The 57,671-nt window shown below is 29.6% G+C and carries 63 protein-coding genes, 1 other RNA gene and 1 CRISPR repeat array (2 of these 65 running past the window's edge); of the genes, 31 read left to right on the top strand and 33 right to left on the bottom strand.

Going from position 1 to position 57,671, the window contains the following annotated elements; genetic code table 11:
- Nucleotides 1–383: the 3' portion of a 3,4-dihydroxy-2-butanone-4-phosphate synthase gene (gene ribB / locus METVI_RS0103645; RefSeq protein WP_004591529.1), read on the top strand. 289 nt of this gene lie to the left of the window's left edge; only the last 383 of its 672 coding nucleotides appear in the window; its start codon lies beyond the left edge, outside the window; it ends in the stop codon at nucleotides 381–383.
- A gap of 36 nt (nucleotides 384–419) precedes the next feature.
- The gene (rbr, locus tag METVI_RS0103640) at nucleotides 420–989 is read left to right on the top strand and encodes a rubrerythrin (protein WP_004591527.1); all 570 of its coding nucleotides are present in this window, start codon (nucleotides 420–422) and stop codon (nucleotides 987–989) included.
- Here rbr and rtcA read toward each other — a convergent pair.
- The 8 genes from rtcA to METVI_RS0103600 all read right to left on the bottom strand — a co-directional run bounded on the left by rtcA (nucleotide 984) and on the right by METVI_RS0103600 (nucleotide 9,896).
- Nucleotides 984–1,976, bottom strand: coding sequence for an RNA 3'-terminal phosphate cyclase (gene rtcA, locus METVI_RS0103635; RefSeq protein WP_026152880.1), 993 nt, complete (start codon nucleotides 1,974–1,976; stop codon nucleotides 984–986). The genes rbr and rtcA overlap by 6 nt on opposite strands.
- Complete coding sequence (locus tag METVI_RS0103630) at nucleotides 1,973–3,148, bottom strand: TIGR00375 family protein (protein WP_017981040.1); 1,176 nt, start codon at nucleotides 3,146–3,148, stop codon at nucleotides 1,973–1,975. The genes rtcA and METVI_RS0103630 overlap by 4 nt, the downstream gene beginning before the upstream one ends.
- Nucleotides 3,149–3,176: 28 nt before the next feature.
- The gene (locus tag METVI_RS0103625; RefSeq protein WP_004593894.1) at nucleotides 3,177–3,419 is read right to left on the bottom strand and encodes a 50S ribosomal protein L14e; all 243 of its coding nucleotides are present in this window, start codon (nucleotides 3,417–3,419) and stop codon (nucleotides 3,177–3,179) included.
- Nucleotides 3,420–3,424: 5 nt separating this feature from the next.
- Nucleotides 3,425–3,958 (bottom strand): (d)CMP kinase, encoded by a 534-nt coding sequence (cmk, locus tag METVI_RS0103620; RefSeq protein ID WP_004593896.1) that lies wholly within the window; start codon nucleotides 3,956–3,958, stop codon nucleotides 3,425–3,427.
- A 9-nt stretch (nucleotides 3,959–3,967) separates the two neighbouring features.
- Nucleotides 3,968–4,237 (bottom strand): 50S ribosomal protein L34e, encoded by a 270-nt coding sequence (locus METVI_RS0103615; RefSeq protein WP_004593898.1) that lies wholly within the window; start codon nucleotides 4,235–4,237, stop codon nucleotides 3,968–3,970.
- A 96-nt stretch (nucleotides 4,238–4,333) separates the two neighbouring features.
- Nucleotides 4,334–8,728, bottom strand: coding sequence for a DNA-directed DNA polymerase II large subunit (locus METVI_RS0103610; RefSeq protein ID WP_201763969.1), 4,395 nt, complete (start codon nucleotides 8,726–8,728; stop codon nucleotides 4,334–4,336).
- The gene (gene serB, locus METVI_RS0103605; RefSeq protein WP_004593901.1) at nucleotides 8,728–9,351 is read right to left on the bottom strand and encodes a phosphoserine phosphatase SerB; all 624 of its coding nucleotides are present in this window, start codon (nucleotides 9,349–9,351) and stop codon (nucleotides 8,728–8,730) included. Before serB ends, METVI_RS0103610 begins: the two co-directional genes overlap by 1 nt.
- 5 nt (nucleotides 9,352–9,356) lie before the next feature.
- Nucleotides 9,357–9,896: an MBL fold metallo-hydrolase gene (locus METVI_RS0103600; RefSeq protein WP_004593904.1), complete on the bottom strand. Its 540-nt coding sequence runs from the start codon at nucleotides 9,894–9,896 to the stop codon at nucleotides 9,357–9,359.
- Between the two features lie 72 nt (nucleotides 9,897–9,968).
- Here METVI_RS0103600 and METVI_RS0103595 point away from each other — a divergent pair, with 72 nt between their 5' ends.
- The 5 genes from METVI_RS0103595 to METVI_RS0103575 are packed head-to-tail and all read left to right on the top strand — an operon-like array spanning nucleotide 9,969 to nucleotide 13,487.
- A complete protein-coding gene (locus METVI_RS0103595) occupies nucleotides 9,969–10,265 on the top strand; it encodes a hypothetical protein (protein ID WP_004593906.1) in 297 nt (98 codons plus the stop codon).
- Nucleotides 10,266–10,275: 10 nt separating this feature from the next.
- On the top strand, nucleotides 10,276–11,004 hold the full coding sequence (locus METVI_RS0103590; RefSeq protein WP_004593908.1) for a KaiC domain-containing protein: 729 nt from the start codon (nucleotides 10,276–10,278) through the stop codon (nucleotides 11,002–11,004).
- A gap of 18 nt (nucleotides 11,005–11,022) precedes the next feature.
- Nucleotides 11,023–12,141, top strand: coding sequence for a bifunctional 5,6,7,8-tetrahydromethanopterin hydro-lyase/3-hexulose-6-phosphate synthase (locus tag METVI_RS0103585; RefSeq protein ID WP_004593910.1), 1,119 nt, complete (start codon nucleotides 11,023–11,025; stop codon nucleotides 12,139–12,141).
- Between the two features lie 4 nt (nucleotides 12,142–12,145).
- A complete protein-coding gene (cobT, locus tag METVI_RS0103580) occupies nucleotides 12,146–13,171 on the top strand; it encodes a nicotinate mononucleotide-dependent phosphoribosyltransferase CobT (protein WP_004593912.1) in 1,026 nt (341 codons plus the stop codon).
- Nucleotides 13,172–13,187: 16 nt separating this feature from the next.
- Entirely contained in the window at nucleotides 13,188–13,487 is a 300-nt protein-coding gene (locus METVI_RS0103575; protein WP_004593914.1) for a UPF0058 family protein, read from the top strand.
- On the opposite strand, the gene carB (METVI_RS07395) is transcribed toward METVI_RS0103575, so the two are convergent.
- On the bottom strand, nucleotides 13,480–15,309 hold the full coding sequence (gene carB, locus METVI_RS07395) for a carbamoyl-phosphate synthase large subunit (protein WP_017981039.1): 1,830 nt from the start codon (nucleotides 15,307–15,309) through the stop codon (nucleotides 13,480–13,482). The genes METVI_RS0103575 and carB (METVI_RS07395) overlap by 8 nt on opposite strands.
- Nucleotides 15,299–16,729, bottom strand: coding sequence for a carbamoyl-phosphate synthase large subunit (gene carB / locus METVI_RS07390; protein ID WP_004593916.1), 1,431 nt, complete (start codon nucleotides 16,727–16,729; stop codon nucleotides 15,299–15,301). Before carB (METVI_RS07390) ends, carB (METVI_RS07395) begins: the two co-directional genes overlap by 11 nt.
- A gap of 175 nt (nucleotides 16,730–16,904) precedes the next feature.
- On the opposite strand from carB (METVI_RS07390), the gene METVI_RS0103565 reads away from it, so the two are divergent.
- The 5 genes from METVI_RS0103565 to METVI_RS0103545 are packed head-to-tail and all read left to right on the top strand — an operon-like array spanning nucleotide 16,905 to nucleotide 22,125.
- Entirely contained in the window at nucleotides 16,905–18,464 is a 1,560-nt protein-coding gene (locus tag METVI_RS0103565) for a dihydropteroate synthase-like protein (RefSeq protein ID WP_017981038.1), read from the top strand.
- Entirely contained in the window at nucleotides 18,448–19,233 is a 786-nt protein-coding gene (locus tag METVI_RS0103560; RefSeq protein ID WP_394296185.1) for an aspartate dehydrogenase, read from the top strand. The genes METVI_RS0103565 and METVI_RS0103560 overlap by 17 nt, the downstream gene beginning before the upstream one ends.
- Nucleotides 19,226–19,363: a hypothetical protein gene (locus METVI_RS07330; protein WP_004589756.1), complete on the top strand. Its 138-nt coding sequence runs from the start codon at nucleotides 19,226–19,228 to the stop codon at nucleotides 19,361–19,363. The genes METVI_RS0103560 and METVI_RS07330 overlap by 8 nt, the downstream gene beginning before the upstream one ends.
- A complete protein-coding gene (coaBC, locus tag METVI_RS0103550; RefSeq protein ID WP_004589757.1) occupies nucleotides 19,350–20,498 on the top strand; it encodes a bifunctional phosphopantothenoylcysteine decarboxylase/phosphopantothenate--cysteine ligase CoaBC in 1,149 nt (382 codons plus the stop codon). Before METVI_RS07330 ends, coaBC begins: the two co-directional genes overlap by 14 nt.
- Nucleotides 20,479–22,125, top strand: coding sequence for an ATP-binding cassette domain-containing protein (locus tag METVI_RS0103545; protein WP_004589758.1), 1,647 nt, complete (start codon nucleotides 20,479–20,481; stop codon nucleotides 22,123–22,125). Before coaBC ends, METVI_RS0103545 begins: the two co-directional genes overlap by 20 nt.
- On the opposite strand, the gene METVI_RS0103540 is transcribed toward METVI_RS0103545, so the two are convergent.
- The 3 genes from METVI_RS0103540 to METVI_RS0103535 form a co-directional block, all read right to left on the bottom strand.
- Nucleotides 22,117–22,908: an NOL1/NOP2/sun family putative RNA methylase gene (locus METVI_RS0103540; protein ID WP_004589759.1), complete on the bottom strand. Its 792-nt coding sequence runs from the start codon at nucleotides 22,906–22,908 to the stop codon at nucleotides 22,117–22,119. The two genes, METVI_RS0103545 and METVI_RS0103540, sit on opposite strands and share 9 nt — an antisense overlap.
- Entirely contained in the window at nucleotides 22,905–23,192 is a 288-nt protein-coding gene (gene artE / locus METVI_RS07425; protein ID WP_394296184.1) for an archaeosortase family protein ArtE, read from the bottom strand. Before artE ends, METVI_RS0103540 begins: the two co-directional genes overlap by 4 nt.
- A gap of 149 nt (nucleotides 23,193–23,341) precedes the next feature.
- Nucleotides 23,342–23,608, bottom strand: coding sequence for a monovalent cation/H+ antiporter subunit G (locus METVI_RS0103535; RefSeq protein ID WP_004589760.1), 267 nt, complete (start codon nucleotides 23,606–23,608; stop codon nucleotides 23,342–23,344).
- Nucleotides 23,609–23,670: 62 nt separating this feature from the next.
- Here METVI_RS0103535 and tmk point away from each other — a divergent pair, with 62 nt between their 5' ends.
- Entirely contained in the window at nucleotides 23,671–24,219 is a 549-nt protein-coding gene (tmk, locus tag METVI_RS0103530) for a dTMP kinase (RefSeq protein WP_004589761.1), read from the top strand.
- On the opposite strand, the gene ehbF is transcribed toward tmk, so the two are convergent.
- From ehbF to METVI_RS0103515, 3 genes are all read right to left on the bottom strand, one after another.
- On the bottom strand, nucleotides 24,190–25,605 hold the full coding sequence (ehbF, locus tag METVI_RS0103525) for an energy conserving hydrogenase EhbF (protein ID WP_004589762.1): 1,416 nt from the start codon (nucleotides 25,603–25,605) through the stop codon (nucleotides 24,190–24,192). The genes tmk and ehbF overlap by 30 nt on opposite strands.
- 4 nt (nucleotides 25,606–25,609) lie before the next feature.
- Nucleotides 25,610–25,963: a cation:proton antiporter subunit C gene (locus METVI_RS0103520; RefSeq protein ID WP_004589763.1), complete on the bottom strand. Its 354-nt coding sequence runs from the start codon at nucleotides 25,961–25,963 to the stop codon at nucleotides 25,610–25,612.
- Between the two features lie 62 nt (nucleotides 25,964–26,025).
- Nucleotides 26,026–26,673, bottom strand: a complete 648-nt coding sequence (locus METVI_RS0103515) for an SWIM zinc finger family protein (protein ID WP_004589764.1) — start codon at nucleotides 26,671–26,673, stop codon at nucleotides 26,026–26,028.
- An 18-nt stretch (nucleotides 26,674–26,691) separates the two neighbouring features.
- Here METVI_RS0103515 and hisD point away from each other — a divergent pair, with 18 nt between their 5' ends.
- Nucleotides 26,692–27,966, top strand: coding sequence for a histidinol dehydrogenase (gene hisD / locus METVI_RS0103510; RefSeq protein ID WP_004589765.1), 1,275 nt, complete (start codon nucleotides 26,692–26,694; stop codon nucleotides 27,964–27,966).
- Here the strand turns inward: hisD and METVI_RS0103505 are convergent.
- The 4 genes from METVI_RS0103505 to cfbB form a co-directional block, all read right to left on the bottom strand.
- The gene (locus tag METVI_RS0103505; RefSeq protein WP_004589766.1) at nucleotides 27,963–28,631 is read right to left on the bottom strand and encodes a peptidylprolyl isomerase; all 669 of its coding nucleotides are present in this window, start codon (nucleotides 28,629–28,631) and stop codon (nucleotides 27,963–27,965) included. The two genes, hisD and METVI_RS0103505, sit on opposite strands and share 4 nt — an antisense overlap.
- 61 nt (nucleotides 28,632–28,692) lie before the next feature.
- The gene (locus METVI_RS0103500) at nucleotides 28,693–29,436 is read right to left on the bottom strand and encodes a Rossmann-like domain-containing protein (RefSeq protein ID WP_236610554.1); all 744 of its coding nucleotides are present in this window, start codon (nucleotides 29,434–29,436) and stop codon (nucleotides 28,693–28,695) included.
- Nucleotides 29,437–29,446: 10 nt separating this feature from the next.
- On the bottom strand, nucleotides 29,447–30,082 hold the full coding sequence (locus METVI_RS0103495; protein WP_004589768.1) for a protein-L-isoaspartate O-methyltransferase: 636 nt from the start codon (nucleotides 30,080–30,082) through the stop codon (nucleotides 29,447–29,449).
- A gap of 2 nt (nucleotides 30,083–30,084) precedes the next feature.
- Nucleotides 30,085–31,404 carry a Ni-sirohydrochlorin a,c-diamide synthase gene (gene cfbB, locus METVI_RS0103490; protein ID WP_004589769.1) on the bottom strand — a complete coding sequence of 440 codons (1,320 nt, stop codon included), beginning with the start codon at nucleotides 31,402–31,404 and terminating at the stop codon, nucleotides 30,085–30,087.
- Between the two features lie 118 nt (nucleotides 31,405–31,522).
- Here cfbB and METVI_RS0103485 point away from each other — a divergent pair, with 118 nt between their 5' ends.
- The 7 genes from METVI_RS0103485 to METVI_RS0103450 all read left to right on the top strand — a co-directional run bounded on the left by METVI_RS0103485 (nucleotide 31,523) and on the right by METVI_RS0103450 (nucleotide 39,165).
- Complete coding sequence (locus METVI_RS0103485; protein ID WP_004589770.1) at nucleotides 31,523–32,743, top strand: ABC transporter substrate-binding protein; 1,221 nt, start codon at nucleotides 31,523–31,525, stop codon at nucleotides 32,741–32,743.
- Nucleotides 32,744–32,769: 26 nt separating this feature from the next.
- Nucleotides 32,770–33,951, top strand: coding sequence for an MFS transporter (locus METVI_RS0103480; RefSeq protein WP_004589771.1), 1,182 nt, complete (start codon nucleotides 32,770–32,772; stop codon nucleotides 33,949–33,951).
- Entirely contained in the window at nucleotides 33,939–34,697 is a 759-nt protein-coding gene (locus METVI_RS0103475) for an ABC transporter ATP-binding protein (RefSeq protein WP_004589772.1), read from the top strand. The genes METVI_RS0103480 and METVI_RS0103475 overlap by 13 nt, the downstream gene beginning before the upstream one ends.
- On the top strand, nucleotides 34,698–35,408 hold the full coding sequence (locus tag METVI_RS0103470; protein ID WP_004589773.1) for a branched-chain amino acid ABC transporter ATP-binding protein: 711 nt from the start codon (nucleotides 34,698–34,700) through the stop codon (nucleotides 35,406–35,408).
- A 9-nt stretch (nucleotides 35,409–35,417) separates the two neighbouring features.
- Entirely contained in the window at nucleotides 35,418–36,326 is a 909-nt protein-coding gene (locus METVI_RS0103465) for a branched-chain amino acid ABC transporter permease (protein WP_004589774.1), read from the top strand.
- Nucleotide 36,327: 1 nt separating this feature from the next.
- Nucleotides 36,328–37,353, top strand: coding sequence for a branched-chain amino acid ABC transporter permease (locus METVI_RS0103460; protein ID WP_004589775.1), 1,026 nt, complete (start codon nucleotides 36,328–36,330; stop codon nucleotides 37,351–37,353).
- 374 nt (nucleotides 37,354–37,727) lie between these two features.
- A CRISPR array of direct repeats spans nucleotides 37,728–38,273; the repeat unit is 37 nt; unit sequence GTTTGAATCGCTTATCCATTAAAACAAGGATGGAAAC.
- A gap of 490 nt (nucleotides 38,274–38,763) precedes the next feature.
- Nucleotides 38,764–39,165, top strand: coding sequence for a hypothetical protein (locus METVI_RS0103450; RefSeq protein ID WP_004591708.1), 402 nt, complete (start codon nucleotides 38,764–38,766; stop codon nucleotides 39,163–39,165).
- Between the two features lie 6 nt (nucleotides 39,166–39,171).
- Here METVI_RS0103450 and smc read toward each other — a convergent pair whose 3' ends face one another.
- The 6 genes from smc to METVI_RS0103420 are packed head-to-tail and all read right to left on the bottom strand — an operon-like array spanning nucleotide 39,172 to nucleotide 45,373.
- Complete coding sequence (smc, locus tag METVI_RS0103445) at nucleotides 39,172–42,612, bottom strand: chromosome segregation protein SMC (protein ID WP_026152876.1); 3,441 nt, start codon at nucleotides 42,610–42,612, stop codon at nucleotides 39,172–39,174.
- Complete coding sequence (engB, locus tag METVI_RS0103440; protein ID WP_004591711.1) at nucleotides 42,609–43,241, bottom strand: GTP-binding protein EngB; 633 nt, start codon at nucleotides 43,239–43,241, stop codon at nucleotides 42,609–42,611. The genes smc and engB overlap by 4 nt, the downstream gene beginning before the upstream one ends.
- Nucleotides 43,242–43,246: 5 nt before the next feature.
- A complete protein-coding gene (locus METVI_RS0103435; protein WP_004591712.1) occupies nucleotides 43,247–43,540 on the bottom strand; it encodes a DUF211 domain-containing protein in 294 nt (97 codons plus the stop codon).
- 3 nt (nucleotides 43,541–43,543) lie between these two features.
- Nucleotides 43,544–44,173 carry a thymidylate synthase gene (locus METVI_RS0103430; RefSeq protein ID WP_004591714.1) on the bottom strand — a complete coding sequence of 210 codons (630 nt, stop codon included), beginning with the start codon at nucleotides 44,171–44,173 and terminating at the stop codon, nucleotides 43,544–43,546.
- Nucleotides 44,174–44,183: 10 nt separating this feature from the next.
- Nucleotides 44,184–44,453, bottom strand: coding sequence for a PRC-barrel domain-containing protein (locus tag METVI_RS0103425; protein WP_004591716.1), 270 nt, complete (start codon nucleotides 44,451–44,453; stop codon nucleotides 44,184–44,186).
- Nucleotides 44,444–45,373, bottom strand: a complete 930-nt coding sequence (locus tag METVI_RS0103420) for an EF-Tu/IF-2/RF-3 family GTPase (protein ID WP_026152875.1) — start codon at nucleotides 45,371–45,373, stop codon at nucleotides 44,444–44,446. The genes METVI_RS0103425 and METVI_RS0103420 overlap by 10 nt, the downstream gene beginning before the upstream one ends.
- Nucleotides 45,374–45,390: 17 nt before the next feature.
- Here METVI_RS0103420 and aroD point away from each other — a divergent pair, with 17 nt between their 5' ends.
- On the top strand, nucleotides 45,391–46,044 hold the full coding sequence (aroD, locus tag METVI_RS0103415; protein WP_017981035.1) for a type I 3-dehydroquinate dehydratase: 654 nt from the start codon (nucleotides 45,391–45,393) through the stop codon (nucleotides 46,042–46,044).
- Here the strand turns inward: aroD and METVI_RS0103410 are convergent.
- A complete protein-coding gene (locus tag METVI_RS0103410) occupies nucleotides 46,033–46,956 on the bottom strand; it encodes a radical SAM protein (protein ID WP_004591721.1) in 924 nt (307 codons plus the stop codon). The two genes, aroD and METVI_RS0103410, sit on opposite strands and share 12 nt — an antisense overlap.
- A 61-nt stretch (nucleotides 46,957–47,017) precedes the next feature.
- On the opposite strand from METVI_RS0103410, the gene METVI_RS0103405 reads away from it, so the two are divergent.
- Genes METVI_RS0103405 through METVI_RS0103385 form a run of 5 tightly spaced genes read left to right on the top strand, consistent with a single transcriptional unit; the run spans nucleotide 47,018 to nucleotide 51,472 of the window.
- Nucleotides 47,018–48,205, top strand: coding sequence for an aconitase X (locus METVI_RS0103405; protein ID WP_004591722.1), 1,188 nt, complete (start codon nucleotides 47,018–47,020; stop codon nucleotides 48,203–48,205).
- Nucleotides 48,202–48,513 (top strand): hypothetical protein, encoded by a 312-nt coding sequence (locus tag METVI_RS0103400; RefSeq protein ID WP_004591724.1) that lies wholly within the window; start codon nucleotides 48,202–48,204, stop codon nucleotides 48,511–48,513. Before METVI_RS0103405 ends, METVI_RS0103400 begins: the two co-directional genes overlap by 4 nt.
- The gene (gene hacB, locus METVI_RS0103395) at nucleotides 48,494–48,973 is read left to right on the top strand and encodes a homoaconitase small subunit (RefSeq protein WP_004591726.1); all 480 of its coding nucleotides are present in this window, start codon (nucleotides 48,494–48,496) and stop codon (nucleotides 48,971–48,973) included. The genes METVI_RS0103400 and hacB overlap by 20 nt, the downstream gene beginning before the upstream one ends.
- Nucleotides 48,970–50,613 (top strand): arginine--tRNA ligase, encoded by a 1,644-nt coding sequence (gene argS / locus METVI_RS0103390; RefSeq protein WP_004591728.1) that lies wholly within the window; start codon nucleotides 48,970–48,972, stop codon nucleotides 50,611–50,613. The genes hacB and argS overlap by 4 nt, the downstream gene beginning before the upstream one ends.
- 10 nt (nucleotides 50,614–50,623) lie before the next feature.
- Nucleotides 50,624–51,472: a ribose-phosphate diphosphokinase gene (locus METVI_RS0103385; RefSeq protein WP_004591730.1), complete on the top strand. Its 849-nt coding sequence runs from the start codon at nucleotides 50,624–50,626 to the stop codon at nucleotides 51,470–51,472.
- Here METVI_RS0103385 and METVI_RS0103380 read toward each other — a convergent pair whose 3' ends face one another.
- From METVI_RS0103380 to ffs, 6 genes are all read right to left on the bottom strand, one after another.
- Nucleotides 51,473–51,724, bottom strand: coding sequence for a hypothetical protein (locus METVI_RS0103380; RefSeq protein ID WP_004591732.1), 252 nt, complete (start codon nucleotides 51,722–51,724; stop codon nucleotides 51,473–51,475). It abuts the gene before it with no gap.
- Between the two features lie 24 nt (nucleotides 51,725–51,748).
- Nucleotides 51,749–52,444, bottom strand: a complete 696-nt coding sequence (locus tag METVI_RS0103375) for a TIGR00703 family protein (protein WP_017981034.1) — start codon at nucleotides 52,442–52,444, stop codon at nucleotides 51,749–51,751.
- A 106-nt stretch (nucleotides 52,445–52,550) separates the two neighbouring features.
- Entirely contained in the window at nucleotides 52,551–53,153 is a 603-nt protein-coding gene (gene purO / locus METVI_RS0103370) for an IMP cyclohydrolase (RefSeq protein ID WP_004591736.1), read from the bottom strand.
- A complete protein-coding gene (locus METVI_RS0103365) occupies nucleotides 53,154–53,318 on the bottom strand; it encodes a DUF362 domain-containing protein (RefSeq protein WP_004591738.1) in 165 nt (54 codons plus the stop codon).
- A complete protein-coding gene (locus tag METVI_RS0103360; RefSeq protein WP_004591740.1) occupies nucleotides 53,315–53,794 on the bottom strand; it encodes a metallophosphoesterase in 480 nt (159 codons plus the stop codon). The genes METVI_RS0103365 and METVI_RS0103360 overlap by 4 nt, the downstream gene beginning before the upstream one ends.
- A 28-nt stretch (nucleotides 53,795–53,822) precedes the next feature.
- An RNA gene (ffs, locus tag METVI_RS07260) (signal recognition particle sRNA) lies at nucleotides 53,823–54,140 on the bottom strand.
- Between the two features lie 114 nt (nucleotides 54,141–54,254).
- Between ffs and METVI_RS0103355 the strand changes: the two genes are divergently transcribed.
- The 4 genes in view from METVI_RS0103355 to nifH are tightly spaced (at most 8 nt apart) and all read left to right on the top strand, a layout consistent with a single transcriptional unit that may run on beyond the window.
- A complete protein-coding gene (locus METVI_RS0103355; protein WP_017981033.1) occupies nucleotides 54,255–55,355 on the top strand; it encodes an iron ABC transporter substrate-binding protein in 1,101 nt (366 codons plus the stop codon).
- Between the two features lie 8 nt (nucleotides 55,356–55,363).
- A complete protein-coding gene (locus METVI_RS0103350) occupies nucleotides 55,364–56,362 on the top strand; it encodes a methyltransferase (protein ID WP_004591746.1) in 999 nt (332 codons plus the stop codon).
- Nucleotides 56,362–57,357: a FecCD family ABC transporter permease gene (locus METVI_RS0103345; RefSeq protein WP_004591748.1), complete on the top strand. Its 996-nt coding sequence runs from the start codon at nucleotides 56,362–56,364 to the stop codon at nucleotides 57,355–57,357. The genes METVI_RS0103350 and METVI_RS0103345 overlap by 1 nt, the downstream gene beginning before the upstream one ends.
- 4 nt (nucleotides 57,358–57,361) lie before the next feature.
- On the top strand, nucleotides 57,362–57,671 hold the start of the coding sequence (gene nifH, locus METVI_RS0103340; protein WP_004591750.1) for a nitrogenase iron protein. 515 nt of this gene lie beyond the right edge of the window; only the first 310 of its 825 coding nucleotides appear in the window; its start codon is at nucleotides 57,362–57,364; the stop codon falls past the right edge of the window.

Genomic DNA, 57,671 nt, shown 5'->3' with positions numbered 1-57,671 from the left:
CTTCTTTTTCTATAACAATAAATCATAGAAAGACCTTTACTGGGATAACTGATAGAGATAGAGCATTTACTATTAAAAAACTTGTTGAATTGGTTAATGAGAAGAGATATAATGACTTTGGGAAAGAATTTAGAAGTCCTGGTCATGTTATATTACTAAGAGCTTCTGAAGGGCTTGTTAAAAATAGACAAGGCCATACTGAAATGAGTGTTGCATTAGCTGAGTTATCTAACTTAACACCAATAGCTACAATATGTGAAATGTTAGGTGATGATGGTTATGCCATGTCAAAATCAGAAGCTAAAAGATATGCAGAAAAATATAATTTAATATTTATTGAAGGGGAAGAGTTGATTAATTATTACTTAGAAAAGAAAGCTTAATATATTTGTTAAATAATATAAATAAAATGTGGGAACATGAAAACATTAGAAAATTTAGTTAAAGCTTTTATAGGGGAATGTGTAGCAAGGAATAGATACACTTTTTATGCAAAGATAGCTAAGAAAGAAGGTTATGTATTTGTTTCAAAAGTATTCTTAGAAACTGCTGAAAATGAAAAAGAACATGCAGAAAATCTATATAAAGCCATTCAGGAGTTAAGAGATGGTGATGTCTTTTCTGTAAATGTTGAGATCCCAATAGCCCTTGGAAATACAAGAGATGTTTTAAAAATTGCAATAGAAGGGGAGAGTTACGAGCATAATAAGATGTATCCTGAATTTGCTAAGGTTGCTGAAGAAGAGGGCTTTGATGATATCTCAAAAATGTTAAATGCTATTTCAATAGCTGAAAAGCATCATGAGGATAGATATAGGAAGATTTTGTCTGTTATAGAAAATGGGACTATGTTTAAAAGAGATAAAGAGGTAGAATGGGTTTGTTTAGAATGTGGATATGTCCATCATGGTTATGAACCCCCAGAGAAATGTCCATCATGTAAGCATGATAGAGGATACTATGTATCAAGGGATCTATTAAGCTTATAAAGCTTCTATAATGTACCCTTCTTTATACTCTTTTATATCAAATTCCACATCTAAAAAGTGTTTAACTACCCAAATGTTTGTTTTTGTATGGTTTGTTATTTCTGAAACTCCTACCTTTCCTTTACCAAAAGCTAAAAATGGTATTATTTGATCGCCCATATATCTGTCTAAAGCCAATTTTCTCTCCTTTAATAAATTTTCAGTAGCTCTTTCAGCAACTATTTCTGCTCTAAGTCCTTTTTCCCCTAAATATGAAGAACCAATTGTATCATTAGACAAGAATATCCCTGCTCCTGTAGATATTCCTTTAGAAACTTCTACTTTTATATTTGGTTGAAAACCATATTTATTTAATAAATCAACTGCTCTTTTTCTCATTCTTCTTGCAATTTCTTCTTTTAAATTTTGCACGTAAGCTATTCCAAAAACCTCTCTACTACCAGAGTGTTCAACTAAATCAAACATTTTTATTTTAGAAGGAAATAGCGTAAATATAACCTCTCCCCCTCCTTCAGGATAAAATCCTCTTCTAATTAATCTTAATTCAGATTTTATTCCATAATTTTCTAAAATCTTTAATGTTATGTACTTCATATAATCAACTGTAGGAGCATATTTAACATCAGTACCTCCAATAATCTTAACTGTAAATTTTTTATTTATTCCCAAAGCTAATGGTAATAGAGTTTGTATTACTAATGTTACACTCCCTGCTGAACCTATATTAATAGTAAAATCCTTTGGAGAAAGTTTTGAAGGGATAAATGTAACTTCTTCAGAACCTAGATATAGCCCTTCAACTTCAGCATTACATAGTTTTTTCATTGCCTTTATGCATGCCAAATGCTGTTTTGCCAATCCTTTATTTTTTCTCTTTTTCCTAATGTTTATTATTTTTACTGGTTTGTTTAATAAAGATGAGAGTGCTATAGATGTCCTTAATATCTGCCCTCCACCCTCTAAATATGAACCATCAATAATAATTATGATAACCACCTATCCAAAGTTATCTCTTCTTTATAATAATTGACTTTTTGAGGAACAAATGATATCTTTCCATATTCTCCTCCACCACCTGGATATATGTATATTTTATTTTCCCTAAATAGTTCTATTGTTTTAGCAACCTTCTCATCAATCTTTGACAATTCATCAATATCTCTATTTATTAGAACTTCTATCTCATTTTTAAATGATCTTATAAATCTCTCCCAAAGATTTTGAACAAATTTACTAAAAACATTTTTATTATATGTTAAACTGATAATTTCAGCTAATGGAATAATTTTATAATATGGAGGCCTAAAAGGAGGATGTTCAACTCTACCATCACTTAACTCCTCAACTCTACTTAAAACACCTTTTTTAATAATTCCTTTACATTTAGGGCATCTCCAATTGTATTTTTTAGCATCTTCTAATTTAAATCTAGTATGGCATTTAGAACATGCTGTTAAATGATACTTCCCTAATCTTGGATCTAATCCATAATTAGCCACAATTTTATTTTTCTTTATAGCCTCCTCAATTTCCTCAAAATTTTCTTCTAACCCTCCAACACTGTCAATCTCAAACTGGTTAAACTCCCTCCCCAATCTGTGAGGATAGTAACTATGAGCATCAGAGTTTGTTAAAAAAGGAAACTCCCTAAGCTCTTTTATACTATCTGCCATGTCAGTATCAGCAGATAATCCAAGCTCTACAAAATCTGGCTTTTTTTCATAACATTGGTATATAGAATCAAAGCTCTTATATAGAGATGTCCAAGGAGTAAAAGCATGGGCTGGGCCTATTAACCCATCAACATCTCTAACCATCTCTAATATCTCTGCTCCAGACAAAAACACTTTTGGTCTACCTTCATTTAAATTTTTACTATACTTTTTAAAATTTTCTCTTAATTCTTCAGCCTTTTCTATTGATGGAAGTATAATAAGGTGATGGACTCTATCTTTATCTTCAACTTCAGTAGTTAATATTAATTCTCTATCTTTAAATTCTTTAATCTCCTCTAAATAATCTTTTTGTAAACAGTCTCCTGTGCCTACTATATCTAAACCCTTTAATTTACTATATTTTAAAATATTTTTAATATCCATATCTTTTGAAGTTCCTCCAGAATATTTTGAGTGTATATGGAGATCTACATTAACTATCAATATCTCACCAAAAAGAAAAAAAGAAAGTTTATAACTCTTTTAACAATCCAGCAGCTTCTAATGCCATTTTGACTTCTTCAGTGGTAGCTCCTGGTTTGATATCTACTTTCTTTTCTGTAGGTTCTAAATGTTTTATATTACATCTTCTTCTCTTAACCATCCCATCTACAACAACAAAGTTCTTATCTAAGATATCTACTATTACACAAATCTTACCAGCTTCTCTACCTGCTGTTTTTAGGCAAACTCTACCTACCTCTATAGCTGCCATTAACATCACCTCAAATTGTTTATAGCTTCAGAAACAATATTAAAAACTCCTTCAACATTCCATTTAGATGTGTCTAATATTAAATCATATATAGATAGGTCATCCAAATCTATATTATATATCTCTTTATATCTTTTTTTCTCACTCTTTTCTCTTTCAATCATATTTTTTAAAGCTGTTTCATAGTCTATATTTTCTCTTTCACTAATTCTTTGAGCTCTAACCTCTATAGGGGCTTTGAACCAGATAGTTAGATCAGGTTTTATATTATTCCTTATCAACATCCATGCAGCTAATCTCCCTTCTAAAATAACATTTCCTTGCTTAGCTAATTCTACCTGTCTTCTATCAATTTCTTCATCAACTTCTCTATGTTTTTCTGCATATTTGCTGAATTCTTCTAAACTCATACCCTTTTCTTTTGCCATCTCTCTAAATATTAACCCTGCACAGACATATTTAAGATGGTATTTTTCAGCTATTTTTTTAGCAATGGTAGTTGTCCCCGTCCCTGGCAACCCTCCAATAGTTATTATCAAAATATCCCCTTACAATTTTCTAGCTTTTTCAATCATTAACCTTCTTAAACATTTTGGGCAGAGATACCCACCATAAGGTCTTTCAGGTCTTCTCTGTGATTTTGGCAATTTTCTAATCTCTACAGGTCTTCCTCTTGGAACTCCATGTAATTCTGCTCCACATAAAGCACATTTTGGTTTATTAGGTTTTTTTCTTTTGTAGTGTATGACTAACCTACCTCCTGGAGTTCTTTTATAAACTCTTCTATAAGATCTTGACCTATATCTTGGAGCTGGCATAATTTCACCTTAATAATATTAATTTGTGTTTAAAAATAGAGGGCGTGTTATGGGATTTATTATGATAATATTATAATCCTTATTTAAATCTTTTGGTTATTTTTTATAATTGTTAAAGAAATCTATTAACTTTATCTGCTTATTCTTGTCATTTTCAAATATTGATTTAATCCCTTCTCTAATAAGTTTTAGCCTCTGCTTTATGTAGTTATTAACATTATACTTCTCAGCCATTTTTTCAGCTACATCCATATATTTTTCAACAGCTCCTTTTGATACTGTTAATATTAAGTTTGATCCACACTTTGGACATTTTCCTCTTAAGGGCACTCTTCTAAATTTCGCCCCACACTTGCATCTAACACCCTGTCTTGAAAATGCCCTTAAGTTTCCAATTAAATCAGGTATAAAGTGTGATTGAATAACCTTTTCAGCTACATCTCTTTCATCAGTAGCTCTAATTTTCTCAGCAACTTTTAACTGTGACTCTGTTTTCTCCAGCATAGTGTTTAATGTTTTGTATGCACACAACTTTGGCCCTAAGTCAATAGATGATGTTTCATGTGTGTATCCTAAATTCTCATATTGCTCAGGCTTACCTAATCTATCTTCAACAACTTCCATAATGTCTCTTAACTCTTTTGGAGAAGGCATATTTAGTGTTCTTTCATAAAACTCTAATGGATACCTCCACATTACATCCATATTATGAACTTCACCATCAACCTCTTTTGGGTCTAATATAGTTGTTAAAACTAATGGAGCATCCATCTGCCCTCCTCTTTTATCTGGTAAGAATAGTTTTGAAAAGTTTAAGAAGGCATCTAAAAGTAGGAATAGTGAATCTTCATCCCCATCACATTGATGTACATTTATATTTGAATTTATTATAATATTGTGATGTTCTTTAGCATTTAATGAATATATATATTCATTTTCAGAAACTATTGGTTCAATTTTCTTAACAGCCAAAACCCATCCAAAATTCAGCTTTTTTACTTTATCTGTTAATATAAGCTCTCCATCCTCCCAAGAGCTTATTATACCTAATCTATTTAATAATAAATCAATATCTTCTAATAACATCTTATTTTTACATTTAATTCTTCCATTAGAAAATAGTGTAGATATAAACAATTTTATTCTTTCTTTTGGTAATTTAAATATAAATGATGGAATCCTACCTTCTTCAATTTTAAACAATCTTCTTAATATAAGATTTGATTTATCTCCTTTAACTATATGGCCTATTATTTTTAGTAATGATTCTATATCTACAACTCTCTTAATCTTCTCATCTTTAATTATTAGATAACAATCTTTTGGAACATCTGCGATTGATAAATTATAGTCTGACAATATCTTTAAAAGCTCACTTAAAGAGATTTTCTTTTTATTTATATTCAACCACTTCTCTAATCCTTCAATCTCTACCATTTCCCATAAATCTTTAAACTCCTCTTTTAATAATTTTTCTAATAAATCAATTTCCTTAATATCATCTTCTTGAAATTCTATTTTAGGTATTAATATAAGATCTCCTTCTTCTACCTCTATAGCCTTTTTTTCAACAAATTTATTATCTTTATAAACTAAAACTGGATGATCATGTGTAGTTACAAACTCTCTTCCAGTTTCTAGTATAAATTTTAATAAGTGATTTGGGGATTTTGCTTTTATAACTTCCTCTATTTCAGTTAAAACTACCTTTTTATTTTTTATATCAAATGAATAAACTTTTATATCTTTTTTAGGTTTTTTCCTTATATATGCAAAATTTTCATAACTCTCATCTTCAAATAAATTATACAATTCCTCAAATGTAACTCTCTTTACATCCCCATCTATATTAACTAACACCCTTGTATCTTTTGTAAAGCAATTTCTTCTTTTAGCAGCATGGAAATATGGATGAGCATAACAAACATTAGCTTTAACATATCCAATAATCCTTCCAACCATCCCTGCTGATGTGTGTGGAGCTAATCCAATAACTAAATGGCCTATTAAATCTTCTTTTTTCTTAATATTGTAGAACCTCTCTTTATTATAAAACTTTTCTAATAGATCATCTATAAAATTGGCCACTCTTACAAAATATTCAGCACATGCTTCTGGGATAATAATATCTTGAGGTTTCAACTCTAATATTTGGTCTTCACTTGTTAAAGGATTTCCATAAATATCTCTATCATACCCCAATTCTTTCAATTTTTCTACACTTACATTAATTTCTTTAGGTTTAAAGTGTGTTATTGGAACATCTGTAGTATCAAATCTTGCTGTTCCATCTTTAAATACATAAACTTCATGCATAGCTCTTAATATAGCTTTTTCTAATGGCTCAACAATCTTCTTTTTAGATGTCATTCCTTTAATACATTTAACATCTCCAGGTTTATTTATTTTTAATCTTTTTAATGCCATGAACCAATAATCTTTTAAAGGAGCTACAATTTTTCCATATCTATTGAGCTCTACTCTTCTACCACAGTATGGGCAGACTCTATATAATGATATCTTACCACACTTACAAATACCATATGACACCTCTATACTGTCAGTGTTATTCTCCTCAACAGCTTTATTTATTAACCTTACTAACCCCCCAGCATTACCTATTGGAAATAGACCATTTACTGGAGGTTTCATTTTTCTAGGAGCAGCTTTTTCTGGCCTACCCATTCTTGCTCCTACATAGACATAAGTGTTTCTTCTAACTTCAAAAGGGGCCATTATATTAATTAAATGCATAGAATTTTTAGCATTTTTTACATCATCTTCATTAAAAAGATCTCTTTTATTTTCAACATCATAACCTAAGCTGTAGAGTAGTGGGTAATATTCTCTTATAATAATCTTATTATCTCTTACCAAATGAGGACATCCTATATTCTCCAATATTTCTTTTTCCTTAGATTTTTCTACAATCCAAACTTTCTCATTTTTATAATAGCCCTCTTCTCCTTTTAATAACCATTTTCTTAGCTTTATTATGTCTTCTTTACTAACATCATGCCATCTATATGTAAATCTTGGATGTAAAGGAGTTTTAGTTTCTAAAGCAAATTTTACAGCATCTTCAGGCTTTGGATTTTTTATAAACTCTCTATCATACTTTATTCCCTTACTTTTTAAAATCTCTTCAAACCACTCTTCACACCAACAGCTTGGAATTAGTGGATGGTTGTTCTCTAAGAAGTCACCATAATTAACTAAAACATCTCCTAAAAATAATATCTTATCTACCTTATCTCTAACATTCAAAGCTTGTTCCACAGTTTCTACTCTAATAACATCACCATTTTTCAACCTAACAATTGGTCCTTCTATACTATCAACAGGCATTGCACATGTTCCCTTTCCCGGCCTTTCAGTTTTTAGCTGGGTACCAATGGCTATAAATTCATCAACTAAATACATAAGGGCTGGATGAAACCCCTGAGCTGCAAAACCTGTGTTTCTTGCTCTTCCATATCTTAATCTAAATCCTCCAATTCTTGAAGGGTGAGAAAAGACAGGTCTACCTGCTATAACTTCACTTATATACTTTTTATTAGCTTCTATATTGACATCTCTCCAATATTTTAAATTTATATCTTCATCTTCAATTTCCTCTTCATCTTCTTCCTCTTTTTCTTCTTCTTTATTAACAAACTCTTTTAACCAATCCCATCCTTCAACATTTAGCTTATCAATATATTTTAGCAGTTTTGGAGCTTTTAATAAAACTCCTTCTACCAAAACTAATAAAGCCCCTCCTCTTAGTTGATTTGTTTCTACTCTCTCTAAATCCCTATGCCCAGAAACTTCAACATCATCAGTAGCTTCTCCAGTAATTTCTATAGGTATGTTTCTAACAGCTTTTCTAATTTCATCTGCTGTTGGTGTATATTGAAAAGACCCAACCTCTGATAAATATAATTCAACTTCCTCTACATATCTTTCTATTTCATCTTCAGTAGGTTTATATCTATCTAATTTTAGGGCTTTTCTAACAAAATCTCCTACTAAAACAGATAGAGCTTGTGCAGTACCTCCAGAACTTCTTATTGGTCCTGCATAATATATAGCTAAATATTCAGAACCATCATGATTCTTCTTTATTTTAACATCTGCAATACCTTCTAATGGTGCAGCTACAATCCCCTCAGTTAATACAGCTAAAGCAGTTCTAACAGCCTGTTCAGCAGCTTTTTCTCTATCAAATTTACCAAATTTTCCTTCTATTATTTCCTCAGCTATTTTTAATGCAGCTTCTTCTTTTCCAAACTCTTTAACAAGCTCTCTAATTCTCTCAGCTACACCCTTTGGTCCTACTAACCCTTCTACCCTTCCAGCCATGTCTGTTGCTAATGGAATTTCTACATAGTCACAAGGATCTAAACCAAGTTTTCTACACTCTTCAGCTATTCTGTAAATTTTTTCAACTTCTTTGACAATATTATCAAAATATTTCTTCATTCTCTCTGAACATTCTACCATAGTCATCACTTTATAAATTTTAAAACTTCTCTAAGATCTCTTTTTTCAATAATCACATCTGCTTTCTTTTTTAAAATAGGTTTTGCACAAAAAGCTATCTTAAGTCCAGCTTTTTCAAACATACTGACATCATTAGCTCCATCAGCAACAACTATAATATTTTTTAAAGGAATATTTTCTTTCTTAGCAACCTCTTCTATAATTTTACCTTTTGATGTGTTATCTAAAACCTTTCCAATAACCTCTCCAGTTAATTTATTATCTTTAAATATTAACTTATTAGCAAAGATATAATCAAAGTCAAGATATTTAAATTTATTTATTGCTATATCAAAACCACCACTTACAACAGCCACTTTATAGCCTCTATTTTTCAGCTCTTTTATTGTTTCTTCAGCCCCATTTGTTAGCTTAAGCCTATTTATAGCATTTTCTACTTTTTCTATTGGTAATCCCTTTAAAAGAGAAACTCTCTTTTTTAAAGCTTCTTTAAAATCTATCTCTCCATTCATAGCTTTTTTTGTGATTTCTTTAATTTCCTCCTCTTTATTAGCTTCTTTAGCCAGTTCATCAATAGTTTCATTTTCTATAAGTGTGCTATCAAAATCAAACACAACAAGCTTTTTCATCATACTCACCAAAAATTAGAATATTTCACACACCCATCATGTCCTGTAATGACATTTTTCTTCAATTTTCTTATTTTAATCAAGCTCTTTAAGGCTAAATTTTCATCTACATTTACCCTTGGAGGAATGAGTTTTAATATATTATCTTTAAGTGGTGATGCATCACCAACAATTATATAATCCTTGTATATAACTGATATTGATCCATATGTATGCCCAGGAGTTTCAATGATTTCTATTTCTTTATCTTTTAATTTTTTATAGTCCTCAAAATAACTTCCTTCTTTTGGAGAGCCATAAACAGTAGCCTCTTTAAAGAAATCATTATTCTCTACATGATCATAGTGAGAATGTGTGTTGATAATAACATCAATCTCATCAGGTTTGACAGGGAGATTTTTTAATATTATTTTTAGCTTATCCTTAGTGGAAGTGTCAACTAATATGTTATGTTTCTCTGTAGAGATAAAGGTAGATGATGAAGAAGCTTTCTTTATAATTCCTCCTTCTCTAATCAATTCTCCTTTATAAAGTAACTTTATCATATTCTCACACATAATTTTTAATAAACTATTTATACTTTTTAATTTTAAAATTTTAATATTTGTGGTGAAATGATGGTCAAGAAAAAGACAGGAAAATTGCATGTTAGAATTTTCTTTGATGGTAGTTATATAGAGGGTGAGTTTGATATTGATGCAGTCATTTATTTAAAGAATAGTTTATACAAATATATTTGGACTGGAAAAAAGGATGCTATCTTAGTTTGGAATATTGATGAAAAAAAGTTTCTTGTATTAAATCCAGAGAAGATTTGTGGTATTGAAGTTATTGGATCACTGATGTTTGTGGATGATATCCCTGATAAGAAAATAGATGTGAGCAAGTTTAAAGAGTTTGTAGAAGAAAAATAAAGGTGATATTATGAAAAGAGTAAAAACTGGAATTCCTGGAATGGATGAGATATTACATGGAGGTATTCCTGAAAGAAATGTAGTTCTCCTTTCTGGAGGTCCGGGGACTGGGAAGTCTATATTCTGCCAGCAGTTTTTATATAAAGGTGTCACTGAATTTAATGAACCTGCTGTGCTAATAGCCTTAGAAGAACATCCAGTACAAGTTAGAGAGAATATGAAACAGTTTGGATGGGATGTGAAAAAGTTAGAGGAAGAAGGAAAATTTGCTATAATTGATGCCTTTACCTATGGTATAGGTGCTGCAGCTAAGAGGGAGAGATATGTTGTTAATGATCCTACTGATGAAAGAGAATTGATAGATGTTTTAAAACAGGCTATTAATGATATTTCAGCTAAGAGAATAGGGATAGATTCTGTTACAACATTGTATATAAATAAACCAATGATGGCAAGAAGAACAGTTTTTCTATTAAAGAGAGTGATTGCAGGACTAGGCTGCACAGCTATCTTTACATCCCAAATATCTGTTGGAGAAAGAGGTTTTGGAGGACCTGGAGTAGAACATGCTGTTGATGGGATTATTAGATTAGATTTAGATGAAGTTGATGGGGAGCTAAAGAGAAGTTTGATTGTTTGGAAAATGAGAGGAACAAGCCATTCATTAAGAAGACATCCATTTGAAATAACTGATAATGGAATTATAGTTTACCATGATAAGGTTCTCAAACTCAAATAAAAATTTTTTGTGATGGAAATGAAATTTGGTGAAGCTACATTTAATAATGCAAGTGTAATAGCCTCATTAGTTGATGATATAGTTTTTTCTAATGCTCTTTCAAGAGGTAATGGTATTTTAGCTAATTTAAGGCCTAATTTAATTGTTAAACCTCTAACTTTAGTAATTCCAAGAGGTAATTTGAATAACATACAAGAAGAGTTATTTAATGGGGTTATCCAATTTGCTGTAGCAAAAGCTGTTGCTGATATGGATTTAGATGAAAATTTAAAAATATTGGTGACTGTCAATGTCCCTGAAGAGCCATTAACAATGATTAGTAAAAGAAAGCTATTTCATCAATACTATGCTGCTACAAGATTGGCTATAAATAGGGCAATAAATGAATATCCACCTATGGAGAAAGTTAAAAATGAGAAGTTTAGGGCTATACACCCATTAGTAGGTTTTAGAGATGATAGATTGGAAAATCCACCATATCTACAGGTAGCATTGGATGTTCCATCTTTAGAAAATTTAGATATGATATTGGAAACACTACCAAAGAGTGATCACCTTATCTTAGAGGCAGGAACTCCATTAATAAAGAGATTTGGATTAGAGGTTATAGAACATATAAGAGAATATTTTGATGGATTTATTGTTGCTGATTTAAAGACATTAGATACTGGTAGAGTTGAGGTTAGATTAGCTTTTGAATATACTGCAAATGCTGTAGTCATCTCTGCCTTAGCCCCAAAGGCTACAATATTAAAAGCCCTCCATGAATGCCAAAAATGTGGATTGATGAGTTATTTAGACACTTTAAATGTTGATAATATAGAAATGTTATATAATAGCTTAGAAATAAAACCTGATGTTATTGTCCTACATAGGGGAATTGATGAGGAAAGTTTTGGAATAAAAAAGAGTTGGAGTTTTAAAGAGGGTAAATTAGCTATAGCTGGTGGAGTAGGTTTGGAAAATATAGATGAGTTAATTAAGAATTACCATATTCTCATTGTAGGTAGAGCAATAACAAAGTCTAAAGACCCTTCAAGAATGATAAGAGCTTTTTTGAATAAAATGGGGTATGATATTGATACTTACAGGCTTTACTATGATGAAGATGAAGACTTAAATTATAGTTTTAAGTGAAATTATGATAAGAATTAATGATAATGGGTTTATAGAGGAGATAAAGAAAGATGCACTTTTTATCTGTGTTATCTCTTCAATAGAAACTACACTTCATTATCCAATTTCAGGAGTACATAAAGATTTTATAAAATACACTCCTGCTTTGGATGTTGAGCTAGTGTTTTTTGGTAAAACATTAACTTTAAAAACTCCTCCTGTTGACTCCTCTTTCTCCCCCTCTCCAGCAGTAATAACAAGGGCTTGTGTTGAATTAAAAAATATAAAGAATCTTCATATAGATGCAGGAGCCTTTATTAAGCCAAAAATTCCATATATAGAGATAGATAAAAAACCAACAGGAAGAATTGAAGAAGGCAAAGCAATGGAAAATTCTAAGCTTTTGTATAATAAAGCATATAATTTAGCTAATAATTTAGATGCTGAATTATTAATTATAGGAGAATCTGTCCCAGGTGGGACAACAACAGCTTTAGGGGTTCTTTTAGGTTTAGGTTATGATGCAGAGGGGAAGGTTAGCTCAGGATCTATAAATAACCCTCATGAGTTAAAGTTAGAGATAGTTAGAAAAGGTTTAAAAAGGGCTAAATCAAATAATGTCTTTGACATCTTAAATGCTGTTGGAGATAAGATGATGCCTGTTGCTGCAGCCTTAGCAGTTAATTTTTTAAAAAGAAGAAAACCTGTTATATTGGCTGGAGGAACACAAATGGCTGCTGTTTTAGCAGTTATAAAAGAAATTTATAATGATTTGGATAAAATAGCTATAGCAACAACAGAATTTGTTATTAATGATAAAAATTCAGATTTAATAGGTTTGGTGGAGCAGATAGCAGATATTCCCATTTATGCAGCTAAATTTGATTTTGAAAATTCAAGGTTATTGGGGCTAAGAAAATATTGTGAAGGGGCTGTAAAAGAAGGTGTTGGAGCTGGAGGAGTTAGTGTATATAGTATTGCTAACAATTTAAACCCTAAAAGAATTAGGGAGTTTATAGAGAATAATTTTAAAAAATGGTATGGACAATAGATTTTTAGTGATTGTTATGCATAAAGAAGATTTGATGAAATTACATCAATTTTTTGTATATGTTACTAAGGAGCTAACATTAAACAGTCATTTGGATGAAAAATGTAAAGAACTTTTAAGTATTTATGAAAGTTTAGATATTAAGCCTCATCATATACATAGACTGAAAGATGAACAGAAAATAGCTATTTTACTATTAGCATCATGTATAGCTTATCATCTTTCAAAAAATTTAGAAGGGGTTCATAAAAATCTTGCAAAAAAATTGGAAGAAAATGCTTTTAAACATTTAAAAGAATTAAAAAAAGTTAAATAAGTTCATCTAATGAATAAACATTCAACTTACCTTTTCTTATAGCTTCTATAGCTTTAACAGCAGCTTTAGCTCCTGGGATTGTTGTTATATATGGAATATTTAAATCAACTGCCATTCTTCTAATATAATACCCATCAGATCTAGCTTTTCTACCAGATGAAGTGTTTATAATTAAATCTATTTTTCCTTCTTTCATTAATTTTAATATATTATCATCTCTACTTTCAGATATCTTCTTAACTTCTATAGTATCAATTCCATGCTCTCTTAAAACCTTAGTGGTTCCTCTAGTAGCATAAATCTTAAATCCTAATTCATGCAACTTTTTTGCTATATCTATAATCTCTTTCTTGTCCTCATCTCTAACACTTATAAATACATTTCCTATTTTTGGTAACTCCATATTAGCTGAAAGCTGAGCTTTGTAATATGCTAAACCAAAATCTTTATCTATACCAATAGCTTCCCCTGTAGATTTCATTTCAGGTCCTAAAACTGGATCAACACCTGGTAGTTTTTGGAAAGGAAATACAGATTCTTTTACTGACACATATTTTGGTTTAGCTATCCAAACATTTTCTTTAACTTCTTCAACATTATTATAATCTTTTAATAACTCATCTAACTTTTTTCCCATTATAACTTTTGTAGCTAATTTAGCTAATGGAATTCCAACGGATTTACTAACATATGGCACTGTCCTTGAAGCTCTTGGATTAGCTTCTAACACATAAACTTTCCCATTTTTAACAGCATACTGTACATTTAACAATCCTTTTATTTCAAGAGCTCTTGCTAATTTAGCTGTATAATCAATAATTTTATCTATTATCTCATTTGGTAGAGTTTGTGGAGGAATTACACAGGCTGAATCTCCACTATGAACCCCAGCTTCTTCAATATGTTCCATTATAGCCCCAATTAAAACAGATTTTCCATCAGATACTGCATCAACATCTAATTCAATAGCATTTTCTAAAAATTTATCTATCAAAACAGGATGTTCTTCTGAAACCTTAACAGCTTCTTTTATATATCTTTTCAAATCTTCTTCATTATAAACTATTTCCATAGCTCTTCCACCAAGTACATAAGATGGCCTTACAAGGACAGGATACCCTATTCTTCTAGCTATTTCTAATGCCTCTTCTTCTGTAAATGCCGTTCCTCCTTCAGCCTGTGGAATTCCTAAGTCTTTTAGAAGTTTTGAAAACTCTTCCCTATCTTCAGCTTTATTAATATTTTCTGGGTCAGTTCCAAGAACATTTACATTAGCTTTCTTCAGTTTCATAGCTAAATTTATTGCTGTTTGTCCTCCAAATTGGACTATAACTCCTAAAAGTTTTCCTCTCTTACTTTCTAACTCAACAATATTTAAAACATCTTCTAAGGTTATAGGTTCAAAATATAGCTTATCAGATGTATCATAGTCTGTAGATACAGTTTCAGGATTGTTATTTATTATTATAGCCTCTATCCCCATCTCTTTCAATGCCTGAACTGCATGGACAGTTGAATAATCAAACTCTATCCCTTGTCCAATCCTTATAGGGCCTGATCCAAGGATAATAACCTTCTCCCTATCTGATGGAATACTCTCATTCTGTTCATCATAAAAGATTGTTTCATAGGTAGAGTAGTAATATGGAGTTTTTGCTTCAAACTCAGCAGCACAGGTATCAACCATTTTATAAACTGGGATGATATTATATTTTTTTCTCAATTTTCTAACATCTTCTTCAGAAAGATTTAACAAATGTGCTAGTTGTTTATCAGAAAATCCTAATTTTTTAGCTTTTAATAAAATTTCTTTAATTTCCATAATCTTTCACCTTTATACTTTCCAAAAACTTTTTCATATCTACAATATTTTTAATTTTCTTTATAAAGAAAGGATCAATGTTTGTCAGTTCAGCTATTTTTTCAACACTCCATCCTCTATCTAAAGCTTCAGCTATAACAAAAATTCTCTCATCAGTAGGATTTTTTAATATTTCTTCTATCTCCTCATTAGTATAATTCTTTTCTTTGCCATCTCCTATTAATCCAAATCTTCCTATATCTAAACTTCTTATAGCCTTTTGCAAAGCTTCTTCAAAACTTCTACCTATTGCCATAACTTCTCCAGTAGATTTCATACTAGTTCCTAACTTTTTATCTACATCTTTAAATTTATCAAATGGCCATCTTGGGATTTTAACAACAACATAGTCAATAGTAGGCTCAAAACTTGCAGGAGTTTCTTTTGTAATATCATTTAATATCTCATCTAATGTCTTACCAATAGCTATCTTAGCAGCTATTTTTGCTATAGGATATCCTGTAGCTTTACTTGCAAGAGCTGAACTTCTTGATACTCTTGGGTTGACCTCTATAACTTTATATTCACTGTTATCTTTACTAACAGCAAACTGTATATTACATCCACCTTCAACCTTTAACTTTCTTATTATTTTAATAGCAGCATCCCTAAGTGTTTGATAAGTTTCATCTGGTAGTGTTTGAACTGGGGCTACAACTATACTTTCTCCTGTATGTATTCCCATTGGGTCTAAATTTTCCATTCCACAGACAATAATACAAGTATCATTTTTATCTCTCATAACCTCTAATTCAATTTCTTTCCAACCTATAACACTTTCATCTAATAGAACTTGATGAATTGGAGAGTATTTTAATCCCTTCTCAACTATCTCTATTAACTCTTCCCTATTATTAGCTATTCCCCCTCCTGTCCCCCCTAGAGTGAATGCAGGTCTTACTATGATAGGATAACCTATCTTCTCTGCAAATTCTAATGCTTCATCTACAGAGCTAACAGCTTTATGTTTTGGTATTGGCTCATTAATTTCTTCCATAGCTTTTGCAAATAACTCTCTATCTTCAGCCATCTCTATAGTTTTTATATCAGACCCTATCAGTTTTATTCCATATTTGTCTAACACTCCTCTTCTATGTAACTCCAAAGCTAAATTTAAACCAGTTTGTCCTCCCATTGTTGGTAGTATGGCATCAGGTCTCTCTTTTTCTATAATTTTCTCTACAATATCTGGATGTAAAGGTTCTAAATATACTTTATCAGCCATGTCTATATCTGTTTGTATTGTAGCAGGGTTAGAATTTATTAATATTGTATAAACCCCCTCTTCCCTTAAAGCCTTACAAGCTTGAGATCCAGAATAGTCAAACTCTGCAGCTTGTCCTATAACAATAGGTCCTGAACCAAATACCATAACTTTCATCAATTTCACCAATTTATTTAAATATTTGATTATTAATATCCAAAATTTTTTATATTTGGGCCTATGCTAAAATAAGATAATATAAAAAGATTTAAAAAGTTTGTGGGTAAGAGATTAACACATCTAAATGAATGGTAAGAAATTATTAAATACTTAATAAAATAAACTCCAACTTATGAAGATATTAATAATAACTGGAAAATTGGCAGAAAAAAGGGTAAAGGAGGCTGTAAAAAAATATGATTTTATTGATATTCATGTAGCCAACATTTCAGTAGCTGCCTTCTTAACCCCTAACTTAATTATTAAAGAAATAAAGAATTTAGAGAAGAAGTATAATAAAAAGTTAAATCAGATTTATGATTTTGTTTTAGTTACAGGTCTTATTAGACATGATTTAAAAAAAGTAGAGGAAGAAACAGGAATTGCATGCTATAAATCTACAAGGGAAGCTGCGGATATTCCTCTCTTAATTGAAAATTTAGATAAAATAAAACTCTCAACAAAAGATTATGCTGATCTCCAATTAATAGATATTATAAAAGAGAGAGCTGAAAAAGAGATAGAAGCAGTAGAAAAAGAAGAGTTTAATCATATAAAGATTGGAAATTTGAAAGTTGGTGATGATTATCCTATAAGGGTTTTAGGAGAAATTGTTCATGCTCCATGGCTTAAAAAAGAAGAGCTTGAGAAAAAAGTTATGTATTATGTAGAATGTGGAGCTGATATGATAGATTTAGGAATGGTTAGTAATGAAAATAATAAAGATAAGATAAAGGAGATGGTTAGTATTGTTAAGGATATTGAAGATATTCCTGTGTCTATAGACACCATGAATATAGAGGAGTTGAAAGAGGCTATTAATTATGCTGATTTAATTTTAAGTTTAGATAGAGGGAATATTGATACACTAATTCCATATTTAAAAGATTCTGATGTAGCTTCTGTAGTTCTACCCACTGACTACAAAAATAATATAATCCCAAAATCTCCAGATGATAAGATAAAAATTCTTAAAGAAAATATTGAAAAACTTTTATATAACAATATTGGAAAGATCATTGCTGATCCTATTTTAGAGCCTATAAATGAAGGGTTTATTGATAGCTTGATAGCTTATAAAAAATTTAAAGAGTTTTATGATTTTCCGACATTTTTTGGTGCTGGAAATGTTTCAGAGCTTTTAGATGCTGATAGTAATGGAGTTCATGCTCTTTTAACTGCTATAGCATATGAAGTTAGAGCAAACATTATTTTCTCTCCTGAAGCTTCTGCAAAATGTAAATTTTCAATTAAAGAATTAAAAACTGCTTCAAAAATGATGTTTTTAGCTAAAAGAAGGAATTCTTTACCAAAGGATTTAGGAATAGATTTGATAAACTATAAAGATAAGAGATTTGAAGAAGAGATAACATTTAAAAATTACAATATTCCAATAATTGATGCTAAAGAGAATGAAAAAACTATACTTGATGAGGGAAGCTTTAAAATAGAAATTGATAGAGAAAATAAAAAAATTATTGCAATATATTTTAAAAATAATAAGCCAACTTTAATTATAAGAGGGGAAAAAGCCAAAGAAATTTATGATACTATTATAAATCTTAAATTAATAAAGAGATTAGATCATGCATGTTATTTAGGGAGGGAGTTAAGTAAAGCTGAAATAGCTTTAAAAATTGGAAAAAAATATAATCAAGATTTTGAACTATTCTATAATGATTTCTGGAGATGAAAAGATGAGAGTGGGTATAGTTGGTTGTGGGGCTATAGGATGTTTTTTAGTTAGAAAAGCTAAAGAAAAAGTTTTAAAAGCAGATATAGTAGCATTATATGATAGAAACATAGAAAAAGCAGAAAAACTTGCAGAATTGGTTGGAGCTAAAGTTTGTAATAGTTTAGATGAATTAGTTAGTGAGGATTTAGATTTAATAGTTGAAGCAGCTTCAGTTGAGGCAGTTGAAGAGGTTGCAGAAAAGGCATTGAAGAGCAGAAAAGATGTATTAATAATGAGTGTTGGAGCCTTTGCAGATAAAAATGTATTCTTAAAACTAAAAAGATTAGCTAAAGAAAATAATAGAAATATATACATCCCTTCAGGAGCCATTGGAGGGCTTGATATAGTAAAATCATTGAAGTATGGTGAAATTGAAGAGCTTATATTAAAGACTACAAAACACCCAAAAGCTTTAGGTTTAGATATTAATGAAAAAAAGAAAGTATTTGAAGGAGATGTATTTGAAGCTATTAAAAGATTTCCACAGAATATTAATATTTCTGTTACACTCTCATTAGCTTCTAAGAAGGTAGCTAAGGTTATTATTATAGCAGATCCTAATGTTAAAGAGAATATACATGAAATTTTTATAAAAAGCTCTATTGGAGAATGTTATATAAAGATAAATAATGTTCCATTGGAAGAAAATCCAAAAACTTCTGCTTTAGCAGCATATTCTGCTGTTAGGTTAATAAATGAAATTAAGGAGGTAGTGAAAATTGGTTAGGATAGATTTGAAAGAGTTAGATAAGTATGTTAAAGAGTTTAAATGTAAATGTGGGTATACTTTTAGATATGTAGGCTCTTCCATAATATGTCCAAAATGTAAAACACTGTGGGAAAATGTTAAGAAATAAAAAAATAGTTGTTGCTCTTACAGCTTCAATAGCTGCTGTTGAAGCTTTTAGGCTGATAAGAGAGTTAAAAAAATTAGGAGCTGAAGTTTATTGCATAGCCACAAAAGAAACTTTTGATATTATTGGTAGAAAAGCTTTGGAATTTACAGCTGATAAGGTAATGGATGAGATATCTGGAGATGTGGAACATGTGTCTCTCTATAATAATTGTGATCTTCTCATTATATATCCTGCTACAGCTAATATAATTAGTAAAATTAGCTCAAAAATAGCTGACAATATTGTTAATACTACAGCTTTAGTATTTTTAAACCATAAGCCAATAATTATAGCTCCTGCTATGCATATAAACATGTATGAAAATATAAGAGAACATTTAGAGAAGTTAAGCAATTACAACCATGTCTATATCTTACAACCTAGATTTGAAAATGGTAAGGCTAAGATAGCTAAAGTAGATGATGTTATAAAAAAGATCTTTGAAATATTTAATAAAGATAAAAAAAGAGTATTAATTTTAAATGGGGCTACTGCTGAATTTATTGATGATGTAAGGGTGATAACAAACTTATCATCTGGAAAAATGGGAAATGCTTTAGCTGAAGCTTTATTAAAGTATTTTAATGTTGAAATGATTTTAGGTATTGGTGAAAAGCCAAGATGGGTAAAATGTTATAGAGCATTAACATCTGAAGAGATGTTAAATAAAGCTTTAGATCTAGGAAAAGATTTTGATATAATTATTTCTTCTGCAGCAATCTCTGACTTTATCACTGAAAAGTTGGAAGGTAAGGTTAGCTCTGATAATGAGTTAATAATAAAGTTAAAGCCAAATAAAAAGATATTAAAAGAACTAAGAAAAAGATTTAAAGATAAAATTATAATAGGTTTTAAAGCTGAATACAATGTAGATAAAGATGAGCTTATAAGAAGGGCTAAGAGAAGGATGGAAGAGTATGGATTGGATATGATTATAGCTAATGACCTATCAAAATATTATTTTGGCTCTGATGAAACAGAAGTTTATGCGATAACAAAAGATAAAATAGAGTTAATATCTGGAAAAAAAAGAGAAGTTGCTGAAAAATTAGCAGAGATCATAAATGTGATCACAAATGGAAGCTGTAAAAGTTAAGAATTTAGTTAAAAAATATGGAAAAAAAGTAGCTTTAGATAATGTATCTTTTAGTGTTAAAAAAGGAGAGATATTTGGAATTGTTGGTAGAAGTGGTGCAGGAAAAACAACACTAATAAAAATTTTAAGAGGAGTTTTAGACTATGATAAGGGAGAAATTGAAATATTAGGGAGAAAAGATAATTTTAGGGAAATAACAGCTATTCATTTACAAAGAAACTTTGCTCTTTGGGCAGAACCTGTTATTAATAATGTTATTAGGAAACTCTATGCTATAAAAAACAGTGCTGATGAATCCCTACCTATGGAAGAAGAGTGGGAAGAGTATGAGAGAGAAGCTTTAGAAATTTTAAAACTTGTTGGTTTGGAGCATAAAAAAGAGGCTTTTGCTAACATTTTAAGTGGTGGGGAGAAGCAGAGGTTAATATTGGCAAGACAGATAGCTAAATTATATCTTAAAAAAGAAGGTGTTTTATTATTAGATGAGCCTGCTACAATGGCATGTCCTGCTTCTAAGCAGATGTTATTAGATGCTATTAAAAATATAAGGGAAAAGTTAAATATAACAGTAATTTTAACCTCACATCTGCCAGAGATTCATAAATATTTATGTGATAGATGTCTTTTATTGGAAGAAGGTAAAGTTAAGATGATAGATGAACCAGAAACTGTTTTAGAGGAATTCTTAAAAGATATGAAGAAACCATATATTAGGAAACCTAACATAAAAGAGAGGAATATAATAGAGGTAAGAAATGTTTATAAGAGATATTTTGTTGTTCATGGTGGTGAAACATTAAATTTGAAAGATGTATCCTTTGATGTAAAGGAAGGAGAAATAGTTTCAATAATTGGCCCTAGTGGAGTAGGAAAAACAGTTATGATAAGGTTATTGGCAGGATTAGAAATGCCAAATAAGGGTAAGATAATAGTTGATGGAGTAGATATGACAAATTATGGATGGGAAAGGGTAGAGTTAAGAAAAAGGATTGGAGTTATGCATCAAGAATTTTCTTTACCATACTATCAGACAGTAGAGAACCTTTTAAAATATAGGTTAGGTGTGAAGGGAGAAAAAGCTATAGCTCATGCTAAAGAGAAAGCTAAAGAGTTGAATCTTTCTGAGAAGATTGTAGATGCTATTTATCAACTTATTGATCTTCCTGAGCCAGAAAAAAAGGCTAAGTTAGAGAAATTAGGGTTAAGTGAAGATATCATCTATTTATTATTCCCCCCAATAGTTGAAGATTTCAACCCAAAAGAGATATTGGAAGCATTAGATTTAAAAGAAGATATTTTAAAAAAGAAAGTTTCTGAACTTAGTGGCGGAGAAAAAGTTAGAGTAGCTATGGCATTACAGTTAATAACAAAACCTAAGATATTGTTTTTAGATGAACCTTTTGGAGATTTAGATCCAATAACATTAAGAGATGTAGCTAACTATTTGAAGAAGATAAATGAGAAGTTTGGAACAACAATAGTCCTTGTTTCACACCATGTTGATTTTATAAAGGAGATTAGTGATAGAGCTATACTTTTAGATAAAGATAAGATAGTTATGAATGGAGATCCAAAGGAGGTTTGTGATGAATTTATAAAAAGAAGTGAGGCAAAATTTTTAAAATAATTTTTTAATCTTAGCTATAAAAAAAGGTTCATCTGGGGGAAAAACTCTTAATGTTCCTCTTATATACCCTTCTTTAATGTTTATTCCCTTAAATTTTGGTTTAAGTTTTATTAATTTTATATCTTCTCTTTTATTTAATATATAGCTTATAACATCTTCATTCTCCTCTTTCTCCATTGAACATGTTGAATAAACCAAATAACCACCTTTTTTTAACAAATCTAAACCTATGTTTAAAAGTTCTTTTTGCCTGATTGAGCAATATAATATATCCTTTTTGGAAACATTCCTATTTTTGTCTTTTATAAAATTTCCAGAACATGGAGCATCTAATAAAATTTTATCAAAAAATATATTATTTTCTAATAAATAATTCTTATATTCTCTCATATCAGCATTTATTACTATTGTATTTAAAACCCCCAATCTATTTATATTAGATTTTAAAGCTTTTATTCTTTCTCTACTAATCTCAACAGCAACTATAACTCCTTGATTTTCCATAATTTGTGCCATATGTGTTGTTTTTCCTCCTGGGGCAGAGCACATATCAAGTGCAAAATCTCTTTTTTTAGGATTTAAAATTATTGGAGGAATCATTGATGAGAGGGATTGTAAATAGTAGTAGCCAAATAGATATTCTGGAGTAGCTCCAATAGAAAATGGAGATTTTTTTACTTTAAAAGCATAATCTAAAAATGTTTCTTCTAAAATAACCCCTTTTTTTTCTAACCTCTCTTTAACTTCTTCTGGAGAGATTTTTAGAGTATTAACTCTTATCACTCTATCAACCTTAAATATAGATAGGATAGTAAGGGTGCAAAGATAATAATTATAATATATCCTAATATATCATGCCATATAGTACGATAACCCAGATTTAAAAAATATGAGATTAATAGAATTCTTAATATATTAACTAAATATGCTAAAATTGTTATAAATATACCAATAATAAAGTCTCTTATCCTCTTTGAGAGTGCAAATGTCAAAGCTAAAAATCCTGATGTTAAAAAATATCCTGTGCATTCTTTTACTATTTCAATATTTACATTTGGTAAAATTATAATATTTTTTGAAACTTTAGCAGGAAAGATAAATGAAAGAAAAAATATGACAATTTTACTGTTATTCCTATAAGATAATCTCCAAAGTAATTAAAGATCAAGAAGAAAATGATATAAAATAAATAAAATTTAACTAATATCCTTATCATTTAATCACTATCCTTATATTTATCCTTATAGTAGGCATTTGCTATAGCATGAGCTAAGAAAGGTGCAAGTATTAGATAAACTATTGCTAAAAGTATCTTTCCAAGAGCTATAAATATTATGAAACAGGCACAATCTATAACTCCAAGTATATGTATCCTTGCATATATAATATTCTTTCTATCCCTCTCTATCCATAACCTATATGATGCTATTAGAATCCCTAAAGAAGATATAAAAATGAGGATATCTTTAATTAACTCAATCATAATCTCACCAAATTTATAATGATTGATAATGATAAATTTTATTTATATGTTTTGGTGATGACATGTTTATAGTTTTTGAAGGTATAGATGGTTCAGGAAAGACTACACAAGCTAAGTTGTTAGCTGAAAAGTTAAAAGCTTTCTTTACATATGAACCTACTGATGGAGATGTAGGAAAATTAATAAGAGCTATTTTAAGAGAGAAAAGAGATGTGGATAATAGAACTTTAGCATTATTATTTGCTGCTGATAGGATAGAGCATAATAAGATTATTAAAAAAGAGTTGAAGAAGAGAGATGTTGTGTGTGATAGATATTTTTATAGCTCATTAGCTTACCAATCTGTTTCAGGTGTTGATGAAGATTTTATAAAGAATATAAATAGATATATAATAGAGCCAGATATTACTTTTCTTTTGATTATTGACATTGAGAAAGCTTTAGAGAGAAAAAATAAAGATATGTTTGAAAATAAAGATTTTTTAGAGAAAGTCCAAAACAAGTATTTGGAACTTGCTAAAGAGTATAATTTTATAGTGATTGATGCTAATAGAGATGTGGAGGAGATACATAGAGATATTTTAAAGCACCTTTCCAAACACCTTCCATAAATAGTTTAAAACAATGTCAGGATATATCCCAATTATGATACATAGAGCTACTAAAACAGTTAAGCTAAATACGGCTAATTTTGGACATTTAAAATCTTTTAACTCTTCAACATTGTTTGGTTTTAAAAAGATTAGATAAAAGGCTTTCATCATTGAAACAAAAGTTCCTATACTTACAATAATCATTATTATAGCTATTTCTGGATAGTTAGCTTGCATAGCAGCTTGGGCTAAGAGAAGCTTACTTTGATAACCATTAAATGGAGGAACTCCTGATATTGCTAATTTAGCACAAAGTATTAAGAAGGCAATAAATGGCATTACTGATATTAAACCTCCTAATTTATACAAATTACTACCTTTTTTATGACTAACAATATAAGCTCCTAAGAATAGAGCTGATTTATAGATAACATGATTTATAGCATGAAACACCCCTGCTACTATACCCAAAGGGGTTCCAATGGCAATACCTGTTGCTACATAACCACCTTGGCTAATAGCATGATAAGCTAGTAATCTCTTATAATCTTTCTGCAATAATGCCATAACTACACCAAATACCATAGCAAAAACTCCTAAAGCTATGAGAATTGCATGAGTGTTTTCAAATATTGATAAGCCATTAAATAGTTTTAGCATAACTAATAGAATTCCTACAAGTATAAACTTTGAATATGTTTGTAATATAGCTGATATAAATCCTTTTGCTCTTCCATAAAGATCTGCTTTTATATTATGGAATGGAGGAAGTCCTGCACCATATGCTAATCCAACAGTTAATAAGAGCATAGCCATATAAATTGTTATATTTTCTGGTAGTAGGGATTTCATATCTGTTATATTTAATGTTCCTGTATTAGCTAAAAGTATCCCAATACCTAATAACATCAATGCTCCTGCAGCATTTCCTATTATCAAATATCTTAATGCAGCCTTATATGCATTTTCAGTTCCAGAGAGAATAGTTAAACCTGATTGAACAATTGAAATTATCTCAAAAAAGACATAAAGGTTAAAGAGATCATCAGATAGTATAATGGCTGATACAGAGGCAAACCCCATTAATGTTAATGTAACAAACATGCTATTTTTTTGCTTTTCACTCATTCCTGCTATTAAAATTAGAGAGGCTACTATTGCAAGTGTAATAATAATGATTTTCTTAGCTGGATTGTAGAGATAGGCTATCCCAGACACAAGTCCATCAATAACCCCATGTCCTCCAAAGTAGTAGTAGCCATAGTTAGCTAAGAAGGGCAAGATTATTAAAGAAATGGCTATAATGTAAGTTAGATATTCAATAACTTTATCTTTCCCATGTAATATGTTCATTATAATAGCCATTATTAATGGAAATACCACAATTAGAGGTAGTAGCTCCATCTTATCAATCCTCTTTTAATATAACTGAACCTTTTAGTGTTTTATATTTCTTATAAAGAATTATGGCAATTCCTAACATAACAGCCAACATTGAAGCTTCAATAACAATGTTTGTTAAAACCAGTGCATGAGTTAGAGGATAGGCAGAATTTTTTATAAAAAATTCATTAGAGATGCCTGGAAGTTTTATTGGAATAATTTTATTATATCCAATAGCTATTAAAAATAGATTAACACCATTGCCTAAAAATTCTAAAGCTATGATTTTTTTTAAAACATTATCAATGAAAAAAACCCCATAAAGGCCAATAATTACCAACAATCCAGAAACTATAAATGATGCTATTTGTAGATCCATACCTATCACAAATCTATCATTATTTATAATGATAGATTTAAGGTTTTAGTATATATAATTTATTAGTAAAATAGAAGTTCTTCAATTAGCCACAACTCATTTTTATGTTTGTTATATAACTTTAATAACTCCTCTATTGTATCTTCATCATCTCTCTTTAATATCTCATTTATTATAAGTTCTAAAGCTTCTAAGTAATGTTCTTCATAATAGTAGATGTCATAATCTAACATTGCTTTTATTATTTTTAATAGTTCTTTATTAGATAGATTTTTAACATTATTTCTTAAAAAAGATAAAAAAGTGTATATAGCTTTTTTATCATAGTTTATTAGTTTTATTAACTTTAAAGCTTTATCTCCTAAACTTTCTTTCTCTAAAAAGGTTTCCCATAAGTAGTTATTTACAACAATATTCTTTAATATATTAATAATCTCCTCTTTATCTCTCTTTTTTAATTCATTAAAGAGGCTATCTCCATCTACATAATCATTATTTTTATATGCTAAGATTAAAGCATATGCATGCTTACAGTTATATCTGTATGGACATGAACAGACACCCTCTAATGTTTTTAAATCAACTTCAACATTATATATATCCGACCCTACAACCTTCCCATAAAGCTTATTTCCTAATTTGATACAGTACTTAACCAATCCATTTATATAATAATTTTTACCTCTCTCTTTTATTCTCTCATCATACATACTCTCACTGGTGAAAGGATGATAGTTAAAGATATAAAAACTCTATCATTAGATGAAAGAAAAAAGATATTGGAAAGGAATAAGATAAACTTTGAAAATATTTTATTGGATGTTTTAAAAATTTTGAAGGATGTTAGAGAGAGAGGAGATGAGGCTATAAAATATTATACTAAAAAATTTGATAATGTAGATATTGATAATTTTATTGTTTCTAATGAAGAGATTGAAGAGGCATATAATAGAGTTGATTATAAAATTATTGATGCATTAGAGAGAGCTAAAGAGAATATATATTATTTCCATAAAAAACAGTTAAAGCAAATAAAGGAGCTAAGAATTGAGAAAGAAGGGATGGTTTTAGGACAAGTAATTAGAGCTGTTGAGAAAGTAGGGTGTTATGTTCCAGGAGGTAAAGCTTTTTATCCATCAACAGTATTGATGACAACAATTCCTGCTAAGGTTGCAGGATGTAAAAAGATCTTCATAACCTCTCCTCCAACTCCAGAAGGTAAGGGGAATTGTGCAACACTTGTAGCAGGAGATATTGTTGGAGTTGATAGGATATATAAAATTGGAGGAGTTCAGGCTATAGGGGCATTAGCATATGGGACAGAGAGTGTTGAAAAGGTAGATCTTATTGTAGGACCTGGAAATATTTATGTTACATTAGCAAAAAAACTGGTTTATGGAGATGTTAATATAGATCTCTTAGCAGGACCTTCAGAAGTGTTGATAATAGCTGATGATAGTGCTAATGTTAATTATATAGCTATAGATGTTATAGCTCAAGCTGAACATGATCCAAATGCCCACTGTGTAGTTTTAACTACATCAAAAGAAAAGGCTTATGAGATAAAAAATACTATTGAAAAGGAATTAAAAAATATTAAAAGAAAAGAAATAGTTGAAAAATCTTTAAAAAATGCAGCTATACTTTATGGTGAATTAAATGAGTTAATAAATTTTGCTAATGAATATGCTCCAGAACATTTAGAAATAATTACTAAAGATCCTGAAAGTGTTTTAGAGAAAATAAATAATGCAGGATCTATATTTTTAGGGGAATATTCTCCAGTCCCTGTGGGAGATTACGCTTCTGGAACTAACCATGTTTTACCTACATCAGGTTTTGCAAGGGCAGCTAGTGGATTAAGTGTTGAAACTTTTTTAAAAAAAATAACATATCAAAAACTTAGTAGAGAAGGATTAGAGGAGTTAAAAGACACAATAATAACTTTAGCAGAAGCTGAGGGGTTATATAACCATGCTGAAGCCATAAGGAGAAGATTTTAATCTTTTCTTTTTACTGTTTCTATAAATTTGATTTCTTTTATGTTTTTTAATCTTTTAAATACTTCATTAGCAACAGCTAACTTTATTTGTTGTAAGTTTATTAAAAAAGCCTCTTCAGGCAACTCAATAATAGCTTTTTCTCCTTCAATAGTTACATTTGGTTTTATTTTAGGAGCAAACATATTAAATATTTCCCTAATTATATTCTCATCTCCCTCTACTTTCTCTTCAATTTTTATCCTATATTTAACTTCTTTTCCAGCTAATTCATGATTAAAATCTACTAAAACTCTTCCCCCTTCAGCTTTAACAATTCTTCCAATTTCTCCATCTATATTAACCCTTAATCCTACTATTGGTTTTATTCCTCTTTTTATAAACTCTCTCATTGGAACTAATTTAATTTTTGCAGGATCTCTTTTACCAAAAGCTTTTTCTGGTGGCAAAACTACCTCTTTTTCTTCTCCTACATCCATTTCTAATAATATTTCATCTAAACCTTTAACAACCATTCCCTCTCCAGCAAAAATTGGTACTGGCCCATAGACTATGTTAGGGTTGTATATACCTTCTTTTTTAGCAAGTTCTTCATTTGTAGTGTCAAATAACTTCCCATCAACATACCCATCATAACTTATTTTAATTAAAGCCCCTTTCTCAACCAAGCACATCACCATTTAAATTTTTTTAAGAAAAATTGTTTTATGAGTATATAAACTTTTTTTATCATAAAATATTATAGTAGTACTTTCTTGAGTATTCGTTACTGAAAAGTTTTGAAGATGAACCAAGTTTTAAGTTTAATAAAACCTTTTTAATATTAATAATTTTAACTGAAGCTATATGGGTTAAATAACCTTTAAAAAACTCTGGTAAAGCTTGGGCAGTAGCTCCTACTAACACTTTAATTTTTGCTTTTTTAGATCTTTCAAGGATCATGTCTATAGAGTCATTTATTAAGGATGTTCCGCTGATTAACACTGCATCCATATTGGGTAATAGGTTATATTCAAAGCAATCACTTAAAGTATCAATACTTTTTAGTCTTGGATTTCTTTCAAATACATAAACTTCATAACCTCTATTTTTTAACTTGTTAACTATTGGCTTCATATTTCCTATGATAGCCACCTTTTTAACATCTTTTATTATCCCTGTAGCATCATCAAACTTAGCTCCTTCAAGGTTGAGATAATATTGAGAAACAGCATTTATAGTAGCTAAACCTATAGTTCTTTCTATAATATTAACACTATCTACCTTTTCTATAAAGGTTCTTACATCAATTTCATCAAATTCTGATTCACAAAATTGAATATCTTCAATAAGTGTCATTGCTAGCCCAATAGAATTGCCTTTCTTTCCTTTTATTAATACATAAGTATAAGGTAAAGCAAAAGAAAAATCAACTATCTCAAAATCTTCATCTATCCTTTTCAATACTTTTTTCTTAAGTTCTTTAACCAGCATAATATCCACTTTAGATATTAAATCCTTCTTTTCCAATTAATGGTACAAATGCTACAGCTCCACAATCCTTTTTAATAATTTTATCTCCTCTTTTTTCTACTAAAATAAGTTTTTGGAAGTATTTACCCACAGGCATTAGTAATTTTCCACCATCTTTTAGTTGTCTTATTAAAGCTTCAGGAATCTTTGGGCCTGCTGCAGTTACATATATTCTATCATATGGAGCTTCTTTCTCATATCCTAAACTACCATCCCCTACAATAACTTTAACATTATCATACCCAAGTCTTTTTAAAATTTCTTCAGCTCTCTTAGCTAATTCAGGAATTCTCTCTATTGATATTACTTTCCCCTCTTTTCCAACAATTTCAGCAACAACAGCAGCATGATAGCCAGAACCTGTGCCAATTTCCAATACCTTCATACCTCTATCTAAATCTAACAATTCACACATTAGTCCTACCATATGTATGGCAGAGATAGTTTGATTATAACCTATAGGAAGAGGTTCATCAACATATGCATAATCTCTTAAATGCTCAGGTACAAACTCTTCTCTGGGAACCTTTAGAAGGGCTTTAATAACTTTCTCTGATTTTATATAACCCTCTTCTATTAACCTTTTAATTACCTCTTTTTTATCCATATTCATCCCTCAAAATTTACCATTGATGAAGCAAAGTATGGGTTAGCTACAGCATGATTGTGTAAATATCCAGCTAATACATTTTTCTTTATTATTCCATCATATCCACCTATTCCTCTCCCTCTTAAAATTTTAAAAGCAAATCTTTTATCTTTTAATCCAATTAACTTGGAATAATGGAATTCATGCCCTTTAATAGTTCTATCTTTCTTTCCCACTATACAATCTTCCAAAATTTTAGCCTTAACATAACTCAATCCTTGAACTTTGTCTGTCATAATAGCTTTAGCATCAATTAGCCCAACCATTTTACAGTCATCAATAGCTTTTGTAAGATACATTAAACCTCCACATTCAGCATATATATACCCATCAAACTCCCTTATCTGTTCAATCAATTCTTTATTTTTACTTAGCTTTTCTTTAAATATCTCTGGATATCCTCCTCCAATATATAAAACATCGGCATCGGGCATCTCATCTCTCAAAGGGCTAAAGAATATAAGCTCAGCCTTATTCTCTTTAAGGGCATCAAAGTTATCATAATAATAGAAGTTAAAAGCTTCATCATAAGCTATTGCAACTTTTTTATAATTCTCCTCAATCTCCCATAAATAGACTTCATCTACTTCATCAAAATCTTCATCAGCTATATCAATTATCTTATCTATATCCAAATATTCTTCAATAATTTCTCCAATTTTTTCTATTTTGTTTTTAAACTCCATATTTTCTGGAGTAGGGATTAAGCCAAGATGCCTACTTTCTAGTTTTAATCCTTCCTTCCTAGGAATAAATCCAATAATTTCTATATTTGGTAAGTAGTATTGCATAGCCTCCTTCAGCTTATTTATATGCCCTTCTCCCCTAACAAAATTGAAAATAACTCCCTTAATTTTTACATCTTTATCAAGCTCCATAAATCCTCTTATTATGGCTATAGCACTCTTTGTTAAACTTTTAGCATTAACAATTAAAATTACTGGAGCATCCAATATCTTTGCAATTGATGCTGTAGAGCCAGTATCATCTTTTATAGATAAACCCTCATATAACCCCCTTACCCCTTCAATAATACTTATATCTTTATTTTTGGAATGCTTTTGAAAAAGATATTTTATTTGCTTTTTATTCATAAAAAAAGAATCTAGATTTCTTGAATAGTTACCTGTGGCTATTGTATGATATGTGGGGTCAATATAGTCTGGTCCTACTTTATAACCTTGAACATTATATTTTTTAGATAATGCCTTCATTATTCCTGTAGCAATTGTAGTTTTTCCCACTTCACTTGAAGTTCCAGCTATTACAACTCTCTTCATGAGTTCACCATTCAAAATTTAGGAATTTATGTTCAAATAAATTATAAATAAGCTTTTTCAGAAAGTTTAAAAATATAACCCTAAAGGGGGTGAAAATATTAAAAGATTATTAATATTTTTGGGTTTAATATTAATAACCTTTTTAGCAGGATGTACTCAGACAGGAGAGAAGGCTGGAGGAAATATAAAAGAAGTAAAACTTGGATTATTAGTTGATTTATCAGGAAGTTTAGCTACATATGGACAGAATGAAAAACATGCATGTGAAATAGCTGAAGAAAAGGTTAATGAGTATTTTAAAGAGCATAATATTCCATATAAAGTTAAACTCTATGTTGAAGATACAAAAGCTGATCCAAAAATCTGTTTAGATAAAGTTCAAGCATTGCATGCTATTGGAGTAAATGCATTTATTGGACCAATGTCAAGTTCAGAAGTTAAGAATGTTAAGAGTTATTCACTCTCAAATAAAGTAATATTTGTATCTCAATCTTCAACAGCAGATCCAAAGATATTAGGTTTCATGTCTCCAGAAGAGAAGAAATACATCTTCAGATTTGTCCCTACAGATAGCTTCCAAGGTAAGGCTATTGGAGATCTTGCTAAAGAGTTAAATCTAAAAAATGTTATTATTTTATATAGAAAAGATGCTTGGGGAGAAGGATTAAAAGATGCTATAGTTAAAAAAATGAAAGATAATGGAATTAATATTATTAATATCATACCATATGATCCACAGATAAATGATTGGAGCCCAATAATTCAAACACTTTCTGATAACATAAAAGATAAGGGAGAAGATACAGGGGTAGTGTTTGTTGGTTATGAGGAAGGAGCTACATTACTATCACAGATAAATGACAACTCTCCAATATTAAATCATATATGGATTGGTACTGATGGAGTTGCAAACAGTGAAAAGATTATAAAAGAGGTAAAAGATAAAGCTGTTAAGGTTAAACTCTATTCAACAATGTTTAAGTCAGAAAGTGAAGCTGCTAAAGAATTAGAGAAGATATTTAAAGAGAAGAATTATGGAAATATTGATCAATATGCTTTAAATGCTTATGATGCATTTTGGGTAGTTTCTTTAGCTTATGTGGATATGTTAAATAAAACTGGAAAATATGATGCTGATGTTTTAAGTAATATGATTAAAGAAGTCACTAAAAAATACTCTGAAGGTGTTTATGGAGTTGAACCTGTTTCTGGGTATATAGAGTTGAATGAATGGAATGATAGAGCTTCAGGAGATTATGGTATATTTATGGTTACAGAAAAAGGTTGGAAGTTAGCAGGAATTTGGCATTCTAAAGATGGAAAGATTGAATGGCTCTAACTTTTTTTATTTTTTGGTGATATATCTTGAAAAAGAAAAAGATTTTTGGAATACCAAAAAATGTTTTTTTATTAGGGATTGTTAGCTTTCTTAATGATATGAGTAGTGAAATGATTACATCAATAACTCCATCTTACTTAATAGAGGTGTTAAATGTTGATAAACTATTAAGTGGAACAATAATGGGAGCTATAGAAAGCTTAAGTTCTCTTTTTAAAGTTATTTTTGGATATATAAGTGATAAAATAAGAAATAGAAAAGTTTTTGTTTCTTTTGGTTATTTTTTATCAACAATTTCAAAAGGAGCTTTGGCATTTACTCATTCATGGTTAGATTTTTTATTTTTGAGAGTTTTAGATAGGTTGGGAAAGGGAATTAGAACTGCTCCAAGAGATGCATTAATAGCAGAATCTACTAAGAAAACAGGAAAATCTTTTGGATTTCATAGAATGATGGATACATTAGGAGCTGTTGTAGGGCCAATATTATCTATCATTATATTAGAGCTCCTCTCAAATTATTCAGCTAACTTTAGCTATAGAATGATTTTTCTCCTATCTTTTATACCTGGAATTTTAAGTGTATTATTGATAATCTTTTTCATAAAAGATACAGATAAAAATTTAAAAAAGATAATTATGGGAAAATCTTCATTAAATAGTGAGAGTTTAAAACTTTTTTTATTTGTTGTAGCTGTAGCCTCACTTGGTAGATACAGTTATGCATTCACTATATGGAAAGTTTATGATGTAGGATACACTGTTATACAGGGATTATATTTTTATATTATATTCAATATATTTTATGCAATTACATCATATCCTATTGGAACTTTTTCTGATAAATTTGATAAAAGGATGTTTATAACACTTGGTTTTGGAATAGCTGCATTAGCATCATTAATATTTGCTTTTGCAGATTCTCTATGGATGCTATTGTTAGGATTTATTTTTTATAGTGTCTATTTAGCTATTGAAGAAACTATTCCAAGAGCATATTTAGCAGAGATAGCAGAAGGTTTTGAGAAAGGAACAGTTATTGGTGCATATCATACAGTATTTGGAGTTTTTGTTTTTCCAGCATCTGTTATAGCAGGATGGTTGTGGCAAAGCTATTCTTTAGAATATAGCTTTTTATATGCTACTGTTATGAACTCTTTAGCAATGTTTTTAATGATATTAGAATGGGTGTTAAAATGGAAATCTTAAAGACTGAAAATGTAACAAAGTATTTTGGAGATTTTAAAGCATTAAATAATGTTTCTATATCTGTTAATAAAGGAGATTTAACTCTTATTATTGGACCCAATGGTAGTGGAAAATCAACATTAATAAATGTTATAACTGGATTTTTAAAAGCTGATAGTGGTAAGGTGTATTTTGAGGAGAATGATATAACTAATAAAGAGCCAGAAGAGTTATATTATTATGGAATTGTTAGAACTTTTCAGACTCCTCAACCTTTAAAAGAGATGACAGTTTTAGAAAATATTTTAATAGGAAATATTAACCCAGGAGAAGAACCAATAAATGCTATTTTTTATAGTAAGTGGTTAAAGTTTGAAGAAGAGATGGTAGAAAGGGCATTTAAGATATTAGAGTTTTTAAAGCTTTCACACCTTTATGATAGAAAAGCAGGATCTTTAAGTGGAGGACAAATGAAGCTTCTTGAAATTGGTAGAGCTTTAATGACTGAACCTAAGTTGATAGTTATGGATGAACCAATAGCAGGAGTAGCTCCAGGATTAGCTCATGATATTTTTAACCATGTAATTGAGTTGAAAAAGAAGGGAATAACTTTTTTAATTGTTGAGCATAGGTTAGATATAGTGTTGCAGTATATTGATCATTTATATGTTATGTTTAATGGGGAAATAATAGCTGAAGGTAGAGGTAAAGAGATTGAAAATGTCATTAATGATCCTAAAGTTGTTGAAATATACATAGGTGATTAGATGATAGTTAAAAATCTAAATGCTGGTTATGGAAAATTACAGATATTGTTTGATGTAAATGCTGAAATAGAAAAAGGAAAAATTACAACAGTTGTTGGACCCAATGGTAGTGGAAAATCAACATTTTTAAAAACACTTTTTGGCCTTACAACAATTTATTCTGGAGAAATTATTTATAATGATGTAAATATAACACACCTTCCACCATATAAAAAAGCTAGAATGGGAATTGCTTATTTACCACAGACAAATAATGTTTTTCAAAACCTAACAGTTGAAGAAAATTTAAAAATAGCGGGATATGTACTTGATAAGGAGAAACTTAAGGAGAGAATTGATTTAGCATTAGAAATATTCCCAGAGATAAAGGGGATACTTAAGAGGAAAGCTGGATCTCTCAGTGGGGGTCAGAGGCAGTTTTTAGCTATGGCTATGGCTCTTGTAAGAGATGCTGAAGTTTTAATGTTAGATGAACCTACAGCTCAATTGTCTCCTAAGTTGGCTGATCTTATATTTAATAAGATAACCGAGATGAGAGATGAATTAAAATTGACAATATTACTTGTTGAACAAAATGCAAAAAAGGCCTTGGAAATAAGTGATTATGGATATATGTTTGTAAGTGGTAAGGTAGCATTTAAAGGAAAAGCTGAAGATCTATTAAATCATGAGAAGTTTAAAGAATATTCTTTAGGAGTTACAGCCATTTAGGTGGAATAAATGATAATAGAAGGAGCTATAATATATGCCAATATCTTAGCCTTATTAGCTTTAGGACTAACTTTGACATATATAACAACAAATGTGCCAAACTTTGCTCAGGGTAGTTTTGCTGTGGTTTGTAGTTATGTAGCACTGACATTGAAAGAACTTTTTAAAATTCACCCTTATATCTCTTTACCAATTTTATTTATTGTTGGGGCTTTTGTAGGGTTAATAACCTATTTACTACTAAAACCACTGATAAAAAGAGGAGCTTCTATAGAGATGTTGATGATAGCTACATTAGCTATAGATGTTATTATATTTGGTACTTTAGGAGCTTATTCAGAGATACTGTCACCAATTATTAATTCAACAGCAGCTAAATTTATTTTCTCAAATATAGATTTTAGTTTTTTTGGATTTAAAGGAGTTTTTCTAGTTTCTACAATTGTTGTGGTCTTATTATTAACATTATTATATATTATGTTATATAAAACCAAATTTGGAGTAGCTTTAAGAGCCTCTATGGAAAATCCTTCATTAGCCCAGGCTATGGGGATTGATGTAGAGAAAACAAGATTATTTTCATGGTTAATATCTGGTGGTTTAGCAGGAATTGCTGGAGGTTTATTACCATTTGTTGAAGAGATCGTGCCAGGAACTGGAGGGTTTATAATAATCTCTATCTTTGCAGCGAGTATAGTTGGGGGTCTTAGGCACATAAGTGGGGCTATATTAGGTGGATATATTATAGGGCTTTCAGAAACACTAGTTACTTATGGCTTATCTTTAATTTTAGGAGCAGGATTTTTAGTTTATGGGAAAGTTATATCTCTAATAATAATGATTGCCACTTTACTATTAGCTCCTGAAGGTATTACAGGAATAGACTGGAAAAAGGTTAGAAAGAGATTAGAGGGATAAAATGGATGTTATTTCAATAATTTCACTAATACTATTTTGGTTTGGAATTTATTATATAGTTTCACTCTCTTTAAATATTGAGTTTGGTTATGCTGGAATTCCAAATTTTGGAAAAGCTCTTTCTGTTTTAATTGGAGCAATAGCTGTTGGAGGAGTTTTAGATAGGTTATTAATGCTATATTTTAATGTAAATGGAGATCTTATAAATGGTTCATCTATAGCAGTTTCAAAAATAAATTATATTATAGCACATGACCCAATAGTGGGTTTTTTAATCCTTATTATTTCAATAGTTTTAGCTGTAATAATTGGATTATTGGCTGGGGCTGTATTCATATTACCAAGTGCTAAGTTAAAAGAAGATTATTTAGGAGTAACTCTTTTAGCTATATCTGAAACAGTTTTTTTAATTTCAATGTTTAATCTTGATATAGTTGGGGGTTATTATGGAATAGCTACACCAGACATATTAGCCTTTATATCTGGAGAATATAGAGGGTTAGCCTTTACATTACTAACATTATTTATAGCTTTCTTAATATTTTTATTTGTTGAAAGGTTATTAAATACTCCATTTGGTAGGATTTTAAGAGCTATGAGAGAAAATGAAGTTACTGTTAAAGCTTTTGGTAGAAATATAATGCTTTTAAGAATAAAAGCTATGGCTATAGGTACAGCTATAGGAGCTATAGCTGGTGTGTTGTATGTTTTATATTCAGCTAATATAGTGGCTCAAGCATTTACTAGGGCAGAATGGACTTTCTTTCCATTTCTTATGGTTTTATTAGGTGGAAAAGGGAATAATAAAGGTGTAGCTTTAGGGGTGTTTTGTTATGTGGTCATAAAAATATTTTTGGATGTATATAAATATCAAATAAAATATTTACTCAATATTCCATTTGAACCTGTTTGGATATCCTATATTCTATTTGGAATGTTAATGTTACTAATACTTTATTATAAACCCTCTGGCTTAATTCCTGAGAAACCTATTTTAACCCCTCCAATTAAGAAGAGATTTAAATAAATTAACTTTTCTAATAACTTATATTAACTTCTCTAATTAACTTTTCTTGCCTTTATATACCCTCTTGTTAAAAATTGTATGAGAAAATCGGGAAAAAGTAATAATAATTTTTTCTAATTAAAATTGAGATTTTTTAATTATTTTAGATATTTATTTTTATTTTTATAGTTTTATGTTTAGTTTGTTTTTATTTTAATTAGATAAGTTATAATTATTTGAATTTTATAATACAGTTGTGCGTTATATTTATAAATAATTTGCATAATCTTTCTTAATTTTATAAAGGTTTTAATAATTAGGTAGTAAGAAAAATCTTGTTGAAAAAGAAAGATTTATATAGGAGTTTTGGCGAATATAATTAGTAGTTGCATAGGGTTTGAATCGCTTATCCATTAAAACAAGGATGGAAACTTCTAAAAACATTTTTGATTTGACATTTAAATCCCAAGTTTGAATCGCTTATCCATTAAAACAAGGATGGAAACTAGCCTTCTCTATTTATATAGTATCCACACTTTCCAGTTTGAATCGCTTATCCATTAAAACAAGGATGGAAACACAATGAGTTAAACCTTAGCAATTTAGGAAGAAAGGTGTTTGAATCGCTTATCCATTAAAACAAGGATGGAAACATTTTGCTCATTAATTTATTATATATGTCTAACAAGTTTGAATCGCTTATCCATTAAAACAAGGATGGAAACAATTCTCCGAATAATCCCCAGTCCTTTAAATCATGTTTGAATCGCTTATCCATTAAAACAAGGATGGAAACCAAATAATTCCTTCATTTTTCTAATTAAGTTATCGTTTGAATCGCTCATCCATTAAAACAAGGATGGAAACCCATTCACTATAAAATATCCGTCTTTAATCTGTATTAGTTTGAATCGCTCATCCATTAAAACAAGGATGGAAACTGCGGTAATAATCACAATATTTGTTTTGGTGTATTATCCAGATGGTTGGAAGGATTGGATACTTGTGTTATCTGCAATAGTTGGAGCGATTGGTGGTATAATAACAGGCGAGAAGAAAAAAGATTGATGGTGTTTTTAATGTCAAAACCAATCAATGGGGCGATTATAACAAGGATGGAAACAAAGTTGTATATCTAGCTTAAAAAATCCTTATGGTTTATGGAAACAACATAAATTTAAAAAAGGGATAAATATTATTAAAAAGAAATAGAAGGAAATTTAATAAGGAATAACCCTGAAAGAATTTCATGACCTTATGTAATTACCATTAATTTTTTGGATTTTTTGGTTTTCTTGGACCTACCATGATTTCACCTCCTATTGGGTTATGATATAATAATTAGGTTCATGAATATATAAAGAGATATTCTAAAAAACTCATATCCTTTTTTTGAAGTTTATTTTATATTTTATAAAGGGTGTAGATGAAATGCCAAAAAAAGTACATGATAAATTGAAAATAATGGAAGAAATATTAGCTCTTGGTAAGAAAGGGGAGGAGTTAACAATATATAACATTACAAAAAAACTCAATCAAAATATTAAAAAGTTAAAATGTGATGAATACCATTATGTTAAAGAACAAACTATATGTAATGCAATAAATGAATTGAAAAAATTGAATTGTTTAGAAATTAGTATTATTGAAAAAACAAAAATAGGTAAGGAAAAAAAGATTTATAAATTGACAGAAAATTCTACTAAGATTTTTGAAGTTTATAAAAAATATTACTCAAAAATTCATAAAATTCTAAAAATTATGAAATCTGATGAAATTTCTGATGAAGAATTAGATATTATTATTTTTATATTAAAAAGACTAGCAAAATAATTATGTTTATAATTTTATACCTACAACTTTACTTAACCCATCTTCCATATAAACCCCATAAACTACATCTGCTTTACTAATCATCTGCTCCCTATGACTTATAACTATAAATTGGCTCTCTTTACAAGCATTTTTTATTATTTCTGCTATTAGAGAGACATTTTTAACATCTAAAGCTGCATCAACTTCATCTAAAACATATATAGAAGAATAGTTTAATTTTTGGATAGCAAATAAAAAAGCTAAAGCTGTTAAACTTTTTTCCCCTCCACTCATTGCATCCAAACTTAGTAACTTTTTCCCCTTTGGAGAGGCATCAATTAAAAGCCCACCCTCAAATGGATTTTCTTTATTCTCTAACCTTAGTTTTCCTAATCCACCAATCTGTTTATATATCTCTTCAAAATTTTTTGCTACTTTATTAAATACCTCTAAAAATACCTCTTTTTTCTTTTTTTCAATTTCATCCATAAGTTTTAAGTATTTTTTCTCATCCTTTTCATACTCTTTTCTTTTTTCTAATAGTTCTTTATATCTATTATAAATAAATTCATAATCTTCTATAGCCTTCATATTAACAGGTTCTAACCTCTTAATCTCTTCTTCTAACTGGATTACATAAGACTCTAATTCATCCATACTTTTATCTTTTAACTCATCATCTTCTATTTTTTCACATAAATATAAATTTTCCTCTTCTTCTTCTAATTTACTTTCATATTTTGCTTTTTCTATTAAGAAATTATTTATTTCCTTTTCAATATCTTTTATTTTATTTTCTATTTTTTCCTTTTCTTTTTTAAATATCAATAATTCTTCTTCAAATGCCTTCTTTTTCTCCATGAGTTCTTTAACATGTTTATAAAGATTATTATAAGTAAATTTTTTCTTTTCTAATATTTCCATATTCTTTTTTATACTATTTTTATAAATCTTAAGATTTTCTTCTAATAATCTCTTTTTCTCTTTTAAATCAGATAATCTTTTCTCTATCTCATCCACTTTTTCCTTTAACACACCAATCATAACTTTGTCATTATTTAATTTATTATAAATTTCATTCCTTTTGTTTTCAATTTCTTTAATTTCTTTTTCTAATTTATTAAGCCTTTTAATGTCCTCTATATTTTCTAACTCTTCTATCTCATTAACAACCTCATCCTTTAATTTTTTATACTCATCCAACTTTTCTTCATACTGTTTTACATTATTAATAACCTCATCTCTTTCAGCTTTTAATCTTTCTAATTCTTTACTGTATTTTTCCACTTCTAAACTAAGCTCTTTTATTATTATAGTGTTTTTTTCTAATATTTCTCTGTTTTTTCTTTCAATATCTTTAGCAACATCTAATTTATGCTCAAGCTCTATCTTTCTTCTCAGAATAGACTTTATTTTTTCTTCTATTTCTTTTTTTTCTTCTCTAATATTGTTTAATTTATTCTTACATCTCTTTATTTCATTAGCAATATTCTCTAGTTTATTATTATCAACATCAACCTTTATCTTAGCTTTAGCTTTATAAACTCCACCTATCATAACCCCTGATGGTTCTACAACATCCCCATCTAATGTGACAAACCTTACCTTATATTTCTTAGATAGCTCTTTAGCAGTGTCTATATTATCAACAATAACAGTGTTTCCAAAAACATATTCAAAAACCTTCCTATATCTTTCATCAAAATCAACTAAGTCAATAGCTCTCCCTATAACCCCCTTTTCTAATATCTTTTCTGATCTTCTACCTTCTATCCTATCTAATGGTAAAAAAGTAGCCCTACCTAAGTTATTCTCCTTTAGGTATTTAATGGCTCTAACGGCATTTTCTGCTGTATTAACAACAATATAATTTAATCTCTGTCCTCCTGCAACTTCAATAGCCTTTTTATATTCTTCTTTAGTTCTTCCTAAATTCCCTACAATGTCAATAACCCCATCTAGCTTTAAAATCTCTTTTATATTATCATTTATTTCTATTTCTTTATATGCTTTTATTTTAGCTTCTTCTTTTATATAATCAGCATATAACTTGTCCAATCTTTCTCTTAAATTTCTTTCTTCTTTTTCTAGCTCATTAATCCTCTTCTTTAAAAAATTTAATTCAACATTTAAATTTTCTAGTTCCAAATAGATAGGCTTTGTATCAATCTCTTCTATAGAATTCATTTCATTTTTTAGTTGTTCAATTTTTTGTTTATTTTTTTCAATTAATAATGTTTTTTTATATATTTCTTTTTCAATTTTATTTAATTTTTCTTTTAATTGGAAAATTTTATTTTGTAATTCACTAATTTTTTCATTAATTAACCTTTCTTTTTTCTTTAAATTGTTTATTATTTCTTTTTTCTCATCAATTTTTGATAATATTTCTTCTCTTTCTAATAAAAGTTTGTTTAGCTGTTCTTCTATATTTTCTAACTCCTTACTGTTTTTTTCTATCTCAACTTTAAAATGATCAATATCTTCTTTATTTTTTTCTAACTCTTTACTTTTATTTTTAATTTCATTTTCCACCTTTAATAAATCATTTTCCAATCTATTTAATATCCTTTTATCATTTTCCACTTCTAAACTAAGCTCTTTAATTTCTTTATGTAATTCTAATATCTCCCCATTATTTATCTTTTGAATTTCCTTATCCAAATTTATTATCTCATACTTTAACAAATTTATCTTACTCTCAATCTCATTGCTTTTTATTAAAAACTCTTTTTTTAAATTTGACAATTTGTTTATTCTATCTTCTAAGTTACTTATTATATTTTTCAGATGTTCTATCTTCTTTTTTAAAAGATAATATCTTCCTGATTTTAATTTTTTGTTAAGTTGAATATACTTTTCTGCATCCTCTTTCTCTTTTTTCAACTTCTCTAAATTTTTTTTAACTTCACTAATTCTAATATCTATTTTTTCTATAAGTTTTTTAGCTTTATTTAGCTCCTCTTCAGCTTTTTTCTTTTTTTCATCATATTCAGCTATCCCAGAAAGCTCATCAATAATTTTTCTCCTTTCAATTGGAGACATATTTATGATCTTCAAAAGATCTCCTTGAGAAATTACACAGTTTGCCATTAAACCTTTCTTTCTTAAAATATCTATAGCCTCTTGTTTGCTTATTTTTTTCTTATTATCATCTTTAATAATAAAATAGTCTGTTTCACCATTCTTTTTAATTCTCCTCATAATTCCAAAATCATCAAAATATAGACAAACTTCAGCAAAATTTTCTCTTCTACCTTTATGATATGTTATCAATCCTTTATATTTATCAGCTCTTAACTTTTTAGCTGAACTTTTTCCTAAAACAAACAGTATTGCATCAACAATATTTGATTTTCCACTACCATTAGGCCCTACTATGGCAATAAAGCCATTAGGTAACTCTAAAGATAAATTTTTAAATGATTTAAAATTTTTTAACTCTATTCTCTTTATCATAACTATCCTCTCAATTTATTAAATAATTCCACTCTCTCATATATCATCTTTTTTATCTCTTCTAAACCATATCTCCTTTTTAATATTGCTGGAATTATAAATTTCCACTGTCTCCATGGAGGAGAGCATTTAAAATAACTACAGATCTTGTCCAAAGTTTCATTCCATTTATTTTTTTTAATTTTATCCATTTTATTAACTACTAAAATAGGGCTAATTTTTAGTTCTGTGATAAAGTCAAACATCTCTATATCTATAGGTATTTCCTTATCTTTCCATCTCTCAACAATTTCACAGAATGATTTTGCATCTATTATATGAACAGCAGCAGCTATATTTTTGTAGTTATTTTCAATATAATGAACAATTTCATCTTTTATTTTTTCTTGAACCTTTTTTGGTATTCCTGCCATATAACCAAAACCAGGCATATCTACTAATATATATCCTCCCATATCATACTCACTAATCTTTAAAGTTACACCGGGCCTTTTTCCTACTCTAACTTTCTTATTTCCAGTTAATAACCTTATTAATGTTGATTTTCCAACATTGCTTCTACCAACAACAATAACTTTTGGCTTTTCTTTAATTTTTTCCTGTTTTAAAATTTTATATTTTTCAAAGAAATCCATAATACTCACTTTCTATCTTGGGGGGTTTTTACTTCTTCTATTATCTTCTTTCCTGCAACAACTTCATCAATACTATGAATTGTTCCCCCCATCATTTCTATAACATCCCTTATTCTCTCAAAATCCAAATCTTTTCCTTCTATAGTTATTTTTACATTTTCAGTTTCTTTATCAATCTCATATACAGTTATATTAACCCCATCTACATTTGGTATAGCTGTTAATTTTAAAGCAAGATCTGTTATTTTTGGTTCATGAGGTTTTAATATATCTAAAACTAATCTCCTGATACCACTCATTTACTACCACCTTTCTAAATAATCCCTATCCCTCTCAACATATATATGAGCATTGCAAATAAAATGGTTGTAGCTTTTTAATCTCCCCCCTATTTTTTCAGCTACAAGCTCACCTAACCTTATCAAAGCTAAGGCATTAGCATGGAAGGCTAAGAGAATATCATTACTTCTGAAAACAACTGTCATATATAAGCTATCTTCCCTTTTTTGGAAGTTAATATAATTTAGACAAGGCACATCTTTATTCTCTTGGTCAATAAATGGTTGCCATAAGCTAATAACAGCCCTCCTTGAAGTTCCAGCATTTTTAAGCTTATTGATAACATAATCTATTTGGTTATTTACAACTTTCCTGTCATAGGATGGGTATTTAAAAATCCTCTCATGGTAATCATAGACAAAATCATTATTTGAGCCATATAATAAATTATTAATGTATTTATCAATAGCTTCTTTTCCAAAAGGGTATTTTGGAGAGACTCTTTTAATAGCTGGGTTTGTTATCTCAACAAGCACATTCATAAGCTCCTTACACTTTTGCCCATCCTCTGTTATAACTTCCCTCCCATGCTTTAAAATTGCATGAACAAGCTCCTCATACGCTGCTGCAACTGATGGTTTTTTTATTATCATCCTCTCCCTATTATCTCTTTAGAAAGCTATAACCATTTTCTGCAGGAGGTTTAACTAGTATAATATTCCCTATAGCAGTTATTAATCCATAGGGTATAACCACTTTTTTTGTAGGATCTGAAACAAAATCTTTAAGACATCCTTTAGAAATATCAGATAGTATTAACCCTTTTATCACACCATTTTCTACATCTACCATAACATCATAAACTTTTCCTACATACATAGCTTTTGTTGTATATACATGCTTGTCTAAAATATCTTTAACTCTTATTGGCATAGTTTTTCACCCACTCCTAATATTCTTATCTTAGCACTACCATCAATTAAACAGAGTTTCTCATCATCATAAGCTATTTCTTTATTTAACAATAATGATATTTTATTATTACTAACATCTAAAACTTCACATGCTACAGCTTGGAGGCCAGTTATTAAAGTGTAGTTTTCACCTTCTTTTATCTCTTTATTAATAAATGGGTTCATTTCTATTTTAAATTTAACTTCTTTCTTTACTTCTAACTCCTTATCAGATAACACATATCCCCTACTCAACTCTTCCACATCTACACCTTTTAAAGCTAATCCCACTCTATCTCCAGCCTTAGCTTCTTTACAGTCTTTATCATGTATTTGTATACTCTTAATCATGACTTCTTTATATATTGGATACAATTTTAGATTGTCATGAACTTCTATTTTCCCTTTCTCTACTTTTCCTAAAACAACGGTTCCTACACTTTTAACCTTAAAATAATGATCAATAGGTATCTTTTTATAGCTGAAGTCTCTTTCAATTTCTAATTCTAAAACATGTTCCCTTATCTTTATAAAATCTTTATCTAAGATATCAAAATTCTCCATAGAAGTTCCTTTTATAATATTTTTTAGCATATCTACATCAACATACTCCCCTAATACAAAAGCTCCATTGCATATATTAAACATATCTAATGCTAACAACATCTCTCCTAACTCTCCAGTAATCTCATCAATAAAAACTATTGCATAGTCCATTAAATTTATTGTATATATAAGAGGGTTAATTCTTTCAGGATATCTTGTAGGTTCCACATAAGTTACTATTTTATCCCCTTGCTTATAATTATAAAATGTTATATCAGAACTAGTTCCTTTCTTCCCTAGCTCTCTCCCTACATCCTTTATATGCCCAAAAATTCCAACAGTTATCAAAACCATCACCTTTGGTGATTGTTATGATTTGCTTACCCATAATAGAAAGAGATGTTAATAAAGCTATTAAAGTAGCAGAAGAGTATTTAAAGTTAGCTGATTTAGTGGAGTTCAGAATAGATTACCTAAATAATATTTCTGAAAAAGATATAGAAGAGATGAGTAAATATCCTGCTATAATAACAATACGCCCTAAATGGGAAGGGGGTTATTGGGAAGGTAATAATGATTTTAGAATTAAGCTTTTTAAGAAAGCTATTGATTGTAATGCCAAATTTATAGATATTGAGCTAAAAGAAAAGAGAAATAAGGAAGTTGTAGAATACAGGAATAAGGTTAAGAGTGATACAAAAGTTATTATATCTTACCATAATTTTAGTGAAACTCCTAATGATTTAGATGAAAAAGTGAAAGAAGCTCTGAAGATTGGGGACATTGCAAAGTTTGCTGTAATGGTTAATGAAAAGGAAGACACTTTAAAAATATTTGAAATTATTAATAAATATAAAAATAAGGTTATAGGTATAGGTATGGGAGAGAAAGGAAAGATTACAAGAGTATTGAATATCTACTATGGTTCTATTTTAACTTTTGCATCATATAAAGGAAAAGCATCAGCTCCAGGACAGATAGATGTTGAAAAATTGAGAAAGATTTGGGAACTTTTAGGGATTTAAAAAATAATATTTCTTCCCATTTACCTCTTTACACTCTAACTTCCCATGATCTTTTAATATATATAAATATTTTCCAACTTCTGATACATGAATCCCTAAAGCATTGGCAAGATCTTCAACAGTACATGGTCGTATTTTTAACATTGAGGAAATTCTTTCAAGATTATTTTCTAGCTTTTTATATGTTTTATTGCAAGTTCCTATAATATATGCTTTATCTCCAATAATATTTTTAATTTCTACCAATCTACTATATTCTACTTTTTTAACATATTTTTCACATGGAGGTCTTATTGGAGTGTTTATTTCAATATTATTTGGGTTTATCTTTTCAAAAATCTCTTTTAACTTATATATGGTTTTGTCATCATCATTAATCCCCTCTATAACCATAAGTTCTATATTTAAAACAGTGTCTTCAGCAGATTTTCTAAATTTTATTAACCCATTTATTACATCTTTAAACTTTATTTCTGTTCTATGTATTTTTTTAAACATCTCTTGATTTATTGAAGTTAGTGTTGCAGAAACAAGATTAGCTTCTTTTAGAGCATCTCTCACTTTTTTATATTTCATTAGTGAGGAGTTAGTTATAACACATATTGGTATATTAAACTCTTTCAATCTCTCAATAGCTTCTTTTAAATATGGTGAGAGTGTTGGTTCCCCACTTCCAGCAAAGGTGATATAATCTATATCTTTATCAATTACCTTTTTAACTTCATTATATATCTCCTCATCAGTAGGAAATTTTTCTAACACATCTTTTGGTATATCTTTTGGAGAGCTAACTAGATATCTTGTTCTTCCAAGTTGGCAGTAGATACAATCAAAAGTGCAAGTGTAATAAACAGGATCTATCCCTAATGATAAGCCTAATCTTCTTGAAGGTACTGGACCATAGACTATCATTTCAACACCCTCCAGTATTATTAATAATAAACTACACATATAATATAAATTTGGTGAGATTATGTATTTGACAAAAGAAGAAGAAAGAATATTAGATGGAGAATATGGGGAAATCAAGCAAAAATGTTTAGAATTATTAGTTAAACTTGGAGAAATTTATGGAGCTGAAAGATTAATAAATATTAGCTCAGCTCAGATTTCTGGGGTTTCATATAAAACAATAGGTGATATTGGTTTAGAATTTTTAGAGGATTTCTCTAAGGAGAAAGTGGCTGTATATTCAACATTAAATCCTGCAGGTATGGATTTAGATAATTGGAAAGAGTTAAAAATAAAAGAAGATTTTGCTGAAAAGCAGTTAAGAATAATAGAAGCATTTAAAAGAATGGGAGTTGAGATTAGTTGCACTTGCACTCCTTATTTAACAGGTAATATTCCATCATTTTCTGAGCATATTGCCTGGGCAGAAAGCTCTGCTGTAAGTTTTGCAAACTCTGTTCTTGGGGCTAGAACAAATAGAGAGGGGGCTCAATCTGCTTTAGCTTCTGCTATATTGGGAAAGACTCCTTACTATGGCTACCATTTAGATGAAAATAGGATGGCTGATTTTATTGTAAAAATTGATGCTGAAAAAAATAATAATGATGAAACATTTTTTTCTGCTGTTGGATATATAGTAGGAGAGATAGCTAAAAATAGAGTTCCTTATTTTAAAGATTTGTATAAATACAACCCAAGTAAGGATGATCTAAAAAGTTTATGTGCTGTAATGGCTGCTTCTGGAGGTGTTGCTTTATATCATGCTGAAAACATAACACCTGAGTGCAAGGTAAAGAATGTAGTTGATGATAAAGTTGAGAAGATAGAGATAGATAAAAAAGAGATTAAAGATGCATATGATAGACTGAATACTACAGATGAAGAACCTGAGCTAATATGTATTGGATGTCCACACTGTTCAATAAGAGAAATAAAAGAAATTGCAGAAATTTTAAAAGATAAAAAATTAAAAGCAGATTTATGGGTTTGCTGTTCATTGCATGTTAAATCCATATCAGATAGAATGGGATTTACAAAAATCATTGAGAAAGCTAATGGAAAGGTTGTTAAGGATACATGTATGGTTGTTTCTCCAATAGAAGATAATTATAAAATTGTGGCTACAAACTCTGGAAAGGCTGCTGTATATTTACCAAGTTTCTGTAAAAGTGAGGTCATATTTAAAAGTATTAGGGAGTTGATAAAATGAAGCTAGCTATAGATGGAGTGTTTTATGTTAGAGAAGGTTTTGATTTTGAGAAGGTTTTTAAAGAGATATTAACTATGTTAAAAGATGTAAGAATTCTTTCTGTTGAATATCCAGAACTAGCTTTAATAGCTCCTGATGGATATTACTATAGATGCGGATTTATGTTAGATAAACCTTTAGAAGAAAAAATCTCTGAAGAAGAAATTAAAGAAATAAAAAGGAAAATAGAGGAATTGTTTAAAGGAGAGATTATTTATACATTAACATGTGAGATATTAGGTGAAGAAGATGAGGGGAATAGCTTATAAGTTGGGGGATGATGTTGATACTGATGCTATAATTCCTGGGCCTTATTTAAGAACAACAGATCCAAATGAGTTGGCAAGATACTGCCTTTATGGAATTGATAAGGATTTTTATAAGAAAGCTAAAGGTAAAATAATTGTTGCTGGAGAAAATTTTGGGTGTGGTTCATCAAGAGAACAAGCTGTTTTGGCTATAAAGTATGCTGGGGTTAAAGCTGTTGTAGCTAAAAGTTTTGCAAGGATATTTTATAGAAATGCTATAAACAATGGACTTTATGTCATTACAGCAAACACTGATGAAATTAATGATGGTGATGAGTTATTTATAGATTTAAAAAATGAAAAAATAATAATTAATAATAAAAAAACAATTAGCTGTAAAATTCCAAAGGGAATTGAAAAGGAAATATTAGAAGCTGGAGGGTTGATAAATTATTATAAAAAGAAAAAAGTGAGAACATGAATATAAAGGAAGAATTAAAGGAGGCTATAAAAGATTTAATAGGAGAAGATGTTGAAATAGTAAAAACACCAAATATTGATTTTGGAGATTATTCAACAAATGTCTGTTTTAAACTTGCTAAGAAATATAAAAAAAGTCCTTTTGAGATTGCTAATGAGTTAGTTAAAAAATTAGAAAATTTAAAAATAAAAGGAATTAAAGATATAAAAGCTGTTAATGGATATATAAATTTTTATATAGATTACCCTAAGCTATTATCTCATCTCTATAATAATACAATAAATAAGCCTTTATTTGAAAAGAAAGAAAAGAAAATTATTTTAGAACACACATCTGCTAACCCTAATGGCCCTTTACATATTGGACATTTAAGAAATGCTGTAATTGGGGATAGTTTAAAAAGAATTTTAGAATTCTATGGTTATAATTTAGAGACACATTATTATGTTAATGATATGGGTAGACAAATGGCTTTAGTTGTGTATGGGATAGAGAAATTTGGATTAGATGAAAGTAAAAAGAAGGATCATGCCATATCAGAAGTGTATATTAAGATAAATAAATATTTAGAAGAAAATAAGGATGAAGAGAAAAAGATAGATGAACTGATGAGAAGGTTTGAAGAAGCTTTAGAGAAGAATGAAGAGAATGAAATAACAAAAAAGTTTAAGTTTGCTGTAAATTATGCTTTAGAAGGGATCAAAGAGACATTAAATAAGTTAGATATAAAACATGATAAATTTGTTTATGAGAGCGAATATGTTAGAAATGGTATGGTTAAAGAGGTAATAAAAAAGTTAATGGAAACAGGGAAAGTTATAAAAGAGGATGCATTATATCTTGATTTATCTGAATTTGGAATAGAGAAAAAAATGGTTCTTGCAAGGGCTAATGGAACATCTTTATATTCTACAAGAGATATAGCATATCATTTAGATAAGTTAAGTAAGTGTGATATAGCTATTGATATTTTGGGAGCAGATCATAAATTAACTGCTGAAATGGTTAAAGGAGCTCTAAAATTGTTAGGTAGTGATGTACCAGAGGTTATTTTTTACGAATTCATCTCTTTACCAGAAGGATCTATGAGTACAAGAAGAGGGAAATTTGTTTCTGCTGATGAGTTTTTAGAAGAAGCTATGAGAATAGCTAAAGAAGAGTGTGAAAAGAGAGGAATAGATGATATTAATGTTATAAAGACATTGGCAATATCTGCTGTTAGATTTTATATAGCTAAATTCTCTCCTGAAAAACCAATTGTATTCAAATGGGAGGATGCTTTAGATTTTGAGAAGGGTGCTGTATATATTCAATATGCTCATGCAAGATGTTGTAAGCTTTTAAAAGAAGATGGAGAAGTTTATGAGTATGAATACACAAAAGAAGAGAAAGAACTAATAAAGCTCCTATATGAGTTTAGAGATGTTATAGAAGAATGTGCTAAAAAGAGAAGAGTTCATGTATTAGCTAATTATTTAATTGAGCTTTCAAAAGCATTTAATAGATTTTATAACAACTGTCCAATACTAAAAGCTGAAGAGAAAATAAGAAAAACAAGATTAGCTATTGTTAAAATAACAAAGTATGTTTTAGAATTAGGATTATCTTTATTAGGAATAAGGGCTTTAGAGGAGATTTAAAGGTGAAAAAATGATAGTTGCAGGAAGTCAGTCACAGGAGTTAGCTTATAAGGTATCAAAGATCTTAAATAGAAAGTATGCCAGGGTTGAATATAAAAGATTTCCAGATAGTGAAATTTATGTTAGATTATTGGATAGTGTTGAGGATGAAGTAGTGTTAATTAACTCACAGATAAATCAGAATGATGCTATTTTGGAAACAATATTATTAGCTGATGCATTAAGGGATGAAGGGGCAAAAGAAATTACATTAGTTGCTCCATATTTGGCTTATGCTAGGCAAGATAAAAAATTCAATCCTGGGGAGGCAGTGAGTATAAGGATATTGGCTAAGATATATTCTAAGTTATTTGATAAAGTTATAACAATAAATCCGCATGAAAAACATATAGAAGAATTTTTTGATGTACCATTTGTTTATGGTGATGCCATTCCAAAATTGGCTGAATATGTCAAAGATAAATTAAATAATCCAATAGTCTTAGCTCCTGACCAAGGAGCTTTAGATTTTGCAAAAACTGCTGCAGATATTTTAAATGCTGAATATGATTATCTTGAAAAAACAAGAATTTCTCCAACAGAAATTAAAATAGCTCCAAAAACATTAGATGTTAATGGAAGAGATGTTTTAATTATTGATGATATTATATCCACTGGAGGGACAATGGCAAATGCTGTAAAATTATTAAAAGACCAAGGGGCTAAAAAGATAATAGCTGCTTGTGTGCATCCTCTATTAATAGGAGATGCTTTAAATAAATTATATTCAGCAGGGGTTGAGGAAGTTATAGGAACAGACACATATAAATCAGAGGTTAGTAAGGTTTCTGTGGCAGATATTATAGCTAAACTTATTTAATTATTCTATCTCTTTACCTTCAATTTCTATAACTTTTACATGTATTGGATGCTCTTTCAATTCTTCATAAACTTTTTGTGCAGCTCTTCTTGATCTTGCAAGCATGACAAATGCTACATCCCCTTTATACCTTGCTTCACAGAAAGAAATTATATCTCCTCTTGCTATACCTTCACCAATTATCTTTCTTATAATATCCTCATATTTTGGTGCATATTTTTCAGGGATATTTAGTAAGACTCCATAAATCATTTTTTCACCTCTTTTTTAATTTTTTTATTCTTTTAATATTCCCAATGTGTCATTTGCTTTTTTTGCTATATCTAAGTCAAATAGGGCTATTGTAGGTAATAACCAAGATAACCAATATCTGGGCTCTCCATCTTTTGTTTCTCCATAGTATGCAAATGCCAATCTACCAAATCCTGTTTCTTTTTCAACTTTTCTAACACTTCTTATAAATCTTCTTGCTATATTTGGTAGATTTTCATAGCTATATGGCTCTCCTCCAGCACCATTTTGCATGAAAAACTCTGAACTTATTCCAATATTTTTAATAGCTTTTATTAAATTACCTAATTTATTCTTTTTAAAGAAAGCCATTAATAGAGACCCTGCCGGAACCCTTAAGATCTCAGTGTTCTTGCTGTCTTCATCCCTTAATTGACAAACAATATAAGCCATTCCCATTTCCATTTCAATATGGGCATAAAGTTCAGTGTTTTTTGGTAACTCATCTAAAACTTCTATAACTTCATACTCTTTTTCATCAATAGTATATTTATCTCCAGCTTTTTTTGTATCTATCTCAGCAGTAAAGTAGGTTTCTTTTCCATTTATTTTACCAAAGATTAAATCAAATCCCCATTTTTTCAATGTTTTTAATTTAAATTCTCTTTCTCTTTCTGGATTACCTAATGTTTCAAAAACTAAGGTGTTAACCACTTCTAACTCTTTTGGTTCTAAAACCAAGATTTCACCTCTTTTGAATTTTGACAATAAAAATGTGTTTGAAGTTCTATAAATACTTTTCTATAATTACATAATTTAAATTTATGGATTAACTATTTCAAAAATTTTATTTGTTAGCTACAGCCAACTCTATTTTTTCCTTAATCAGAGCTACAGCTGAAGCTACAGGATATTCAAATTCCTCATATTCCAATAAATATTTAGCTATTTCCTCAGCACTTTCTCCTTCTATTTCTATAACTTGCTTTTCGTTAATCTCGCAGCTATTATAAACTCCTAAATAATATCCTTTACCGTCTTTTAAATAAACCTTTTTTACTCTAAGCTCATCATCTTTTATATATGCTAGATAACACTCTTCTCTATCTAAAATTCCTGCTATTCTTGGGGTTTTATAATTATCTTTTTCATAATCCATAGCTAACAAAACTGTAGCTAAAGCATCTCTTTTACCATAACTTAATTTTTCAGCAATAAAGTCAGTGTGTGATCCATTTGATGCAACAACAGTGTTATTAACAACTTTTATACAATTATAGCATATATATGGATTTTTAAATATATCATTTAAATCTTTTGGAATTATTGCTACTGTATTTCCATTTATTTTTGCTATCCTATTAGGAAAACTTGTACTTGAAACCCTATAGGCTATGAATGGAGCTCCATTTTTTGTTTTACCAGCAACTAAGAATCTACCTATATACATCTACTCACCTAAAACTATTGCATTTATTGGACAATATTTTACACAAATTCCACAGTTATTACATTTATCTTTATCTATAATTGCCCTCCCATAAGTTCTAATTGCTCTTCTCTTACAAAAAACAACACATATCCCGCAACCAACACATTTATCTAACACTTTCATTCTCTCACAGGGATAATTTTAGCTTCTACTTTATCCTCTAATGATAACTTCATAATAGATTTAAAAGAACATCTTGGAACTGTTGGAGATCCTGGATTTAAAAGGAGAGTATCATTATAATGATCAATAAATGGCCAATGTGTATGACCTGAAATAAGGATATTAACACCCATCTCTTTTGCTAATAATCTAAGTTTTAGCTTATCCCCTCTTGGATATATTATATCTCCATGAATAACACCAATTTTATATTTATCAATAGTTAAAATTTCTTTTCTTGGAAGATCAAGATAATCCATATTTCCTTTGACAGCTATAACCTTTGCTATATCATTAAGGCATTTTAAAACTTCAGGATCAGTTATATCTCCACAGTGTATAATGAGATCCACATTAGAAAACTCATCAAAAACAGTTTTTGGTAATTCTAAAGCTCTATCATATATGTGGGTATCAGATATAACTCCTATTATCATAATTTATCCCTTAAAATAATTGGTGGCGTGCATGGCTTCCCTGGGGTGGACATGCCCACGGACTCCCTTCTTTACCCAACCTTCTCCCTCATCCCCGCTACCCCGTGAGCGCCGACGTCCCGCCTACCGTTGCTCCCTTCCGGGCCTGGCGGGGTTCGGCGGGTAAAGGGGGTTACTCCTTCCCTACAGAAGGAGCTCCCCCACCGCCGAGCCCCACGGGACGAGGAGTCATAGGGAGAAGGTTGGAGAAGGGAGTCCGTGGGCATGCCGCCCCCAGGTTTTCGGCCCCCGCATAAGGGCGGTTTCGGGTTACAGGGGACGCCCAACCCCCCGGCCTAGCCATGCACGCCAATCTAATAATTATCCAAATTTTGTATATATAATTTTCTAATAAGGTAAGATTTAAATAATATATTGTTATCTTATATTCTTATTTAATCATTAAAATTTAGGTGTTAGTATGAATAACAAGGCTATACTAATTATTTCAATATTACTGATTTCTTCTTTAGCTTTAGCAGGTTGTATGAATGAGAATAAAGTTGGAGAGAAGAGGGTTATAAAGGATATTTTGGGTAGAGAGGTAGAGATTCCAAAAGAAGTTAATAGAATAGTATGCATAGGTCCAGGATGTTTAAGGCTCATAGTATATTTAAATGCTACAGATAAGGTTGTTGGAGTTGAAAGTTCTGAAAAACTTTGGACACCATATGGTAGGCCATATAGGTTAGCACATCCTGAACTAGCAAATCTACCAATTATAGGGCAAGGAGGTCCATCACCAAAGCCAAATATAGAGAAAATAATAGAGGTTCATCCTAATGTCATTTTCTACACTTTTGCTACAAAAGATGCTGCAGATGAATTACAAAAAAAGACAGGAATCCCTGTTGTAGTTTTAGATTATGGAGTTTTAGGAACATTTAAAAATGATAAGCTTTATCAATCAATAAGAATTGCTGGAAAGGTGTTAAATAAAGAAGATAGAGCTGAAGAAGTTATTAATTTCATTGATAAAACATTAGAAGATTTAAACAAGAGAACTATGGATATTAATAATAAGCCTAGTGTTTATGTTGGTGGTGTTGGATATAAAGGAATGAGGGGGATAGAAAGTACATTTTCAAATTTCCCACCGTTAATGGCTATAAATACAAAAAGTGTTGTAGATAATGAAGTTAGTGGTTATAAATGGGTTTCCATATCAAAGGAAAAGCTGTTAGAATGGAATCCAGATTATATTTTTATTGATGAAGGTGGGTTTTTATTAATAAAAAAAGATTATAAAGAAAATCCAAATTTCTATAAATCTTTAAAAGCTTTTAATGAAGGGCATGTTTATGGAATATTACCTTACAATTACTATGCTACAAATATAGGAACAGCTTTAGCTGATGCATACTTTATGGGTAAAGTGCTTTATCCAGAGAGATTTAAAGATATAAATCCTGAAGAAAAAGCTGATAATATTTATATCTTCTTGGTAGGAAAGCCAGTTTATAAAATAATGGCTGAACACTATGGTGGATTTAAAAAGATAACCTTAGAAGATTTAAGTTAAGTGATATTATGAGTCCTAGAAATATTTTGGAGCTTTTTCACTATTCTTATTCTGATGCAAGAATAATTTATATTTTAAAAGCTTCATTAGAGCTTAGAATATTTAATTATTTAGAAGAGTATAAAACACCTGAACAAATTTCTAAAGAGTTAGGTTTAGACAGTGTTTTGGTAGATTACTTATTAAAAATCCTTTATAAACTTGGATTATTAGAATATAAGGATGGAAAATATAAAAATAGTGAAGAAGCTAACATATTTTTAAATGAAAATTCTGATCTTTGTTTAATTGATTATTTATTATACTATTTTACATATTTAAGGAAATGGCAAAATCTAAAAGAAATATTAAAAGGAAAAAGAGAAGAAATTTCATTTAAATTGATAATAAAGAGATTAGCTAGTGGATGCAAGTGTTGGGAAGTGCCTAAGGTAGTGGATTATCTTTCAAAATATAAGGAATTTGAGACTGCAAAAACCCTTCTAGATTTAGGAGGTGGGCATGGGTTATATGCAGTAGCTTTTAGTAGAAGATTTAAAAATTTGAAATGTTATGTATTTGACCTACCTGAAGTTATAGAAGAAGCAGAAAAATTATTTTTAAAAGGAGCAAAAAATGTTTTTACAATAAAAGGAGACTTTTTTAAAGATAGTTTAGGTAATTATGATATAATATTCTCCTCATATAACCCAGGAGGGAAGAATAAGGAGATAGCTAAGAAGATATACAACTCTTTAAATTATAATGGGCTTTATATAAATAAACAGTGTTTTCCTGAGGATGATGAAAACCTAAACAACCTTTTAGATGGTATGGAATGGCATTTCTTTGGTAGTTTTAAGAAAGGGAAGTATAAATTTACATTTGAAGGAGATTTAAGTTTAAATGAATATATTGAGTATTTAAAAAATCTAGGATTTGAAATTTTAGAAGTTACTGACTTAAAGGATATTATTGGCTATTCTTTCTATCCTACTAAGCTTATTGTAGCTAAAAAAGTGAGATAATGAATTATAGAAAATATGTTTTAAAGAAAATATATTTTGGGATATTTCTTATACTACTTCTGTTTGTTTCATTCATATTATCCCTATGTATTGGGGAATACTACCTCCCAATAAATAAAATAATTTCAACATTTTTATCCAATAACAGTGATATAACAAAAACTGTTATATGGAATGTCAGATTACCTAGAGTTTTTACAGCCATTTTTGTAGGATTTTCTTTATCTCTTTCTGGCCTAGTAATGCAATGTGTATTAAGAAACCCTTTAGCTTCTCCTTTCACTCTTGGCATTTCACAAGGAGCAATGTTTGGTGTAGCTTTAGCTGTATTATTAAACCTCTTTAGTTTTATTTATTTACTACCAATATTTGCTTTTTTAGGAGCTTTTATCTCAACAGTAATAATCTTATCATTGGCTAAATTGAAGAATCTATCTCCTGAAGCTATTGTATTATCTGGAATTGCTATAGGTGCTTTATTTCATGCAGGTTCAACATTTATACAATATTTCGTTGATGAAACCAAGTTGGCATTTATAGTTTATTGGACATTTGGAGATGTTGGAAGAACTAGTTGGAATGAAGTTTATATGCTATTTCTCTCATCAATATTAGCTTTTCTCTATCTAATGTATAAAAGATGGGATTTTAATGCTCTACAATTTGATGATGATACTGCAAAATCTTTAGGGGTAGAGCCAGATAGGGTAAGATTAATATCTATGTTAATAGCATCTTTTATAACATCAGTTACTGTTGCATTTACAGGAATTATTGGATTTGTTGGATTAATATGTCCACATATAATTAGATTAATAATAGGTGAGGATTACAGATTTTTAATCCCTTATTCATCAATATTTGGTTCTATATTTCTTCTATTAGCTGATGATCTTTCTAGGCAGATACTCTCTCCAATTATTTTACCTGTTGGGATAATAACTTCCATCTTAGGAGCTCCACTGTTAATATACTTATTAATAAAAATGAAGTGAAAAAATGAAACAAATAGCATTCTATGGAAAAGGAGGGATTGGGAAATCAACAGTTGTTTGTAATGTAGCAGCAGCATTAGCTGATAATTTTAAGGTTATGGTTGTAGGTTGTGATCCTAAGCATGACTGTACAATAAGTTTGAGACATGGTGAAGAGATTCCTACAGTATTGGATGTACTTAGAGAAAAAAAGGATGTTGATATTAATGATATAGTTTATAAAGGGTATAAAGGAGTTTATTGTGTAGAAGCTGGAGGACCTAAGCCAGGTTATGGCTGTGCTGGAAGAGGGGTTATAGTAGCTATAGAATTGC

It is taken from the genome of Methanocaldococcus villosus KIN24-T80, from assembly GCF_000371805.1.
Classification (GTDB): Archaea; AGJL01; Methanococci; order Methanococcales; family Methanocaldococcaceae; genus Methanocaldococcus; species Methanocaldococcus villosus.
This window is presented reverse-complemented; position numbering and strand designations above follow the sequence as displayed.

Coding starts and splice junctions, on each gene's coding strand:
- rbr (WP_004591527.1), top strand. CDS start 420: ATGAAAACATTAGAAAATTTAGTTAAAGCTTTTATAGGGGAATGTGTA.
- METVI_RS0103625 (WP_004593894.1), bottom strand. CDS start 3,419: ATGGCAGCTATAGAGGTAGGTAGAGTTTGCCTAAAAACAGCAGGTAGA.
- METVI_RS0103615 (WP_004593898.1), bottom strand. CDS start 4,237: ATGCCAGCTCCAAGATATAGGTCAAGATCTTATAGAAGAGTTTATAAA.
- METVI_RS0103610 (WP_201763969.1), bottom strand. CDS start 8,728: ATGACTATGGTAGAATGTTCAGAGAGAATGAAGAAATATTTTGATAAT.
- serB (WP_004593901.1), bottom strand. CDS start 9,351: ATGAAAAAGCTTGTTGTGTTTGATTTTGATAGCACACTTATAGAAAAT.
- METVI_RS0103600 (WP_004593904.1), bottom strand. CDS start 9,896: ATGATAAAGTTACTTTATAAAGGAGAATTGATTAGAGAAGGAGGAATT.
- METVI_RS0103595 (WP_004593906.1), top strand. CDS start 9,969: ATGGTCAAGAAAAAGACAGGAAAATTGCATGTTAGAATTTTCTTTGAT.
- METVI_RS0103590 (WP_004593908.1), top strand. CDS start 10,276: ATGAAAAGAGTAAAAACTGGAATTCCTGGAATGGATGAGATATTACAT.
- METVI_RS0103585 (WP_004593910.1), top strand. CDS start 11,023: ATGAAATTTGGTGAAGCTACATTTAATAATGCAAGTGTAATAGCCTCA.
- cobT (WP_004593912.1), top strand. CDS start 12,146: ATGATAAGAATTAATGATAATGGGTTTATAGAGGAGATAAAGAAAGAT.
- METVI_RS0103575 (WP_004593914.1), top strand. CDS start 13,188: ATGCATAAAGAAGATTTGATGAAATTACATCAATTTTTTGTATATGTT.
- carB (WP_017981039.1), bottom strand. CDS start 15,309: ATGGAAATTAAAGAAATTTTATTAAAAGCTAAAAAATTAGGATTTTCT.
- carB (WP_004593916.1), bottom strand. CDS start 16,729: ATGAAAGTTATGGTATTTGGTTCAGGACCTATTGTTATAGGACAAGCT.
- METVI_RS0103565 (WP_017981038.1), top strand. CDS start 16,905: ATGAAGATATTAATAATAACTGGAAAATTGGCAGAAAAAAGGGTAAAG.
- METVI_RS0103560 (WP_394296185.1), top strand. CDS start 18,448: ATGATTTCTGGAGATGAAAAGATGAGAGTGGGTATAGTTGGTTGTGGG.
- coaBC (WP_004589757.1), top strand. CDS start 19,350: ATGTTAAGAAATAAAAAAATAGTTGTTGCTCTTACAGCTTCAATAGCT.
- METVI_RS0103545 (WP_004589758.1), top strand. CDS start 20,479: ATGGAAGCTGTAAAAGTTAAGAATTTAGTTAAAAAATATGGAAAAAAA.
- METVI_RS0103535 (WP_004589760.1), bottom strand. CDS start 23,608: ATGATTGAGTTAATTAAAGATATCCTCATTTTTATATCTTCTTTAGGG.
- tmk (WP_004589761.1), top strand. CDS start 23,671: ATGTTTATAGTTTTTGAAGGTATAGATGGTTCAGGAAAGACTACACAA.
- ehbF (WP_004589762.1), bottom strand. CDS start 25,605: ATGGAGCTACTACCTCTAATTGTGGTATTTCCATTAATAATGGCTATT.
- METVI_RS0103520 (WP_004589763.1), bottom strand. CDS start 25,963: ATGGATCTACAAATAGCATCATTTATAGTTTCTGGATTGTTGGTAATT.
- METVI_RS0103515 (WP_004589764.1), bottom strand. CDS start 26,673: ATGTATGATGAGAGAATAAAAGAGAGAGGTAAAAATTATTATATAAAT.
- hisD (WP_004589765.1), top strand. CDS start 26,692: ATGATAGTTAAAGATATAAAAACTCTATCATTAGATGAAAGAAAAAAG.
- METVI_RS0103500 (WP_236610554.1), bottom strand. CDS start 29,436: ATGCTGGTTAAAGAACTTAAGAAAAAAGTATTGAAAAGGATAGATGAA.
- METVI_RS0103495 (WP_004589768.1), bottom strand. CDS start 30,082: ATGGATAAAAAAGAGGTAATTAAAAGGTTAATAGAAGAGGGTTATATA.
- cfbB (WP_004589769.1), bottom strand. CDS start 31,404: ATGAAGAGAGTTGTAATAGCTGGAACTTCAAGTGAAGTGGGAAAAACT.
- METVI_RS0103475 (WP_004589772.1), top strand. CDS start 33,939: ATGGAAATCTTAAAGACTGAAAATGTAACAAAGTATTTTGGAGATTTT.
- METVI_RS0103470 (WP_004589773.1), top strand. CDS start 34,698: ATGATAGTTAAAAATCTAAATGCTGGTTATGGAAAATTACAGATATTG.
- METVI_RS0103465 (WP_004589774.1), top strand. CDS start 35,418: ATGATAATAGAAGGAGCTATAATATATGCCAATATCTTAGCCTTATTA.
- METVI_RS0103460 (WP_004589775.1), top strand. CDS start 36,328: ATGGATGTTATTTCAATAATTTCACTAATACTATTTTGGTTTGGAATT.
- METVI_RS0103450 (WP_004591708.1), top strand. CDS start 38,764: ATGCCAAAAAAAGTACATGATAAATTGAAAATAATGGAAGAAATATTA.
- engB (WP_004591711.1), bottom strand. CDS start 43,241: ATGGATTTCTTTGAAAAATATAAAATTTTAAAACAGGAAAAAATTAAA.
- METVI_RS0103435 (WP_004591712.1), bottom strand. CDS start 43,540: ATGAGTGGTATCAGGAGATTAGTTTTAGATATATTAAAACCTCATGAA.
- METVI_RS0103430 (WP_004591714.1), bottom strand. CDS start 44,173: ATGATAATAAAAAAACCATCAGTTGCAGCAGCGTATGAGGAGCTTGTT.
- METVI_RS0103425 (WP_004591716.1), bottom strand. CDS start 44,453: ATGCCAATAAGAGTTAAAGATATTTTAGACAAGCATGTATATACAACA.
- METVI_RS0103420 (WP_026152875.1), bottom strand. CDS start 45,373: ATGGTTTTGATAACTGTTGGAATTTTTGGGCATATAAAGGATGTAGGG.
- aroD (WP_017981035.1), top strand. CDS start 45,391: ATGATTTGCTTACCCATAATAGAAAGAGATGTTAATAAAGCTATTAAA.
- METVI_RS0103410 (WP_004591721.1), bottom strand. CDS start 46,956: ATGATAGTCTATGGTCCAGTACCTTCAAGAAGATTAGGCTTATCATTA.
- METVI_RS0103405 (WP_004591722.1), top strand. CDS start 47,018: ATGTATTTGACAAAAGAAGAAGAAAGAATATTAGATGGAGAATATGGG.
- METVI_RS0103400 (WP_004591724.1), top strand. CDS start 48,202: ATGAAGCTAGCTATAGATGGAGTGTTTTATGTTAGAGAAGGTTTTGAT.
- hacB (WP_004591726.1), top strand. CDS start 48,494: ATGAGGGGAATAGCTTATAAGTTGGGGGATGATGTTGATACTGATGCT.
- argS (WP_004591728.1), top strand. CDS start 48,970: ATGAATATAAAGGAAGAATTAAAGGAGGCTATAAAAGATTTAATAGGA.
- METVI_RS0103385 (WP_004591730.1), top strand. CDS start 50,624: ATGATAGTTGCAGGAAGTCAGTCACAGGAGTTAGCTTATAAGGTATCA.
- METVI_RS0103380 (WP_004591732.1), bottom strand. CDS start 51,724: ATGATTTATGGAGTCTTACTAAATATCCCTGAAAAATATGCACCAAAA.
- purO (WP_004591736.1), bottom strand. CDS start 53,153: ATGTATATAGGTAGATTCTTAGTTGCTGGTAAAACAAAAAATGGAGCT.
- METVI_RS0103365 (WP_004591738.1), bottom strand. CDS start 53,318: ATGAAAGTGTTAGATAAATGTGTTGGTTGCGGGATATGTGTTGTTTTT.
- METVI_RS0103360 (WP_004591740.1), bottom strand. CDS start 53,794: ATGATAATAGGAGTTATATCTGATACCCACATATATGATAGAGCTTTA.
- METVI_RS0103355 (WP_017981033.1), top strand. CDS start 54,255: ATGAATAACAAGGCTATACTAATTATTTCAATATTACTGATTTCTTCT.
- METVI_RS0103350 (WP_004591746.1), top strand. CDS start 55,364: ATGAGTCCTAGAAATATTTTGGAGCTTTTTCACTATTCTTATTCTGAT.
- METVI_RS0103345 (WP_004591748.1), top strand. CDS start 56,362: ATGAATTATAGAAAATATGTTTTAAAGAAAATATATTTTGGGATATTT.